We start from the raw sequence: 57671 nt of genomic DNA, 5'->3' as shown, positions 1-57671 counted from the left end.
GCAGAGGAAAAGTAACGGGCAAGACAAAAGGCAAAACAACTATTATTGCTTCCGTTAAAGGTGCAAAGGAAGTAAAGGTGAAAATAACGGTTACAGCACCAATTACAGCAAAATCAATAAAAATAAATAAAAAGTCGGCTACCTTAATTAAAGGGAAGACATTAACCTTATCAGCAACAGTAAGTCCAAGCAATACAACAAATAAAACAGTAACATGGAAGTCTTCCAATACAAAGGTGGCAAAAGTAGATAAAAAAGGAAAAGTAACAGCTATAGGCGCGGGTACAGCGAAGATTACAGCTAAAACTGTTAATGGCAAAACTAGCAGTATGACCATTAATATACCTTATACGAAAAGTTTAAGCGCAGGTACATGGAAGGCAGGAAAACATCTTCCAGCAGGTCGCTATAAAATTACAACAAATTCAGGAAACGGCAATTTGTTTATTGCTTCAGGAACTGATCATTTTGTAAATGAAATTCTTTCAAGTGAAGATGATGGCTTTGGTGTAACGGTTGTTACAACAGATATTAAGTCAGGGGACAGCATTGAAATTTTAGGATTAAATAGTGTACAATTTACTCGTGTTTCACATGTTAAATCCAATACATTGCACGCTGGATATTGGACGGTCGGAAAAGATATTTCTTCTGGAAGATATAAAATAACAACACCAAAAGGATCAGGAAATCTAATTATTTACAGACGAGATAATTTACTTGTAAATGAAATTCTTTCAAGTACAACAGATGATTATACGGTTAGAAGTGTAACGACAACATTAAAATCTGGAGATCAAATTGAAATTTCGAGTTTAAATAAAGTAATTTTTACAAAAAAATAAGATAGCAATAGATTTTGAGCTGGTTTTTCTTCTTAGGAGATTAACTGGCTTTTTTACTAGTAGATAGTTCAAACTTTTTATGGATATTAATATTTGAGAATAATAAAAATGGGTGGTTTTTGGACTTATAAAGATATAATACAAAGGAAGGCAAAATGACTAATTTGCCTTCCTTTGCAATTTAGGTTATCTTAAGCAAGGTTTATCAGGCATTAATGGGCTTTTGTCCTCCACCTAAGGAGACGAGAAATCTAGGTGAGTAGAAAATTGCTGAGTAAAAGCCTGATTAAAGTTTCACTTTATGGCAAGATATTGCCTGCTGTGCGATAAATGCTATACCATTCCTCTCGTGAAAGAGTAATTTCGCTTGCCTGGCAGCATTCTTTTAATCGATTAATATTCATTGTACCGATAACAGGCTGCATGTTTGCAGGATGGCGCAATAGCCAAGCGATAGCAACAGTTGTATCACTTACATTATATTTGTTAGCGATTTCATTTATCTTTTGATTTAATTCTGGGAACTTGTCGCTGCCAAGGAATACCCCTTCAAAAAATCCGTATTGGAAAGGAGACCAGGGTTGAATCGTGATATCCTTTAACCGGCAATAATCAAGAATGCTTCCATCACGGTTTATCGCTGATTCATTTTCCATATTTACATTAATTCCATTAGATATCATATTGGCATTTGTAATGCTTAATTGTAATTGGTTTGCAACTAATGGCTGCTTTACATATTTTTTAAGCAATTCAATTTGCATTGGATTTTGATTGGATACACCAAAGTATTTTACTTTTCCTGAGCTTGCAAGAATATCAAAAGCCTCTGCTACTTCTTCCGGCTCCACTAATGCATCTGGACGATGAAGAAGCAATGTATCTAAGTAATCCGTTTTTAATCGTTTTAATATGCCATCAACAGATTCTAAAATATATTCTTTTGAAAAATCGAACATCCCTTTGCGAATGCCGCATTTTGATTGCAAAATGATTTTTTCGCGAATATCTGCATTCATGTTAATAGCATCTGCAAAGATTTCCTCACATTCACCACTACCATAAATGTCTGCATGATCAAAAAAGTTTGCACCCTCTTCTAAAGCCGTTTGCACAAAACGTTCTGCTTCTGCTTTTTCTAGTGAGTTAATGCGCATGCAGCCAACCGCAACAACAGGCACTTCTAATGTACTGCTTCCAAGTCTTATTTTTCTCATTATCTATTTCCCTCCGGTTTCTAAGATTGGCTAATAATTATAGGCATGGTCGATAGAAAATTAGTGTAATCACCCTTTTTTCTAAACTTATTATCCAGTTTAGTCTTTCTATTTATGGATTTTATTACCTATAACTTTACAAGTCTATTTTGACACAAAAAGTATAGCCAGTTCAACTTTTAAGTAGAGACTTAATAATATATAAAAGGCTATATAAAAATGAAATTTATGCGATCTTATTAGTAAGGATCCATACATCGAGACTAGTCGGTAAAGGTCAAAAAAGCATTACGCTAACTTTAAAAAAGCAGGTAAGTAAACAAGAAAAAGTGTATCTAACTATTATAAGCAGGGGTGCAGAGGAAAGCTTGAATATATAAGAAGAAGCTAATGGAAATTTTCCATTAGCTTCTTCTAGTACACAGATGTATTTATTGGAGCCTAAAAGATAATCTTTATATTCCAACAAATTTTTTTAATGCATTATCACGATTTAGCCAGCCCTCAAGAAATGTTTTTTGACTAGGATTTTGTTTTACTCGCACATAACGAAAGTCAATTCTTAATTGCATAACTTTACTAGCAAGTTGATTATGATTAGCTAATGGTTGTTTCTTAAAAGCAGCTTCTGTTTTAGGACCCCAGCTCCCATCTGCAGTTATTCCCATTGCTTGCTGAAGAAATTTGATGGCTCCGCCAGCCCCCGAATTATTCCCATTTGGCCCAACATTAACTGCTGTGTCAAACATAATCATGGCTAGTTTTTCATTCATGCTATTTAATTTTAAAGGTGTCCAGAACTTAGAATAATAGATATCTTTAACTTCAGCATCCGTAATGTATTTTACATTTTTATCTGCTAGTTTTTTCCCCTTTAGGTAATTAGTATAAACTCTTTGGGTAATTCCTTTATTTGTACGTCCACCCGGATCTAATTTATTATCAACGTACCCGCCTTCCCACTTTAATGTGAAAGAGAGGATATTTAGAAATGTATTATAACTGGCTAATTTATTAGGATCAGGAGGGGTAACAAGTGTTAAGCCGTTTTTTACTGCCATAATATACCCATAGCCATTTCCAAATTTAATTTTGTACCAATCTCCAGACTTAGCAACGATATTAACGGTGTTATTTTTATAAACACCGCCTAATCTAGTGGAACTAGCATTAGGTTTGCTTCTTACATTGAATCCAGAAGGTTCTGTAATTCTGCCTTGGGCAGTGAAAGGAGTTTCCCCAGGATCTTTTTTGATTAGTACCAATCCACTTTTTACTGCCATAATATACCCATAACCATTTCCAAATTTAATTTTGTACCAATCCCCAGATTTAGCAACAATATTAACGGTGTTATTTTTATAAACACCACCTAATCTAGTAGAACTAGCACTAGGTTTGCTTCTTACATTAAAGCCGGAGGGCTCTGTAATTGTTCCTTGAGAGATAAAAGTCGTTTCAGTAACAGCTGAAGCTGCTTCTGCATTTTCTTGAGGTGAGTAAAAAGGTAAAGCAACGATAATTAAACAGAAAATCATTATTTTTTTTATAGTTTTCATAATTTCCCCCTTGGTAATTTTCCACCTGTATATATTCGTTATATAGAAAGTTTTTCCTTCTCTTATTTGAATGAATTTACTAGAATTTAGAGGTTTTTAAAGTTTGAAAAGTTCTTATTTAAGTACAAATGGCAGCTTAGTAAGCTTAAGTCAACAAATTTCTTCTCTCGTCTAAAAACTTACTTTTTTGGGTATAACACAAATACTATTAATGGATATGCAAACTTAGGGGGAATGGCAATGAAATGGCGAGGCAGACAAAGAAGTTCCAATATAGAGGATCGCAGAGGAAAAAGTATTGGCGGGAAAGGCATCATTGGTGGTGGGATTGGATTAGTTATTGTTATCATCATAACATTAATGGGAGGAAATCCTGGCGAGCTATTAAACGATATGCCTTCGTCTGATTCAGGCAGCAATACTTCCTATGAAGAAACGGAGCAGGAAAAAGAACTTTCTGAATTTGTTTCAGTTGTTCTTGCAGATACGGAGAAAGTATGGACAGAAGAATTCCAGAAGGAAGGACTTCAGTATAAAGAGCCTGTCCTTGTTTTATATACAGGGAGCGTTCAATCAGCTTGCGGGACAGCTGGTTCAGCAGTAGGACCTTTCTATTGTCCAGGGGATCAGAAGCTTTACATTGATCTTAGCTTCTACCAAGAGTTGCAGGATAAATTTCAGGCACCAGGAGACTTCGCAATGGCGTATGTCATTGCTCATGAGGTAGGTCATCATGTACAGACACTTCTTGGTACATCAGATAAAATTATGCCTTTGCGCTCCAAGTTAAGTGAAGAAGAATTTAATAAATATCTTGTCCGTTTTGAGCTGCAGGCAGATTATTATGCTGGGGTTTGGGCAAATCATGCACAAGGAATGGAGTTGCTTGAAGAGGGAGACTTAGAGGAAGCATTAACAGCAGCAACGGCGGTTGGAGATGATACACTTCAGAAGAAAGCAAAAGGATATGTTGTGCCAGAAAGCTTTACACATGGAACCTCAGAACAAAGAAAACGTTGGTTTTATAAAGGATTTCAATCTGGAAAAATAGAAGATGGAGATACGTTTCAATCGAAAAATCTATAAGAATTTCATTATAAGTGGAGAACCCCAAAATATCTTGTGAGTTTTAGGGGTTCTTCTTTATATTATAATTTAAACTGTCGACAAATGCTCGCTTTCTCTGCTGTTCACCTTGTGCGGTTGCTCCCTCTTTACGATAACTCTTCTTCTCCCAAGGTTTTGCATATCAAAAGCCAAACATTTTCGCTTAGTCTGAAAGGTGAACAAACTGAAATTTGTCTACATTATAGAGTATAATTTATATCTATACATAATTTAATAAATGAAAATAGAGAGTGTGGCTGGATGTTTATGGAAAGAAAGTAATTTTAAGGTGGGACAATGCTAGTCGCTAGGAAAGGAATATATTTGTTAATAAAAATACATGAATTATGTAAGATGAAGGAAACTATGAATATTATCTTACTTTTTATAGGAGTTAGTACATGAATAATATCCTGAAACCCTATTATTTACAGGCAGTGGAGCGTACCAAAAAACTTATTTTAGAAGATGTTGATCGTTATTTGGAGAAAAAGGATATAATGCCTTCTTATAATCAATATATTTTGGATAGAGAAGAATATATTAGCCAAATATGGTTGAATACATGGATTAACACAGCGGCAAGCCATACTTCTAGCGATGAAAAAAAGAAGTATTTGGAGCAGAAGGGTATTTCTATAGACGGAATTCCTAAAAAAAAGCTAAATCAATTATTTCGTGCACAAATTAGAGAAGTAAAGCCATATGATTTTCAACAATGGCTGGATGAATTTATTTCGGATGAACCTTGCAGTTGGAAACAAATATATACGAACGCTAGAGAAGGTTATCTTGAGCGTAAGGAACAAGTAGAACAGAGAGAATTGCAGAAAAAATTAGAGAGTAAATTTGAATATTATATGGAAAAGCAAGTAGGAAAACAATATGAAGACATTTATCTTTATATACGTTATTTGGTTGGAAGCCACCTTGCAATTGAAATAGAAAGATACGGAATTGTTTTATCTTCTCAAGAAATAACATTTGAGGAATATTTATATAACGAAATGGAATTGCCATATAATAAATTTCATTTTATCGAGGACCGAAGTGAAGCATACGAAAGCCTAATACTGGGCTATTTAATAGACTTTTTGCCTAATTGGTTAAAAAAAGAATGGCCTTCTCATTTGCTGGATGAATATAAACAGGTTTACAAGCAGCATATGTCCAATTCTTATTTACAAGAAGTCGGGTATGACTTATTCACAGATATAACGTTTGAACTAATAGATGATTTGCTAGAAGAACAGCTGAAAGACCTTTTAAAATTAATTGATATTCCATTTGATATGGAAGTACATCGGGAAATCTATGAAAGAGATATCACTAGAAGAGAGCAGAAGGCTTTTGAGGATAGAGAAGAAAGAAGGCGGCGTAAAGAGGAAGAGGCAAGGATGATTGATGATATTTTCGGAAGAGAATATTATCCTCCAGCAAGCAGAAACATTCATTATATTCTTCATACAGGGGAAACAAATACAGGAAAAACATTTCAAGCGCTAACCAGAATGAAGAAAGCAAATAGTGGTTTATATTTAGCTCCTTTAAGGCTTTTGGCATTAGAAGTTTTTGAAAAATTAAATGAAGAACAGGTCCCATGCTCCTTAAAGACTGGAGAAGAGGAAAAGCCGGTGATGGGTGCCATGCATCAATCGAGTACAGTGGAGATGTTTCATGAGAAAGACTTTTATGAAGTAATTGTCATAGATGAGGCACAGATGATTGCCGATAAGGACCGTGGCTTTTCATGGTATCGAGCTATTACAAAAGCAAATGCGAAAGAAGTTCATATTATTTGCAGCCTTCATGCTAAAGCCATGATCTTGCAGCTTTTAGGAGATTCTCATGTTGAGGTGCATGAGTATAAAAGAGATATTCCATTAGAAGTGGAGGCGCAAGCCTTTCATTTAAACCATACTAGAAAAGGGGATGCGCTTGTTTGTTTTTCCAGAAGAGGGGTGCTTGAAACAGCCGCAGAACTTCAAAAAACAGGCCGTCAGGTGAGCATGATATATGGCAGTATGCCTCCAGAAACTAGGAAGAAGCAAATGGAGCGATTTATTAATGGTGAAACATCGGTTATTGTATCAACAGATGCAATTGGAATGGGACTAAATTTGCCAATTAGACGTATTGTTTTTCTGGAAAATGATAAATTTGATGGCATAAGACGAAGATTGCTTACCTCTCAAGAAGTAAAACAAATAGCAGGGAGAGCGGGCCGTAGAGGAATATACAATATTGGCAAAGTGGCTTTTGCAAGTGACCAAAGAAAAATGAAACAGCTGTTAGAAAAAGAAGATGAAAATATTGAAGGGTTTACTATTGCGCCAACACAGGCAGTTCTAGAAAGGTTTCAAAAATATTCAAATAAACTCAGCTTGTTTTTCTATTTATGGGATCATTTTAAAAGTCCTGAAGGAACAAAAAAAGCTTCTTTATCAGAAGAAAAATTATTGTATGAAAGTATTTTAGGAACAATGATAGAAGCGAGACTCTCTTTATATGACCTGTTTAGCTTTTTACGACTTCCATTTTCGACAAGTGAACCTACATTAAGAAGTCAATGGAAAAGGAATATGGAAGCTATTGTGGAAAATCAAGAGCTGCCAGAACCATATGTTAAAGGAACGAATCTTGAGGAATTGGAATTAGGCTATAAAGCAATTGGGCTTCACCTTTTATTTCTTTACAGATTAGAGAAACGGACTGAAGTCTATTATTGGGAAAGAGTACGAGAAGAAATAAGTGATAAAATTCACGAGTCATTAAAGTCAGGGATAAAAAGCCGAAAAAAAACTTGTAGAATTTGCGGGAAAGATCTTCCGGCAATGTTCAAATATTCTATTTGCAATGAGTGTTATTTTGTAAAGCGAAACTTTAATTAATGGAGATTTTATCCTTCAACTGCTAATTGTTCCTTAGGGAAAGATAGAATATAGGCCATAAAGACGTTGCTACAGAACATGGCAACGTTTTTATTCTTTTATCTTCACCTTTTATGGGCAAGTTTTTTGGGGTTACTGCTCATTAATGCAGGATAGAAAGTGATAAAGCAGCAGAGACCGAGTCCCTGCTGCCTTATTTTATCTCTATTTAACGGGCTTTTGTTCCCCACCTAAGGGATTAAAACGAGAAATCTAGGTGGGGATAAGATTACTGAGTAAAAGCCTGATTAAAGTTTCACTTTATAAAAATGAAGGGAATCGATTTTTCATGTATTAATATCGTTTTATTAAGAAGAAATTAAGAAAGCATTGTTAACATTTATTTATAAAAACTGAAAAAGATGTTTGATTGTTTTTTATCTAGGGTAATAAAAGATGGATTTATGTTCTCCATTCGCTAAAAAATTTATGCATGTTATTTAAAAAAATAACATGCATAAAAAGACATAAAGTATAGGTCCGAAAAAATTTGGCTAGGCTGTTAAAAAAGTAAAGTTTATTATTACTCAAGTACCCATTTCCCTAGCGTTAGAAACTAAAGCATAAAATTTTTATAAAGTCAGCTCAGCAAAACAGCATATGGGAATTCAGAAAGGAGCATTTTTTTTATGAAAAATATTATAATACGAGCAGGCATGTCACCATTTGATAAGTTTGATGCACCGCATATTCTTTTAAATAATTCAATTGGGGGCAATGTAGGAAATCTTGTTTATCAATACAGCGTTTTTCGCACATTAATGACAGAGGATACGACGATTACACCAGATTATTATGACTATGATCCAAAGTATGCGGATGAAATTAATGAAAAATATGATTGCTATATCATTCCGTTAGCAGATGCTTTTCGCAAGGAGTTTGTTCCATCATTGCGTAAGTATACGGCATTAATAAAAAAACTGAAGATTCCTGTAGTAGTTATTGGTGTAGGATTACGTGCACCATTTGAACCAAAATTAGACGAAGGTTTCCCTTTTGATCAAGATGTAAAAGATTTCGTCCGAGCAGTATTAGAGAAATCAGGCACTATTGGTCTGCGCGGAGAAATAACTTCCCAGTATCTAACTAGATTAGGATTTCGCGAAGGAATTGATCATACGGTAATTGGATGCCCTTCTATGTATACATTTGGAAGGGAATTAAAGATACGAGAAACAAATATAACAAAGGAATCAACAATTTGTGTAAACTCATCAAAACTCTCTCCTAAACATGTTTTAGATTTTATCACAAGAGGAATGGAAGAGTTTCCTAATCATTATTTTATTCCGCAATGGTTGAAAGAGCTAAAGCTTACATACTTGGGTGCGCCTCCTATTTCAAAACCGAGCAGTAATTACCCTGTGAAAATGTCTGATCCAACTTATATGAACAATAAAGTTCGATACCCTTTAAATGTCCCTGCATGGCTTGATTTAATGAAACAAGCCGATTTAAGTTTTGGGGCTAGATTACATGGTAATATCGCCGCAACGATTGCTGGAACGCCAAGCATTATCATACCAAAAGACGCCCGTATGCGTGAATTAGCTGATTATCATCAGCTGACATATGTGTGGGCAAATGATATTACAGAAAAAACAACACTATCTGAGCTGATTGAAAAAAGCGACTTTCAAAAACCAGCTAGAAGACAAGGCGAGAATTTTGATAACTTTATTAATTTCCTTAATAAAAATAATTTAAACCATATTTATAAAGATACACTTGTGCCAAGCTTTGTTCCATTGGATAAAAAAATAGCAGAAACTAAGCTGCAGCCAGTTGTTTCTCCAATAAGCGGCTGCAGTTTGGAAGAGATAATAGCACGGTGGGAAAAATATCATCCAGAAGAAGACAGCAAAGAAAAAACAATTAAAAACTTGCAAACTAAATTAGCAGAAAAAGAAAAATTAATTAAAAAACATCAAGGCACCATGAATAGAAAAGCAGTAAAATTAGCTTTAAAAACAGCTAATATGTTTAGTTTTAAATAAGTAAATGTATAAAAAAGAGCAGTTGTTATCTTAAAAGGTAACAGCTGCTTTTTACTTTTTTGAATTAATGTATAAAATAATACGTTCACATATTTCATGTGTGAGAAGCGAGTCGCCAATAGATGGGTTCGGCTGTTTATTATGTTGCACGCAATCGATAAAATGGTTGATTATTTGATAAAATCCTCGTTTATAAAAATGTGGCTCTCAGTCTCCAAATTTTTCGGTGCGGACTTGTTTACCCTTATTTAACGGGCTTTTGACCTCCACCTAAGAGATTATAAGTGAAACTGGACTGTAGTTCCTTTAGATAATAGGAGACAATGGCAGAAATACACTACATAATAGAGCGTTCAATGTTCTTTTTTAATTTCAATTGGTATACTATTAATATAATTATTAAATGATTACGAGAAGGCAGGAAGATAATGAAGAATAATAGGAAAGTAGGAATTCGTTCAAAGATTACCTTTGGCTATGTAGTTATAATTTGCTGCTTGCTTGCATCGGTTATTATTATTAATAGTCAAATTAAATCCCTGCAAGAGGAAAGAAATTATATTATTAACCATGATTCCAAAGTTCATGAGCTGACCAACAATATAGAAAAATATATGCTGGATATGGAAACAGGACAGCGTGGTTTTATTATAGCAGGAGATTCAAGTTATTTAGAACCCTATAACAAAGCCGAGGAAAATTGGAAACTGGATTATAGTAAGCTTATGAAACTATTAAAGGATAATCCAGATCAACAGAATAATTTAAAAGAAATTAGAACAACAATCGAACATTGGATAACAACTGCTGGCGAACCGACGATACAATTAAAAAGAGAAAATGATGAGCAAGGTCTTCAAGGATTTTTCCTAACAGACACTGGTCATAAAGATATGGAAATGATACGTAAGCAGTTTAATGCTTTTCGCTCTGAAGAAAAGGCGGCTACTGAGGCAAAGGCGGCTCAGTTAGACAAAAGAAATACTGTCATCACAATTGGTTTAATAGGAATTATTGTGATTGTGTCTGTCATAGCAATTATTGCCGCCAATGTCATATCTAAATCTATTGTTAACAAAATAATAGAAGTGACAACTGCAATTAAGAGTATTGCAGCATCAAGCGGGGATTTTAAAAGAAGAATTGATATAAAAACAAATGATGAAATAAAAGAACTTGGACAAGCAACGAATGAGTTATTGGATAGCTTTGAAAAACGGGAATGGCTGCAATCTAATCTTGCTGAAGTGGTGACAAAATATCAAGGTATATCCTCTATCCAGGGATTGGCAGATACATTTCTTAAAGAAATGGCAAAAATGACACAAGCATCATTTGGGGCATTTTATGTTCGTGAAAAGGACAATCAAAAGAACCTTTTTGTTAAAAGAGCGAGTTTTGCAGATTCAGATTATACATCAATTGGAAGGGAAAGTTTTGCTGTAGGTCAAGGAGTAATTGGGCAATGTGCAATGGAAAATCGGATGTTTTTATATAAGGAAATTCCCGATGATTACCGTTTTATTGAAACTGGTTTAGGACAAGTTGCGCCAAAAGGCATTTTAATGGCTCCAGTATTGTTTGAAGATGAGGTTATAGCGGTTATTGAACTTGCAACTATAAAAGAGTTTACAAAATTGCAGCAAGAACTAGTAGAAGAAATAATAAAAACCTTTGGATTAACAATCAATAGTATAATGGGTCGTATGGAAATTATTCGATTGTTGAATGAATCAAGGGCAATGACAGAGGAATTGCAGGCGCAGTCAGAGGAAATGCAGACCCAGTCAGAAGAGCTGCAGACTCAGTCAGAAGAATTGCAAGTGCAAAAAGAGGAATTGCTTGCTATTAATGAACAATTGGAAGAAAGAACAAAAGATGCAGAAGCAAAATCGAAAGAGCTGGAACAGGCAAAGGAAGAATTAGAAGAAAAGGCAGAGCAGTTGACATTAAATTCTAATTATAAATCAGAGTTTTTGGCGAATATGTCTCATGAATTGCGAACGCCTCTTAATAGTATTTTAATCTTATCTGAATTGTTGGGAGAAAATGATGGATTATCTACAGAAGAGACAGAATATGCAAAGGTAATACATTCTTCCGGCAAAGATTTGCTTTCATTGATTAATGATATATTAGATCTTTCTAAGGTAGAGGCTGGAAAATTAGATATTCAATTTGACGAAGTGAATATGGATGAGTTGCCGTTAGTGATGGAAAGAAACTTTCTGCCGATAGCAAAGCAAAAAAACCTAGAGTTTAAGGTTATAAAATCGGAAAATGTGGAAAATATTTTTTATAGTGATGAAAAGAGATTTTTACAAATAATTAAAAATTTGCTTTCAAATGCATTTAAATTTACAGAAAATGGTTCTGTATTATTAAATATTAAAAAAATGGGCAAAAGTGGAGTAACCAAAGGAATGCAACATATCAGCTCAAATTGGCTAGAGATTGCGGTGGTAGATACAGGTATTGGCATTCCGAAGGAAAAGCATAAACTGATCTTTGAATCTTTTCAGCAAGCTGATGGAGCAACGGTTCGCAAATATGGAGGAACTGGCCTAGGATTATCCATTTGCAGAGAGTTTGCTAAACTTCTAGGAGGCTGGATTTCTTTAGAGAGTCAGGAAGATAAAGGAAGCACTTTTACTCTTATAATCCCAAGCCTGCCAAATGGTCTTCCAAAGGAAAAAGAAATAGATGCTGCTTATCTAGAAGTAGGTGCATCTGAAGTAACAGTAGAAAATTTTAAAGCAGAGATTCATCCGCAAAAAGAGGAAACATGGCAATTATCTACAAATGAGTATGATGAGTTTGCAGGGAAAAAGGTTTTAATTGTGGATGATGATTATCGGAATATCTTCGCATTAAAAACGACTCTTGAAAAAAGAGGAATGAATATTCTAGTAGCCCGGAATGGAAATGAATCTCTAGATATTATTAAAGAGACAAAAGATATTGATGTAATTCTTATGGATATTATGATGCCAAATATGAATGGATATGAGGCAATGTCTAAAATAAGAACATCAATGGGATTGACCGATCTTCCAATTATTGCTTTAACTGCAAAAGCAATGAAAAATGACCGGGAAAAATGTATTGAGGCAGGAGCTTCTGATTATATTAGCAAGCCATTAGATTTAGACCAATTATTTTCTGTTCTAAGAGTATGGTTAGCAAATTAAGGAGAAATTGGATGGATAATGAAGAATACTTGAAGCGAGATCAGGATAACGAAAATACGAACATAGAGGTAGACTTGTTGCTTGAGGGAATTTACCGCTTATCAGGATTTGATTTTCGAGAGTATAACCGATCATCCATATCTCGTCGAATCTATTATCGAATGAAATTGGATAATATCCCAACCATTTCTCGATTATTAGAAAGGATTATTCATGAAAGAAGCTTTTTGGAACAAATTCTTAATGATTTTTCGATTAATGTAACGGAAATGTTTCGTAATCCTAGCTTTTTTAAAGTATTTCGAACAGAAGTAATTCCAAAATTGCGGGATCATAAAGAAATACGAATATGGCATGCTGGCTGCGCAACAGGTGAAGAGGTATATTCTATGGCAATTCTTCTTGAAGAAGAAGGATTGATGGAAAAAGCAGTTATTTATGCAACGGATATGAATGAGCATGTTTTGCAAAAAGCAAGTTTAGGGGCATTCCCTTTAAATAAAATGCAGGCATATACAAAAAACTATATTCTTGCAGGGGGAACAAATGCCTTTTCTGAGTATTATAAAACCGATCAACAATATGCATATTTTCATGAATCGTTATTAAAGAATATTATCTTTGCACAGCATAATTTGGTAACAGATCAGTCTTTTAATGAATTTCATGTGATAATCTGCCGTAATGTACTTATTTATTTTACACAGTCTTTGCAAAATAAAGTTCAAAAGCTTTTTTACGAAAGTCTAAGCACAGGTGGTTTTTTGGGTTTAGGAGATAAGGAAACATTACGGTTTGCAGATGTAATACATCATTATAGAGATATAGCAGAAAATGAACGCCTTTATCAAAAGCTATAGCAAAAAGGTCTGTCCCTTATAAGTGGAAGTTTTTCACTTATGGGGCAGACCTTTTTTTTTATTAAGTAAGTTGGTTTGCTTTTGCCTGTACGAGTAACACACACATGTCGTCAGATTGATCCTTCTGCTGTTCAGTAGTGAGTAAATTATCGATTACACAGGTTGTATGATTTAATTTTTTAGATGCAATGGAATGGATTCGTTTCTCTGATTCTATTTCGCAAGGCCCCATTGCCTCCAAAACGCCATCTGTATACAATACAATTTGGACATCCTTTGTAAAAGGAATAATGGATTTTTGAACAGGAATTTCATCGAAAAAGCCGACTGCGCAGCCTCCTTGATCTAGGGCAACAACTTCCTTTTCATCAATAAGAACAAATCCAGGAGGGTGACCTGCATTTACATATTCAATCGTTTTTTCTTCCGTATCGACCAATAAATAAATGGCGGTAAAATAATAGGATAGGTCTTGTTTTTCATTTTTTAATAAAGTCATATAGCGATTTAATTCAGTAATAACAAGCTCTGGATCAGCTAGCTGTTTAATGGATTCTCTTAAAACAGAAGAAATGAACATACAAACAAGGGATGCAGAAATCCCATGTCCCATCATATCAAGGAGTATAACAGCATAACGATGATCGTTTATTTTATGCCAATAGTACATGTCTCCTGCTAAATTAAAGGAAGGAAGATAGGATACATCGATTTGAATATTTTTTTCTTGTAAAGGTGTGCTCAGCAAACTTCTTTGAACATGTGTGGCTAAATCTAATTCATATTGAATTTTTTTCTCATGTTGAGTGTGCCAATCTAATTCAGCCTTTAAACGTAGGGCAACACGTATTCGTGCAAGAAGTTCCACTTTGTTAAGCGGTTTCGTTATGTAATCTACGCCACCAATATCTAGTGCCTCTGCTAGTTTATTTTTATCCTCAAGAGCTGTTACGAAAATGACTTGGGTATCTTTTAATCTGTCGTGCTCTTTAATGCGTTTGCATGCTTGGATTCCATCTACTTCAGGCATCATAATATCTAATAAAATTAAATCTACTGGAACATAGGAAGGTGTTTGCGCGTCAAGCTGCAAATAATCAAAAAGTTCGAATGCAGAATTAAGGGAAACACAATCAGTGTAGCCTGCGCTTTTTAGTATTTTTTCCATTACAAATAGATTGACAGGATTGTCATCTACAAGAAGAATAGTCATAATTATAATAACTCCTTATTCTTTCCTTAGTATTGACGAGTTTTAGCGAATGTTATAATTTTATGTATTGATACATAGAATGGTTTAAAAAATCTATTTATACTCTATTATACAAAAAATAGATGTATACTTGTAATTTAATGATTAGGATTGGAAGTAACTTTTGCTGAATGGCTATAAAAAAGGTCTGCAATAAAAATAGGGAAGTATTTTTTATGGAGATAAGCTCTACATTTTAAAGAGATGATGGGTAACGTATCTTTTATTTGCAAAAAAAGAAGAGCAGTAAAAAGGTCTGCTCTTCTTTGTGTTATTTTTCTGAAATTAATATACTTTATCTCCATTAAAGATAGAGTTTTTAACTACAACATAGTCCACATTACGGATAGACTCTAACTTGTTGCCTCCAGCATAAGAGATAGAAGATTGAAGATCTTGTTCCATCTCTGTTAATGTATCTTGAAGAGTCCCTTTATGCTCTACAAACATTTTTTTGCCTTCTACGTTTTTCTTTTCACCTTTTTGGAATTCAGACGCAGATCCGAAATACTCTTTGAAAAGTTTTCCATCTTTTTCAAAGGTTTCTCCTGGAGATTCTTCATGTCCAGCAAATAAAGACCCAATCATAACCATAGAAGCACCGAATCTTACAGATTTAGCTATATCTCCATTAGTACGAATACCGCCATCTGCAATAATTGGCTTGCTTGCTGCTTTTGCACACCAGCGAAGAGCTGCTAATTGCCAACCACCAGTACCAAAACCAGTTTTAATTTTTGTAATGCAGACTTTTCCTGGTCCAATTCCTACCTTTGTAGCATCCGCTCCAGCATTTTCTAGTTCTCTTACTGCTTCTGGAGTGCCCACATTACCTGCAATAACAAAACTTTCAGGCAAGTGTTTTTTTATATACTTAATCATATCGATAACTGCATTAGAATGTCCATGAGCAATATCAATTGTAATATAGTCTGGAACAAGTCCTTCCTCAGCTAATTGTTCAATAAATCCGTATTCTTCTTCTTTTACACCAACACTAATGGAAGAGTAAAGTTCACGCGCCTGCATATCTTTGATAAATGAGATTCTTTTTTCAGGCTGAAAACGATGCATAATATAAAAGTATCCATTTTCAGCTAAATAAACAGCAACCTTTTCATCAATAATTGTCTGCATATTTGCAGGTACTACTGGTAATTTAAATGTATGTTTTCCTAAAGTTACGCTTGTATCACATTCTGAACGGCTATTAACAATACATTTTGCCGGAATTAATTGAATATCTTCATAATCGAATACATTATCCATGATTTACACCTCTAAATACGAATGTTTTTTATTTGGTTTATTTTAAATGTTCGTCCCTATGGTAATTTACATCATTTTTAATAGGATGTCAAAGTTTTTACACTATTATGTAAGATAAAAAATCGTGCCTTCATTATATTGGCACGATTTATAGATATAGGGGTAATTTTTTCTCGTTTTGGATGTGTAAAAGCTGCCATTAGTGTATAACGTTTGGAAGCTGCTCCAATAAAGTGAAACTTCAATCAGTGTTTTTTTTACTTCGCCCACCTAGATTCTCGTTTCCTTTTATAATCTCTTAGATGGGGTTAAAAGCCAGTTAATACGTAATAAAATTAAAAGGATAACTTTGACTTCGATGTCATAACAATACAATTATTTTCATCCATAATTTTTCCTTATGTATGCAATAGAGAGGATTAAATCTTTTAAATATTCCGAATTATTATTATATACACAAAAAATTAATAGTGCTACAATTATGACGAAAAGTAGCACGAATAGTTAAGTAAGTGGAGAAATAGTTAATTTTCCAAAATAAACCCCTTTTAAAGAAGTGAGTTTATCGCTAAGTCCTCTTAATTCGCTGGTTCTTCCTTTTACAACAATAACCTCTAAGCAATTATGATGGTTAATATGCAGATGGGTTGTAGCTAATATATTATGGTGATAATCATGTTGGATATTCATCATCTCCGTTACTAGCTTATTCTGGTGATGATTATAAAATAATAAAATAGCACCGGCAACCAACTCTTTGTCGTCTGTCCATTGATGCTGAAGAATGGCATCTCTGACTAAATCTCGAACAGCTTCAGAGCGGTTTTGATATCCTTTCTCTGCGACGATTTGATCAAAATCCATAAGCAATCCTTCATCCATGGAAACACCAAATCTCGTTAATTTTTTATGATCCAAAAAAATCTACTCCTTCTAATCAAGGTTAACTATCAAAATTTGCAAAGCTAATCTAGAGATAATTATATACGATAAATGAAAATGAGAAAGCGGCTGAAAGGAAATGAATATATGTTCGACAAAACAAAACAGGTCATTGAAATGAAAAAAGGTGATGATAAAGATAAGGAGCGAAATATAGTCGCTATGATTTTCTTTTTAATCATAATAAGTGTGGGATCTCTTATTTTTTCTGTGGGCATTGGTCCTGTTTCCGTGCATCCATTAACGGTAGCAAAAATTTTGCTCAGTAAATTGCCAATTATAGAAGATTATATTCAGATAGACTGGACTCCATTAGAAGAAAATATTGTGTGGATTTTAAGGCTTCCAAGAGTCATTTTAGGAATGATTGTAGGAGCAAGTCTTGCAGCTGCTGGTGTTGCTATGCAGGCGTTAGTGCGAAATACATTAGCAGATCCCTTTATTTTAGGAGTTTCTGCAGGAGCTTCGGCCACTGCTACATTAAGCATGTTATTTGGTGTGTTTTCATTTTTAGGAAGTTATTCTCTTTCTATTAGCGCATTTATTGGTGCTGTAATGTCAACTACTTTAGTTTACTGTATAGCAAAGGTAAAGGGGAAAATTAATATAGCTCAATTGCTGTTAACTGGTGTAGCAGTATCTATGATTATGGATGCTGTTACTAAAATTATTACGTTAAGTGCGCCAAATGCTTTAGGTTTACATAATGCAGCCTTTTGGATGTCTGGCAGTTTGGCAGGATCAAAATGGGCTTATTTAAAACTTCCGTTGATCGTTATGGTTATCTGCATGATAATTTTAATAATTTATTATCGTGCATTAAATGCCTTGCTATTAGGAGAGGAAGCAGCTGGCACATTAGGAATCCATGTAGAAAGAACCCAAAAAATGCTCATAGTCGTCTGTTCGTTATTAGTGGGAGTAACTATCTCTGTCAGTGGATCAATAGGTTTTGTTGGTTTAATGGTTCCACATGTAACGAGATTATTAGTAGGATCTGATCATAAAAGGGTGCTTCCAATCAGCGCTTTATTAGGAGGGATTTTAGTTGTCTGGACGGATGTAGCAGCAAGAATGGTTATTGCTCCAGAAGAGTTGCCGATAGGGATTTTAACAGCACTGATTGGTGGTCCCTTTTTTATATGGCTATTAAGACAAAATGCTAAATCATGAAGGGGATCAAAAATGAAATTAATAGTAGAGCATCTCACATTTTCACATGGTACAAAAAAAATTGTCGATGATATTTCTCTTCATATAAAAAAGGGAGAATTTGTGGGTCTTATCGGACCAAATGGAAGTGGCAAATCCACTATTTTAAAAAATATATATCGAACACTTACGCCTGTTTCTGGACAATCTCTTTTGGATGGGGAAAATTTATATCAGATGAGCAGAAGAAAAACAGCTAAAAAAATAGGTGTATTAGGGCAGGAAAATCATATATCCTTTGATTTTAAGGTAGAGGAAATGGTGGCAATGGGAAGAAGTCCACATAAGGGATTGTTTACTATAGATACAAAGGAAGATCGGAACATTGTTTATAATGCTCTAAAAAAAACTGGAATAGAAAACATGGCAAAAATAAATTATATGAATCTTTCTGGCGGAGAAAAGCAGCGAGTGCTAATTGCTAGAGTACTAGCTCAGGAAACAGATTTTCTAATATTAGATGAGCCAACTAATCATTTGGATATTAACTATCAATTGCAGATGTTTGATTCTATTAGAGAATTAGGAGTCACTGTATTGGCCGCTATCCACGATTTAAATCTTGCAGCATTATACTGTGATCGGATTTATGTGATCCATAAAGGCCAAGTATATAAAGCAGGGAAACCAAAGGATATATTAACAGAAGAAACACTGTTGGAAGTTTTTGGAATTCATACAGATGTAGCTATTCATCCTATCACAAATAAAGTAGCTATTACTTATTTGCCTAGAAATTTAAATAGATAAAAGGAGAAGTAAAAATGACGAAACAGCGAATGTTCCCCGTAATTCTTTTGTTGATGTTAGTTATTTTGTTAGCTGGATGCAGTTCATCCTCACAAAAAACATCTGCTTTAAAGGAAAATGCAAAAACAGAAAAAGAGTATAAAGAAGTGACAATCGATAATTATGGAGAAAAACTGGTAATCAGCCAAAAACCACAAAAGGTGTTAACCCTGGGTCCTAATGCAACAGAGCTATTTATTGCTTTGGGCTTATCTGATTATGTAATTGGCAATAGCTTAAATAATCATAGTAGAGGAGCGCTGCCTGCATATAAAGAGCAATATGAAAAAATTCCAGAACTAACGCATGGCTCAGCAACAAGGGAAGCAGTTCTGACAAGTGGTGCTGATTTTATATATGGGATTGATTGGGAATTTGGAGAAGCAGGATTAGATAAAAAGGAATTGGCTAGCAGTGGGATTATTACGTATCAAAATAGTGCGTTAACCTTAGAGCAAATATATAAGGAAATAAATGATCTTGGAAAGATTTTTCAAATAGAAGATAAGGCGAAGGCCTTTATAGCAGATCAGCAGAGCAGAATAGCAAAAGTAAAAGAAAAACTTGAAAATAAAAAGACTGTTAATGTATTGGTTTATGATAGCGGTGGAGAAGGGGTATTTACTGCTGGAGGAACGAACTTTGAGTCATTGCTTATTGAACAAGCTGGCGGAAAAAATATTTTTTCTGATATAAAAGATAAACAATGGACAACGGTAAGCTTTGAAAAGGTGCTAGAAAAAAAGCCGGATTATATTGTCATTCATGATTATGATGCACCATCGGCGGAAAAGAAAATAGAAGAAATAAAAAATAATCCGGCTCTTTCTCAGTTAGATTGTGTAAAACAAGAGAAATTTGTTGTTATTACATTAGAAAGTGTATTGCCTGGTGATCGTATGGCATATACGGTGGAAGAATTGGCAAAAGGATTCCATCCAGATTTATTTAGATGATAAAGGAATCTTTCGGATTTGGAAAAATAGAATGCGCTACCCACTAGGGAGCGCTTTTTTATATTCATTGAGTATAATAATAAAATTTTGCCTCTACTTTTGCTTCTAACTGCAATTGTCCTGCTTCTATAGAAGTAGAAGTCCCAGCTATTACATTCGAATTTGCTAATGCTTTATAGGGTATAGGGGGAGAATGGTCTGTCAGTTGTTCCAAAATTTTAGCAGGCACTGAATCTAGATGGACCTTTAGATCACTAGCGATGGTTTTGGCTTTTTCTATTGCGTTGTTTAATGCCATTTTTAAAGCGGTATTATAGTGAATATCCTTATTTTTTATAGAAAAGTGAATATTTGATACACTGTTAGCGCCATTTTTTACTGCTGTATCTATTACACTTCCTGTTTTACTGATATCTTCTATTGTGATAGATAGCAAGTGTGTAACTTGATATCCTCGAAATTGCTGGATATTGTCAACATAATCATATTGAGGATAGATGGAATAATCAGCAGTTTGAATATGTTCTTTTGAAATGCCTTGATCTATTAAAGCTTGCGTAATTTGCTGAATTAAGCTAGCATTTTTTTGCTGTGCTTTAGTAAGCTCAGTATCTTCATTTATAACTCCTAATTGTATGTTCACTATGTTTGGCTCTAGCGTAACACGTGAACTTCCATAAACGATCATACTCCGCTTTTTTGCTTGGTTGGCATCTCTAATAAATGGATAATACATATCTTCTTCTCCTTTCGTATACAATTAGTCTATTATAAGGATGAAGAAGAAGTGTTTATCCTATTTTTTTCTTTGAGGCTGTTGAAAAGGCGCCCGCTTTCTTTGTTGCTCGCCTTGCTCGGATGCAAAAAAATGTTTTTCATCAGCCCAAACACACTTTGTCTATACTCTAAAAACCCCTAATTTAGATTGACATTTTTATTGTTATTTACGATCCCAGAAACGGCTTTCTGCAATGCCTTTAATAAAGTCTGTTATATCTTTGGTGGAAAGATTAAAGACGCCAGGATCATTTAAATCGATGCGGATATTATCTAAAGACTTTTTATTCTGAACAAAAAAAGCAAGGGGCTTAAAATGTTTAAAGGACATTTCAATAAATTCTAAAGGCTTTTTATCTAATTTGTTATCACTGCTAATAAGCAAAGCTGCATCAAACAGGCTGCTGTCTGCTGTGTCATAAGTATCTGTAACTTTTACATTTTCATTTAGGGAATGAACTTTTTTATCTACAATACTAAAGTTTATTTTAGAAGATGCGAGTACTTTAACCCATTCGGTAATCTTATTTGAATCTGGTGCGCCATTTAAAAGTATGGCAACATTTTTTGTATCTGGTTTTTTAATAGTATTTGCCATGCTGAGGGCTGGTGATTTTTTATCAGACTTTACTTCATTATTTTCTTGTGGAAGCAAAGCGCCGATATTTTCAGAAACTTCTTCTGCTACTTGTCTATCAATATGATTTAACACAGCAATGGCATTGTCCTTCACTTGCTGAGACTTACATTTTCCTAGTTCAAAGCTAAGCGCATCTTTAAGATGTTGTTGTTCATAAGATGCAAGGCTATTATAGAATAATTTTGCTTGCGAATAAAAATCTAAAAAACTTTCACTTCGTTCACGTACCTTACGTCCATCCACCTTTTCTTGATAATGTTCATAACCACCTTGGCTTTCAGGTACTGGTTCTGGCTGATTATTATTTAAACTATTGCGATGGTAGCTTGTTTGTCCATGATGAATAGCCATTTGGTGCATACCATCACGCTGATTATTATGGAACGGGCAAACCGGTCTATTAATTGGGATTTGATGAAAGTTTGGACCACCTAAACGAGAAAGCTGTGTATCAGTATAGGAAAATAATCTTCCTTGTAATAAAGGGTCATTCGAAAAGTCAATACCTGGAACTACATGGCCTGGATGAAAGGCAATTTGTTCTGTTTCTGCAAAAAAATTATCAACATTCCGATTTAACGTCATTTTGCCAACAAGTTTTACGGGCACTTCTTCCTCAGGCCAAAGCTTTGTTGGATCTAATATATCAAAATCGAACTTGAACTCATCCTCTTCCGGAATTAGTTGAAGTCCTAGCTCCCATTCTGGAAAGTCTCCTTTACTGATTGCTTCATATAAATCTATCCGATGGAAATCTGGGTTTTTTCCGGCAGCTTTTTGTGCTTCATCCCAAACTTGTGAGTGAACGCCGAGTGCAGGCTTCCAATGAAATTTAACAAAATGTGCTTTCCCCTCTTTATTAACCAAGCGGAATGTATGGACACCAAAACCTTCCATCATCCGTAAGCTGCGAGGAATAGCACGGTCACTCATTGCCCACATAATCATATGCGCAGATTCTGGATTTTGCCCGAAAAAATCCCAAAATGTATCATGAGCGCTAGCTCCTTGGGGCACTTCTGTATCTGGTTCCGGCTTAACAGCATGAACAAAATCAGGGAATTTAATGGCATCCTGAATAAAGAAAACAGGCATATTATTGCCTACTAAATCATAGTTGCCTTCATCTGTATAGAACTTTGTTGCAAAGCCGCGTACATCTCTGACTGTATCACTTGATCCTCTTGAACCCTGGACAGTGGAAAAGCGCACAAAAACAGGCGTAATTTTAGAAGAATCATTAAGGAAGTTAGCTTTTGTGTATTTTTCTAAAGATTCATATACTTGAAAAACCCCATGTGCTCCTACTCCCCGAGCATGTACAATTCGTTCAGGAATGCGCTCGTGGTCAAAGTGGGTCATTTTTTCTCTAAAATGGAAATCTTCTAAAAGTGTTGGGCCTCTTAATCCAGCTTTTAAAGAAAATTCATCCTCTGCCATTTTGAGGCCTTGGTTCGTTGTTAATCCAGCTTTTTGCTCATTATCAATTTTAAAATTTTTTAACTGCTTTGTCTTTTTGTTTTCCACAAGAAGGCCTCCTCTAATTAGTTATGTAGTACAGTGCAAGTCTTTTCTTTCAATTCCCCTATTTTTTCTATGTAAAACATAAAGATATTTTACATTTCATTTATTTGAAAAGTAGGTAATTGGTAACGAAATGTATAAATGTGTTAAATTCAGGAATCTATCTGTCGATGTAAAGGTGATAATTATTTTTTTCTGTAAAAATAAAAAAGTTATTCTTTATAAAGTGAAACTTCAATCAGTAGGGGTTTGCTCTATCCCTACTGATTGTTGGTTGAACCAATTAGACTTTTACGGGCAGTTATACTCACCTAGATTTCGCGTTTCCTCTTATAACTTGAGGTGGGGAGATTACTGCCTGTTAATGCGTGATAAAGCGTTAACATTCAATACATTACTGCATTTTTTAAGAATTATTCTGTTTGAAGAGTAATGGCAGGGGAAAGAAAAGGAGAATTAGATTATGGGGTTGCAGGAATTTTTTAAGTGGAACAAAGGAACAGAACAAATAAGTTTAATAGAACAAGCAAAATCTTTAAATGGGAATATTTCTATTTCTAGTAAGAATGAGTTGCACTGGCAACTTCAGATTATTAATTTAACAGAAAAAGATTTAAGAATGGTTAAAGTAATCAAACCAATTGTGGAGAAAAATATTGATTGGGTGACAGAGGAGTTTTATGGGAATATTACAAAGCAACCTAATTTGTTAGCCATAATCGAAAAGCATAGTAGTGTAGATAGATTAAAAAAAACATTAAAAGTGCACATTATTGAATTGTTTAATGGTGACATCAATGAAGAATTTCTGGAAAAGAGAAAAAGAATTGCTCAAGTGCATGTAAGAATAGGCTTGGAAACAAAGTGGTATATGTCAGCATTCCAAGATTTATTTAATTCTTTAATAAAACTGGTGGAGAACATATTCGCTGACCGAAATGATGTAGTAATGGCGATTATGGTTATAGGAAAGTTAATTAACTTTGAGGAGCAAATAGTCTTAGAAGCCTATGAGGAAGAGAATAAAAAGATTCATGCAGTCTATGAAAGACAAAAAGATGATTTTATAAAAGAAGTAAGTATAACAGCAGAGGGTCTAGCAGCAATAGCTAATGCTACAAGTTTATCAATCAACCAATTAAATGTTCAATCAGATAATATGGTGTCCTTAGCTCAAGTGAGTTTAGATCTGGCTAATCAATCTGAACAGTATTCCGAAGAAGGAAAGCTGCAGCTAGATGCACAAAGCAGAAATATGGAGGATATCGATGAAAGCATGTCTGCTATTAAAAGAGACTCTCAAAACCTTCAGCAAATATCGGAGCAGATTATTGAAGTGATACAGATTGTAAGTAATATTGCTAGCCAAACTAATCTTTTGTCTCTTAATGCATCTATTGAAGCTGCCAGAGCAGGAGAGCATGGCAAGGGTTTTGCTGTGGTAGCAAATGAAATTCGAAAATTATCAGATCAAACGAAACAGTCTACGGAGAATGTGGCAAAGTTAATTGGAGAAACAAATCAGCAAGTTATGAATGTGGCTGTTTCCCTTGATAAGGTAAATACTTTGGTTGCACAAGGAATGAAGGGGATGTGTGATACAGATAAGTACTTTGCTGAGATCCTGAGAGCAATGGTTGAAACAAAAGATCAAAATAAAAGAATGGAAAAAGAAATACAAAATATAGCTATAGGGATAAAAGATATAGATGATATGTCAACAAAAGTAGCATTGTCTACAGAGGAGTTAAATCAAGTATCGGAGCGTTTTCAACAACGATTAAATTAAGAAACAATATAAGCATGTTGTTTAACGTCAGAATTTGCTTGTTTAAATGATTTTCAACTAAATATTCTTTCTTTACTAGATTTAGATTATAAATAGAGGAATGCTTATATATTCTAGGTCATTCCTCTGTTTATAATCTTGTAATTTAATGAAAAAGATAGAATTTAATCTTAGGAAATGGTCTGTGTATTAGACGGAGAGGCTGCATCTTCAGCCGTCTTTTTTGGCGGCCATTCTCCTATAAACTCTTCTACATCATAAGTAAGGAATTCCTGTAAACTTTCATTTTTATGTTCAAGGAAAAGCTCATCTGCAACAGCAGATACAATTCTTGGAATGCCATAGCGCATTCCTGAAAGAGCAGATGCTGATAAACCACAACTAATCAAGGCAGAATAATTGAAGGCAAAAAGACCATACAATAGTTTTTCTCCTTCTTTACCACGGCTTAAAAATGCAAAGCCAGGGCTTAAATATGGATGTGCATCAAGCAGTGGGCTAGCAACATCTTCTGATGCTTGGTAACGATCGCTCCAACGCGCAATATGCTTTTCAACACGTTTTAATTCAGGACGCAAGCCAGGGTCTGTCAATAAACCTGTACTAATGATAAGAAAATCAAAAGTGAACTTTCCTTGTGGTGTAGTTACTACCGCACCATCTACTGTTGCTTCTACATCTAGCCATGGAGCACCTAAATGAAGATTAAATCCAGGCCAAGATGTTGCACGGCTAAACGTATCATTTGTTGGCGGCTGGTTATGTTTGAAAAAATGGGAAATTGCCGTATATTTTTCGCTGTCGGATAGCGCAGGAAATCTTTCAATTAAACCAGATATTTCCATTTGACGAATTGGGTTGATACGAGGCATTTCTTTTCGGCGAACAAATACATGCACTTCTCCTACCCCTTCAGATAATGCAAAATTTGCGTTATCGTATGCTGATGCACCACCGCCTAAAATAGCAATCTTTTTCCCTTTTAGTTTTTCAAAATCGATATCTTTTGAAGTATGTGCATAAAGAGTTTTTGGAAGTTTATCTGATATAAATGATGGGACATGCCATTCTCCGCCGCCTTGAATACCGGTCGCGAGAATCACTTTACGGGCAAGAAGTTTGTCGCTGGGTGCTCCTGCTCCTCCAATATGAAGTTTGTGGACGCCTGTTTCATCGGGCTCAATATCATTTAGTGTTACTTCATTGATGACAGGCAATTGAAGTACTTTACGATACCACCGCAAATAATTCATCCAGTCTCCTTTAGGAATTTTATCTACTTTTTCCCATCCTTCTATACCAGTCTGTGCTTCCCAAAAAGATCGGAATGTTAAGGAAGGAACACCAAGATCGATGGATGTCAAATGTTTAGGTGTGCGCAGCGTAACCATACGGGCATAAGTTTCCCAAGGGCCTTCTAACCCTTCTTTATTTTCATCAATTATAAGAATATTAGAGATTCGCTCACGTAAAAGACCAAAAGCTATGCCTAATCCACTTTGTCCGCCTCCAACGATAACTACATCATAAACATGACCTTCAGGATGTTGGATAGGACGAACCCAATCTGGACCTCCAAAGTTAAGATAGGCTAAATCTGTCTTTACTCTTTTATTTAATGCGTCTAAGCTCATATGCTAATCATCCTTTCTTTTTTTACCGCGAAATAAATTTCCATCTCAAAAGTTCTATAATGTGGTTAATGATAACGATATTATTTAATTATATGTTCTTTTTGATAACGCCGTAATGTTAGTTTTGATAACAAACTTATACCTTGTTCATATCTTATCATTTCTATAATTTAATTGTATGTTTAATATATCTAAATTTTCTATAAATTTTTAGTTATTTAAACTAGTCTTGTTTTATAAGAATTAAATTTATTTTGAAAAATGTTTATTTTTAGATATTTTTATTTCGCATTGACCGTTTTTTAAATACCTTGATAAAATAACACATAGAAGTATCAATAAGAATTCGCAAACTCGTTTTGTAAAGCGAGTGGTGAAATTTTGTAGAGTCTGACTCTGTTTCGTTCACCCATTATCCTACCTAATTAGGATGATGGGTTTTTTTGCGTAAAAAGGAGCGAGGGAGAATAAATTAACTGAATGGAGGAATCTTTTTTATTATGAAGAAGTTAAAGTACTCGTTCTTCGTACTCGCTGGAGCGATTAGTTATGGTTTGCTTTCAACAGCTATTAAACTTGGAATGGAAAGTGGTTTTACTGTCAATGAATTAGTAGGAGGGCAATATCTATTTGGCTGGTTAGGGCTATTTTTAGTAGTGTTGGTTTCTTCGAAGTTCCGTTTATCGAAAAAATTAATTTTTTCCTTATTGCTGGCAGGTATTCCAATGAGTTTAACAGGCATTACTTACGGTTTTGCTGTAAAGGAATTATCGGCCTCCGTTGCAATTGTTTTTTTATTTCAATTCACATGGATTGGCGTCATTATTGAAGCTATTGCCAATAAAAAATTCCCAGGAAAAGATAAATGGCTGTCTATTTCTATACTATTTATCGGGACTCTTTTTGCAGGAGGAATTTTTAACGGCAGCTCCCTATATTATTCGGGAAGTGGTATAATCTTTGGTTTATTGGCAGCTTGTTTTTTTGCTTTAAATATCTTTTTTAATAGTCGTATTGCGACAAGAGTTCCGGCTTACACAAAAAGTTTTTATATGACAACAGGGGCGACTATTATAATCTGTAGTGTATTTCCTCCGACATTTCTCTCGAGCGGTGCTCTATTAGAGGGCTTATGGAAGTATGGATTTTTTCTTGGTTTATTCGGTGTTGTTCTTCCAGTAATCTGTTTTTCAATAGGAGCTCCTAAAGTGGGTGCCGGACTTGGGACTATTTTAAGCAGTGTAGAGCTGCCAGTAGTGGCCATTGCTTCTATTACATTCTTGCATGAAACAGTATCAGGGCTCCAATGGATTGGCATTTTTCTTATTTTGGTTGGAATTATTGTTCCAAATGTGTACTTTATAAAGAAAAAAAGACAACAGCAAGCAACCCATGTAGCATAAGGGTATTTCCATGTATCAAAACACATTATGTGAAAAATGGCTTTTACTTGACGGGTAAATTTCTTTATACTAAAATAAAGTTAACAATAAAATACTCCAAAGGGGAGTAGCTAACAGTTATGTCGTCAATACGTGATTTTTTTTAATCACCGGCCTAGCTGGCAACGATACGTTGTTTGCGAGACCTTTGCCTATACGGTAAAGGGATAAATATGTCTAATATAAACCTTTACCAATTATATGGTGAAGGTTTTTTGTTTTTTAGGAAAAACAGCAGATCGTTTCTTTTGTAGGGGGGGAGAAAAATCTAATTTTTAAGGGAAAGATAAAAAATAGGCAATAGATAATACTAAATTAATGGAGGAATTTCGATATGAAAAAATTATTTGCAGCATTGCTTACCTTTACTATTATGTTTTCACCACTAGGAAGTGTGATAGTTCAAGACCAAATAAAAACTGTTGAGGCAAAGTCCTATAAATCAGGAAAAAGGAGCTTTAATCAATCTAATAGCAATACAAATAATTCGAATACAAATTCTTTTTTTCAAAAGAAAAAGTCGAATGATACTACAACTGCAACTAAATCAAACAAAGGTTTCTTTTCTGGCGGCTTAATGAAAGGTTTAATGGTTGGTGGACTAGCAGGGTTATTATTTGGAAGTTTATTTGCGAATATGGGGGTATTAGGATCTATTCTAGGATTTATGATTAATGTATTCGCAATTGTTTTGTTAATTGGCATCCTTCGTAAAATATTTATGTACTTTAAAAATAAAAAGAAAGAAGAAGCAAATTCATGGAGAAACTAATTATATCTGAACAAGATATTATTAATGCTTTATGTGTATATACTTCTCGCAAAAAGCAAGTAAAACCAGAAGAGGTAGAAGTAGAATTAATGTATGATGACGATTATGGATTTTCCGCAGAAACATATGTCGGTGGGCGCAAGCAGATATTGATTACACAGAATATAATAGAAGCATTGCGTTTATGGATGGATGAGTATATGCATATTGACCCTTATATCGGAATAAAGCTAGAGCTCGATGATGAGATGGGAATTATTGCTGTGACTCAATAAAAAAATAACCAAAGTGCACCATGCACTTTGGCTGTTTTTTTTATTTGCTTTCTAAAAAGAATTTTTCAAATGTTTTTAATTGATCATCGAGTGTATAAGGATCTGTGAAAGAAGAAGACTCTCCATCTATTTCAAGCACGCGATTATTTTTTACTGCAGGAATATTTTTATACGTTTCAGATTCTTGGAAGGAGTTATCTGCACTAGAATATTTGCTGAATATAATATAGTCGCCTGCATACTCTGGAATTACTTCAGCAGATATTGTATAGTAGCCAGCTTTTAATGCATCTTTTTTAACTTTTTCAGGCATTTTCAATTGCATTCCCTGATACAATATCTCAGTTCCACGTGCCCAATTATTTCCGAATATATAAAGGTCTTTATCATAACCTTCCATTACTGTAACAGTAGCATCTTCGCCGATTTTCGCTTTTACTTTTTCTCCAGCTTCCTGTGCACGCTGTTTAAAATCATCTACCCAAGCAGTTGCCTCTTTTTCTTTATTTAAAAGTTTCCCTAATTCAATATGTTGACTTAAATAGTCTAATTTGCCCCAAGTATAGGTAACAGTTGGTGCGATTTCTTTTAATTTATCAATATTTTTAATATTAGATAAACCAATAATTAAATCTGGATCTAATTCGATAATTTTTTCTAAGTTTTCATCGGACACTTCTTCTGCATCTTTTAATTCGTTTTCGAAGCGAGGATTGGATTTAGACCAAACGTCTACGCCGGCAATATTTACACCTAATTTTAAAACATTTCCTGTAAAACCAGATAAAAGAATAACACGTTTTGGATCTGTTGGGACCTCAACAGGACCTGTTTCTGATTCATATGTAAAAAATTCTTCTTTTTCTTCTTTTTTATTAGTGCTTTCCTTTTTTTCTGAACTGCTACTTCCGCATGCGCTTAAAGCTAGAATTAACAGCAGAATAATTGAAAATAAAACCTTTTTCATGATGGTTCCCCCATAGTATATATATTTTTAGTAGTTTGACTATCGATAATAACAATGGTAAATCATTAGTAAAAATGATAATGATTATCAATATTATTTACGTTTTAAATATAAAGTCAGTTCAATAGATTGTCAATATATTTTCTGATTTTTTTGCTTTTAAACTAGCATGAAAGAATATAATATATTAGAATAAAGCTAATTGTTGATGTGAGCTTTTCTACCATATGTGTATTTTGTGAAAAGTGGAAAACGAAGCATTTTTTCATTAGAAAATAAAAAGAGGTCCTATTAATAGAACCTCCCAGATAAAGAAATAAAATAAACTATTCTCTAGTTAATGCTGGTTTTTCATTTTCTAAGTTTACAGATGGCCCAAAAAATTCATAGTGAATAGAAGCATCATTCACACCGATTTCTTTTAAACTTGCTATCACATTGTGCAAAAATGGAACAGGTCCACATACATAATAATCAGCATTTTTATCAGCAATATTGTTTTTTAGCCATTCAGTATCAATAACTCCCGTTTTGCGGAAATGGATATCTTTTTGATCTTCCTCTGAAGGATTGTCGTATAGATAAGATAAATGGAAATTGGCTATTTTATTTTTTAATTCTTGCAATTCCGTTTTAAATGCTTGAACCTTCCCGTTTCTAGCAGCATGAATAAAGTCTATTTCAAGATTTAATTGTTTGTCAGCTATGTCATTTACCATACTCATAAATGGAGTAATTCCAACGCCTCCGCTTAGGAAAACAAGCTTTTTGTTTTCGGAAAGGTTGTTTAAAGTAAACTCCCCTGCAGGTGCTGTAGCTTCTATTATATCTCCAATATCTATCTGATCATGAAGATAGTTGGATATCTTTCCTGCAGGTTTAGAGATTTCTGCTTCTCTTTTTACAGAAATACGATAGTGCTTTTTATTTGGGGAAGTGGATAAGCTATATTGACGATTAAATAAGAATTGCTCCCCAGGAATAGAAATACGGATAGAAATATATTGCCCTGGTATAAATGCTGGAAGAAAACTGCCATCTTCTGCTGCTAAATAAAAGGATGTAATGCATTCGCTTTCTACCACTTTATCAATTACTTTAAAGTTTTTATAATCAGACCAACCATCTTCTTGATTTTTTGCTTCTGCATACATTTCTTTTTCTATATTGATAAAGACATCTGCAATGACACCATAAGCTTCTGCCCATGCATTAATAATTTCATCTGTCGCAGCGTCTCCAAGAACCTCTTTAATAGATTGAAGAAGAAATTGTCCTACAATTGGATAATGTTCTGCCTTTACTGCTAGACTGCGGTGTTTATGAGCAATTTGCTTTACAACTGGGATAATAGTTTCGAGTTTATCGATATTTTTTGCTGCAGCTAGAACGGTATTTGCAAGAGCAGTCTGTTGTCTGCCTTGCTTTTGATTAGTATGGTTAAAAATATTTAGTAATTCCGGGTGAGCTTCAAACATATTTTTATAGAATACAGTAGTAATTTCTGTGCCGTGTACTTCTAAAACGGGAACGGTAGATTTAATGATTTCAATTGATTTTTGTGATAGCATACAAATAACTCCTTTAAAGTAGTATTTAAAATACATCTTTTATGTTTTTATACTAAGACTAAAAAAACTTAAAAGCAATATTTAAAATAAATCTTTTAAATCTTTATTTAGATAAGTTAACAAAATGTTCACATTTACACTATTTAAAACGTAAAAATATAATCAAGATAGGAGTAATAATCGTGAGGCTAACTAGTTATACCGATTACTCATTAAGAGTACTTATTTATTTAGGAACAAATACAGAGGAAAAGCTGGTTAATATAAAAGAAATAGCAGACACCTATAGTATTTCTAAAAATCATTTAATGAAAGTTACCTATAATTTGGGGAAAATGGGTTATATTGAAACGGTTAGAGGGAGAAATGGAGGCATGCGCTTAGCAATGGATCCAGTAGATATTAATATGGGAGAAGTTGTCCGTAAAACAGAAGAAGATTTTTATTTGGTCGAATGCTTTGAAAGTGGAAGCAAGTGCGTTATTACCCCTGTTTGTTCATTAAAACATATATTAAACGAAGCATTAAACCAATTTCTGAAGGTGCTGGATCAATATACTTTAGAAGATGTCATCGAAAATAATGTTTTGCTGAAACAGTATTTATCTGTTAAGTAGAATTCCGTATCTTTATTAAATAAGCAGTAAGACACCTACTAATTAATATTTACTTTATCAAAATGATATTTGGTGAGGCAATAAATAATGGAACTTAATAAAATCGATGTGGAAGAAAACCAAATTGTTCCACATGAAACAATTTGGTTCATAAAAGATCCATAGGGAGAATACCTTATTATTATAGATGATAAAATTATTGCTTATAAATTATCTAGTACTATATAAAGTACTAGATAATAAAAAAACCGAACAAAATTTTGTTCGGTTTTTTGCATCAATCAAAATGCAGTTTATAGTCTTCAGATTTAATCATCTTTAATTTTCTAGAGAATATATAAATAAGAACTGAATTTAAAACAATTGGAAGAACAAAGAAAATACTAATCATGATCGTTATATTTTGGGGAGTCCAGCCGCCATCTGCTAAGTGCATATAATTAAGTGGTCCTACTAGGCCAGACAATCCAAATCCAGCACTATAAGGAGTACCTTGAATATTTAATATTCCTGCCAAGGCACCTAAAACAGCTGCTGTAATCAGCATGGGAATAATAATTTTAGGTTTCATAAAAAAGTTGCGCATTTGTATTTTGGGAGATCCTAATACATGTGCTAATGCTGTTCCTAGTGCATTAGCTTTGTAGCTGGCAATTGCTAGACCAATGCCTGCAGCAACAATCCCTAAATTTGCAGCACCTGATCCAATTCCAGATAGTGAGATAACGGTAGCTACTCCAACTGTTGAAATAGGCGATAAAATGATAATACAGAAAACAACAGAAATAATGATACTCATTATAACTGGCTGCAATGATGTAGTTTTAGCAATAGCAACACCGATTAAACCAGTAGTTGATTTCATGTAAGGCAAAATCAAGTACCCTATCATACCAGGGATAAGAATGCTTAAGGTTGGAAGCAATAGAATAGAATATTCCTTTAGTCGATTTCCAACAAATTTCACAAATAAAACAGTTAATGCAGCAGTAATTCCTGTGTTGACAACAATGCCAATTCCATTTAGTGCAAATAAACCATCGGCGGTTTTTTGAATGGCGCCGCTGCCGACCATTGCAGCTATTCCAACACTTGCAGTTTGGATAGCTGTTAATTTAAACGATATCCCAATCATTACCCCAATCATAACTGGAAGAAGACTCATTATAATGGTTGTAATATCTAATATATGCTGTAAAAAAGGAAAGTTAGGAATCAGTAATTTTAAGATTTCCCCTAATAAGGCATTAGGGATTAAAGATACAACAATACCAATACTCATTCCTGTTAATAATTTATTGAAAAACTCTTTCATGCCAAATTACTCCAATCAGATTCATTATTTTGGAGTTAATTATAAAAAATATTCAGAAAAGCGTCAACAATTATTTTTTAACACTTCAACGCGAAAAAGGAATATTGTGTATAAAAGATATATCAGTATATTTTTAGCGTAAATATGTATTTTGCAAAAAATATACTAATTACTTTCTCTGTTTGTTACAATAAAGTGAAACTTCAAGCAGAGAAATTTTAATATTGCATTAACGAAAAAGAAGCCTAAATTGATTGAGGTTTCACTTTATTTATCATTAACCTATTAAGCTTTGACTGGTAAGTTTCTAATCATCTAGAAATGCCTATTTAAGCTTTTAGACAGGGATTTACTATTTATAAAATATGAATAGTTGTCGGAAATTTATCAGTAGAATAAAGGTGTTTATACAATGGAAAAATATAAGAACATTAATATAAAGCATTACTATAATTTCATACTAGCAATTATTGTACTTCTGATATTAGGAATTATATCAAGCTATGAGCATTTTACGGTGGAATACATGCTTTTATTAGCAATAGTCATGGTGATATCTATTTTATTGCTGATTTATCCTAAATATGAAACATTTTTAATGAGAGTAGGCATTATATTATCTGGTACTATATACTTTTATTCTTTGTTTTATATTTATCCGGAAACATGGTCAACTTTTATTTTTATTTGTTTTATACCTGCTTTATCCATTCTTTTTTTTGATGTAAAATTATTTTATTTCTCTAGCGTTTTAAACAGTCTATTATATGCTCTTATCTACAGCTATATTATTTTATTTGAAGGCAATCCAGCATTTAACTATATGAGGATAGATATCATTGGCAATATTACAAACTTTCTTGGGAGTCAAACAATCATATTTTTTATTTTTCAGCTTACTCATAATCGAATTAAGCAGCAGCAGCTATATTATGAACACTTGCAGCAATCAGAAAAACTAAAGACAACATGGCAGCTTGCTGCGGCAGTTGCCCATGAGATAAGAAATCCCCTGACTGTAGTAAAAGGTTTTTTACAATTGTATGAATCAGATGCTTCAACTCCTTCAGATAGAAAAAGTACCTATCGTTTAATGATGGATGAATTAAATATGGCTGAAAAAGTAATCTCGCAATTTTTGATGGTAGCAAAACCAGATACAGGAGAGAAAAATACAGAAATTATAGATGTGGGCCAAGAACTTCAGAATATAGTAGATTTAATGAAATCTTATAGTTTCTTAAATGATAGCGAATTTTTCTTAGAGTTAGAAAGTGACTGTCAAATTAATATGGACGCTATGGAATTTAAGCAGTTGTTTATTAATATAATTAAAAATGCAATTGAGGCATCTAGTCATGGCCAGACTATTAAAATCGTTAATGAGAAGGAAAATAATTATATCTATATAAATGTGATAGATAGTGGTCATGGAATGACAAAAGAAGAGCTGCAATCCTTAGGAACTCCTTTTTATTCTTTAAAGAGCAAAGGCACTGGTCTAGGGATGATGATTTGTTATAATATCGTTCTTAAATATCAAGGAACGATGGATATTAAGAGTGAAAAGGAGAAGGGTACTGCTGTAACAGTTAAATTTCCTGCATGTAGTATATAAGATTATGGATATGAAAATAAGGGGCAAAGCGACTTCGACAGTCTCTTTGCCCCTTATTTTTTCAATCCATGAGCCATTCCATAGAAAGCTAATTGGATATCAGAAAAGAAGAATCAGAAAAAATATTAAATAATTATTTTTTTAATAGCAAATAGATAAAATAGGGAGCTCCAATAAAAGCCACTACGATACCTGCTGGAATTCCATCTGGACCCACTATATTTCGACCAATGGTGTCTGCTAATAAAAGAAGCCAGCCTCCAATAAGTATAGCAACAGGAAGAAATAGTTGATTTCTAGGGCCTACTAGCGCCTTTGCAATATGTGGTGCCATTAAGCCGATAAAGAAGATGCTGCCTGCGACAGAAACAGCGGCAGAAGCCAAGGCGATTGCTGCAATAAGCAAGGTTACTCTTTCTTTATTGATGGATACACCAAGTCCAACTACAACAGGCTCGTTTAAACTTAAGAGATCTAATCGTTTTGCTTTATAAAAAACAAATGGAATAAGTATAATCAGCCATGGAAGGATAGAGTAAATAAAAATCCAATCAGATCCCCAAATATTACCAGAAAGCCATTTGGCAATAAAATCTACCTTTTCACGTTCTGCTGAAGAAATAAGAACAATCATTATTCCCGAAAGTGCCATGGAAAAGCCTACACCTACTAATACAAGTCTAATTGGCTGAAAACCAGTAGCCCGCTTATAAGAGAAAAAGTAAATAAGCACAGAAGTAAAAAAAGCACCAGCAAATGCAAATATAGGGATCAAATAGGTAAAGCTGCCCGCTTCTATAGGGAAAAATAAGAAAAATACTGCTACAGCGACACCAGCTCCAGAGTTAATACCGATGATACCAGGCTCAGCTAAGTCATTTCGGGTAATGCTCTGCAAAATAGCACCAGAAAGAGCAAGAGCCATACCAGCTAAAAAAGTAATAATAATTCTAGGCAAACGAATGGAAAAGAGCACAAATTCTTCTTTAAAAGTGCCATTTCCCAAAAAGGTAGGTAGCAAACGGTTATAAGATAAGGAAGAAGCACCAATGCCTAAACTAATAAAAATGGTAAAAATAGTTAATGCGGATAATATGATTAAGATTAATTGCTGTTTTTTTATAACACTTGGATGTATCATCAGTATCCTTTTCCCCCTTTGTTGACAATAAGCAGGAAGAAGGGCAATCCTAGCATGGCTACAATTGCGGCAATTGGTGTTTCATAAGGGGCATTAATTATTCTTCCTAATGTATCGGCAGCTAGCATAAATGTTCCTCCAAAAATAGCTGACATTGGAATAATATAGCGATAATCTGTTCCTACAATAGCACGTACAATATGTGGAATCATAAGTCCAATGAAAGCCATATTTCCAACAAGTGCTACGGAGGCGCCGGCTAGAATTGTAATAACTATAAACAGAATTATTTTGACATATTTTGTTTTTTGCCCTAAACCAACGGCTACTTCTTCGCTTAAACTTAAAATAGTCAGTTGGCGTGAAAGGAAACAGGATATAAATATCCCAATTAGAATAAATGGAATAATTAATTGCAGCTGTCCCCAAGTAGTTCCTATTAAACCGCCAGACGTCCACATAGAAATATTTTTGGACAATTTAAAAATAAGGCCAATTCCTTCAGCAACTGCTGTTAAAAAAGCAGAAATAGCAGATCCTGCAAGAATGAGTTTAAATGGAGATAAGCCCTGCTTTTTAACAGCTCCAATTCCAAAAACTAGCAAGGTGCCAAGAGCTGCTCCGATAAAACAAGCAATCATTATACTGAAATAATTGGCAGATGGAATAAATGCTAAAGTTAAAGCAAGGGCAAAGTTTCCTCCTGCGGTTAAGCCTAATAAGCCTGGGTCAGCTAAAGGGTTTCGTGTAATTCCCTGCATAATGGCTCCAGATACGGCAAGAGCTGCCCCTACGGTAATAGCGCCAACTTCTCTTGGCAGACGAATTTCACGAAGAAGAGTTATATTATCGCTTTTTATTTTAGTAGTAAGAGCCAGCCAAACATCTTTAATAGACGCATCTGCGGCTCCAAAAACCATCGCTACAAAAAATACGGCGATAAATAAAAGGATTGCTATTATAAATTTCCATGCAATGAACTGGGTAAAGGTCGTGTTTTTTGTCATTTATCATCTTTCTTTCTGTAGTTTAGAAGTATAATGAAGAAGTTTAAATTCTAAAAAGAAAGTAGCAATTCTTTTGTAGAAACTGCTACTTTTTGGTATGGTTTTGTTATTTTAATAGAATAATTATTTTCCTAAAAAGTGTTCTTTAAAGAAATCTAGTTGAAAATCAAGTGTCAGTGGATCATTAAAGTAGAACTCGCTTGCGTTTGCTTCAAAAACATGGTTATTCTTTACTGCTGGCATATCTTTATATGTTTGGGTATCTTGGAAGGAATTATCTTGATCATTATATTTGCTGATTACTAGATAATCTCCTACGTATTCAGGCAGAACTTCTGATGAAATAGCATAATAGCCATCTTTAAGTGCCATTTCTTCTACTTTTTTCGGCATTTTCAGTCCCATTTCTTGATAAAGAATCTCTGTTCCACGGCCCCAGTTATTTCCGAATACATACATTTGCTTATTAAAATTTTCAACGACAGTAACCGTTGCATCTTCGCCAATTTTTGCTTTGATCTCTTTTCCGGTACTCGCTGCACGTTCTTTAAAGTCATCAATCCAATCTTGTGCTTCTTTCTCTTTGTTTAATACTTTCCCAATTTCTAATTGTTGTGTAAGATAATCAACTTTTCCATAGGTAAAGGTTACAGTAGGTGCAATTTTCTTTAATTTATCCATATTTTTAACATTGTCTAAACCAATAATTAAATCTGGATTTAATTCAATTATTTTTTCTATATTCTCATCGGATATTTCTTGTGCACCTTTTAAACCTTCTGCGAAACGAGGATTTGCTTTTGACCAGGAATCCACTCCCACTATATTAACGCCTAATGACATAACACTCCCAGCAAATGATGATAATACTACAACACGCTGCGGGTTTTTTGGTACTTCAATTGGACCATCTTCCGACTGATAGGTAATGGTTCCAGATTTTTCTTTTTCATTTTCTTTGCCGTTTTTTTCATTTGTGTTGCCGCATGCACTAATAACTAACGCTAAGATTAGAATAAACGGGACTAAAAGCTTCTTCATAGTTGTTTTCTCCTTTAATTAAGTGATAAGTAAGGCACATAGGTTTTTTTGTTCTTGGATCCCGTCCTATTACAGCATCAATTTGGAAAACTTTTTCTAACACCTCATGTGTAATTACTTCTTCACAATTGCCTGCTTTTACGACTTCCCCTTCTTTTAAGGCGATAATATAGTCAGCAAAGCGTGCAGCTTGATTTAAATCATGCAGAACCATAATAATGGTGCGATCTTGCTCACGATTTAATTTTTGCAGGCATTCTAGTACTTCCAGTTGGTGAGCCATATCTAGATACGTTGTTGGTTCATCAAGGAAAATGATATCCGTTTCTTGGGCTAAGGCCATGGCTATCCATACGCGCTGTCTTTGTCCTCCAGAAAGTGCATCAACAGGTCGATATTTAAATTCAGAAGTACCAGTTGCATCTAATGCCCAATCAATAGCTTCGATATCCTTTTTGGTTAATTTGCCGAAACCTTTTTGATGCGGGAATCTGCCGTACGATACTAATTCTCCAACCGTTAATCCTGATACACTTTCTGGCGTTTGTGGAAGAATGGCCATTTTTTTTGCTAAAGTCTTTGTGTTTATTTTGGAAATTTCTTCTCCATCTAATAGAGCAGAGCCGGATTGGTGGGGGATAATCCTAGTAATTGCTTTTAAAAGAGTGGATTTTCCACATCCATTCGAGCCAATAATAGTAGTAATTTTTTTGTCCGGTATTTCTACACATAGGTTTTTTACAATTAAACGCTCACCATAGCCAATGCTGATATCTTCTGTATATAGACGAACCATAATAGCCTCCTTAACGAACCGTATTTACCATCTCAATGAGAATGATAATCAATAATGAATAGTTAAATAATATTATCGTTTAATATTTCTGTCAATACACCATTGTCAAAAAACAAAAAAGAAGGTAAAATTCTATTTAATGAGAATGATAATCAATATACTTGATTATGAGGAGTGGACATATTAATGAAAAATGCAGATATATTCGATGTGACGATCATAGGTGGAGGACCAGCAGGATTATATTCTGCTTTTTATAGTGGACTTAGAGAAATGAAAACGAAAATCATTGAATTTTTGCCAGAATTAGGCGGAAAGCTGCATTTATATCCAGAAAAAATGATATGGGATGTTGGTGGTGTAACTCCTTTGCCTGGAGCACGCTTAAGAGAGCAGCTTGTCGAGCAAGGGTTAACCTTTAAGCCAGAAGTTGTCCTAGATAAAAAAATTGTTTCTATCGCCAAAAATGAAGAAGGCTTTTTTGTATTAACAACAGAATCTGGGGCATTACATTATTCAAAAACAGTTATTGTTGCAGTTGGAAGTGGAATATTGACACCACAGAAGCTGAAAATTGAAGGTGCCGAAAGATTTGAGTTGACCAATCTAAATTATACTGTTAAATCTTTAATGCACTTTAAAGATAAAGTTGTCGTTATTTCAGGTGGGGGAAATTCAGCGATAGATTGGGCAATGGAATTAGAGCCGGTTGCTAAAAAAGTGTATATTATATGCAGGAAAGATGCTTTTGCAGGACATGAAGCCCATGCTAAACAGCTGATGGAAGGTTCTGTTGAATGCATTTTTCAAACCGCAATTACCAAGTTGATTGCGAAAGATAATCATGAGTTAATTGAATCTGTAGAGTTGACAAACAATCACACTGGTGAAGTAACCATATTAGATATAGATGAGATTGTCATCAATCATGGATATGAAATGGATTCTTCTTTGTTGAAAAATAGTGATTTGAGTATAGATATGATTGAAGATTTTTATATCGCAGGCAGTGCGGCGAGTGAAACTTCTGTAGCAGGTTTGTTTGCTGCTGGTGATATATTAAAACATGATGGAAAAGTAAATTTGATCTCAGGTGCATTTCAAGATGCGGCAAATGCTGTAAATAAAGCAAAACAATTTATTCAGCCAGATGCAAACTCTAGTGCAATGGTATCTTCGCATAATGATGTATTTAAAGAGAGAAATAGAGAAATAGTACAAAACATGATCCAATGCGATGATTGTACAAAGATGAAAGTTAAAATGTAGATATTTTCCAAAAAAACTGTCTGAACGAGTGTTCGGACAGTTTTTTTTGCTAAAAATTAACAGTTTTAGAAAGGTTAAAATTAACGAAATCTTAATACCTAGTAATTTTATAAGAATAATAGAAAAAAATTATTGACGTTCCTTTTTTCTGCTGTTATTATTACTCTCAAGAAGAAACCAAAAATATAAATACATAGAAGAATCGACTAGATAACTAGAGATTCAATGAAATGCAAAGCTTACCTCAGCATGCATTTCATTGAATCTCTTTTTGTTTATTTAGGATTTACAGCAAATTAGGAGTGATGGGAAGGATATCAGTTAATTAGATTTGCTTTAATGCCGATTAAACTTATAGGAAAAATATATATTGAGGAGTGGAAACAATGGGATTACCAACACTTTACCCAACAGGCGCAACAGTTTATTCACCAGATAAAGCATGGAGCGGATACACTATCTTTCAAGCACCAGATCTTGGAGCATTATTAATAGATATGAATGGAAAGGAAGTTCATTTATGGAAAGGATTACGCGGTTTTCCAAATAAGATTTTCCCAGGTGGATATGTGTTGGGACATACATTTAACAGAGATCCAGAGCATGGATTTCAAGATGAAGGGGATGTTGTCCAAGTAGATTTTAACGGAAACGTTGTATGGAAATTTGATAAACATGAGTTTATTACAGATCCAGGCTATGAGGGCAGATGGATTGCAAGGGCACACCATGATTATCAACGAGAGGGAAATCCTGTTGGATACTATGCACCAGGACAAGAGCCTAATGTTGATGGCGGCAATACATTAGTACTTGCCCATCGAAATGTAACAAATTCCAAGATTTCTAAATACGAACTTTTAGATGATGTAATCCTAGAAGTAGATTGGAACGGCAATATTGTTTGGGAATGGTCATTCAGCGATCACTTTGATGAATTGCAATTTGATGAGCAAGCTAAAAAAACAATATATGAGCAGCCAAACCGACGCTTCTTTGGAAATGAGTCTGGGGACTGGCTTCATATAAATTCTATTTCTACAATTGGACCAAATCGTCATTATGATAATGGAGATGAGAGATTTCATCCAGATAATATTATATGGGATGCAAGAGAAGCGAACATTATTGGCATAACAGACAAACGCTCAGGAAAAATTGTATGGCAAATTGGACCTGACTATTCTAGCGCTGAGCTAAAGCATATAGGCTGGATTATTGGACAGCACCATGCTCACATCATTCCACAAGGATTGCCTGGAGAAGGAAATCTATTAGTATTTGATAACGGAGGTTGGGGAGGATATGGAGCGCCAAATCCATCTTCTTCAGATGGAACTAAAAACGCACTGCGCGATTATTCACGAGTCTTGGAAATAGACCCAGCTACATTGGAGGTTGTTTGGCAATATACAGGGCAGGAAGCGAACTTCCAAGCACCAACTGATTCTTATCGTTTTTATAGTCCTTATATCAGCTCTGCGCAACGATTGGAAAATGGCAATACATTAATAACAGAGGGTGCAAATGGCCGCATTTTTGAAGTAACTGCAGCACATGAGATTGTGTGGGAATATATTTCTCCATTCAAAAATAAGCGTAATTCTAATATGGTATATCGTGCCTACAGAGTTCCATATGATTGGGTGCCTCAGCTTGATAAGCCAGAAGAAATAGCGATAGAGCTTTTGGAAATCGAATCATTCCGTGTGCCAAATGCTGCTCCAAGCGGAATCCATTCAACAGTGGAAGTAAGTGGAGCTCAAACGATCGGAGAAGGAGCATTATGCGTAGCTCGTTTTGATGAACAAGAGACAAACTGATAATAGGCAACTTTACGGGGGGATTCTTTATGAAACATAAATCTAAACTTGTTACTTTTGGACTTGTAGCATCCATTCTTTTAGCAGGATGCTCTAGCCAGTCTACAAGCACTAATAGCGAAAGCGGCAAGGAGTTAAAAGAAGTAAAGATAGGAATCGACACAGCTGCAGGGGGGTCCCTTCAAATTAGAGCAGCAAATTCAGAAGGATACTTTAATAAACAGAATATTAATCCAAAAATTTCAAATTTTGCATATGGAATTGATACGATCAATGCATTATTAACAGAACAAACAGATACTGGATTGGCAGCTGATTATGCACTATTAAATTCATTAAACCGGGGAGATTTAGTTGTACTTTCGTCTCTAACACATAGTACAGACGAAACAATCAAAAAATCAGAATTTTTAGCTGTTGATGGGATTACAAAGCCCTCTCAATTAAAGGGGAAACGAATTGGCGTAGCTAAAGGAACGGTTTTTGAGTACGATTGGGCGAAATATTTAGAGCATCTTGGAATAGATGAGAAAGATATCAAGTATGTTCCATATAGTACACCAGACGAAGCGCTTGTTGGTGTCAAAAAAGGAGATATTGATGCTATTTTAGCCAGCGGGGCTTTGCTTGAGAAATTTAAAGCAATAAAAGGCGTGCATAAAATTGATGATCTGTCTTCTGCCGGTGTCTCTGTGAGCAGCTATTTAGTAGCAAATAAAACATTTGTTGAAAAAAATCCTGAAACAGTTGTTAATCTTTTGAAGGCTATTAAAGAAGGCATAGCATATGTAAAAGAAAATCCTGATGGAACAGCAGAAATTGCCTATAAAGATCTAAAAATCAAAAAAGAAGATACTTTGCGTGATTTAAAAACTTCCAATTATACACTTGAATTCACTCAAGAGGATATCGATCATCTGATAGAGATGAAAAAGTGGCTTCTTGATCGAGGTTTATTGAAAAAAGATTATAACCTAGAAGATAAACTAGCATTAGATGCTTTGCAAAAGGCTTTTCCAGAAGCCGAAACATATGAAAAATAATTTTATTCATATAGAGTTGATTCGGATGAAATATGTATTTCATTCGAATCAACCATCTTTTTTTGATGAAATAAGCAACTATTATAAAAGAGAGGGGAGTTGTTAAAATGACAGTTATTCAAAAAAATGCTCCTTCTATTGTTTTAAAAGGATTATCAAAAACATTTTCAGAAGATATACGACAAGCCAACTATATTCTGGAAAATGTTGATCTAACGATAAAACAAGGTGAATTTTATATTTTATTAGGACCAAGTGGATGCGGGAAATCTACATTGCTTAATATTTTAGCAGGATTCATTGAAAAGTCAGATGGTGAGTTGACTATAAATGGTGAGAGTGAAGAAAGCAAGGCTAATCGAGGGTTTGTCTTTCAATCAGCTGATTCTGCATTATTCCCATGGTTGACGGTAGAGGAAAATGTCGAGTTTGGTCTGAAAATGAAGAAAGTGCCATTAGCAGAAAGAAAGGAAGTTGCTAATCATTTTATTGAGCTTGCAGGACTTTCAGGACATAATCATAAATTTCCAAGTGAAATATCAGGTGGTATGAAACAACGGGTACAGTTGGCGCGTGTATTGGCAAATGATCCGCAAATTTTATTGATGGATGAGCCATTTGGAGCATTGGACGCAATGACAAGGCGTACGATGCAAAAGGAGCTTATAAGAATATGGAAAGAAACAAATAAAACGATTATATTTGTAACCCATGATATTCAAGAGGCGCTAATGCTTGGTCAGCATATTGGTATTATGTCAATTGGGCCTTCTTCAAAAATTACTCATTCTTATGAAATTAACTTGCCATATCCTCGTGAAATTACGAGCCCTGATTTTAATCAGTATTATAAAGTCGTACAGTCGCATTTTGATTGAGGAGGGTGTAAATAAATGAAAACGATCGTACAGCAGGAAGTGGAAATAAAGCCGATAGCAAAAAAAATATCTGTAAAGGTTTATTGGAAAAAAATATTAAAAACTGGCATTTTAACATGGTTAGGTTTATTACTTATTTGGAGCATTGCAGCTCGTTTTTCAGATCCCCAATTTTTGCCCAGCCCTCTTGCAACTTTACAAGGAGCGATAGAGCTTAGTAAGGATGGTTCCTTATTCATTTATATGGCTTATAGTTTTGCTAGAGTGTTGGCTGGCTGGTTTTTAGGAAATTTAATTGCTATTCCATTAGGATTATTTATCGGCAGCAATAGAACAATCCGTGCACTTGTTGAGCCATTAATTAACTTTGTGCGTTTTATTCCGCCATTGGCTTTTATTACGTTATTTATGCTTTGGTTTGGAATAGGAGAGCAGTCTAAAATATTTTTAATTATGTATGCAACATTCTTCGTCGTCACTATTAATACGTTAACTGGTGTGCTGTCTATATCAGAGGATAAAATTCGTTCAGCCAAAAGTATGGGAGCAACTGATTTACAAGTACTGCGCTATGTGATTATTCCAGCAGCAATTCCGTTTATTTTTACAGGGGCGAAGCTTGCGATGGGTTCTTCCTTTATGGCGATTGTAGGGGCAGAAATGGTAGCAGCAAATGAAGGAATCGGCTTTATGATTTGGAATGCCAGATTATATTTCCAAACGGATTGGATTTTTGTAGGATTAGTTGTGCTGGGATTGATGGGATTTTTGATGGATAGATTATTTGCATGGGCAGGAAAGAAGTTTTTAAAGCGATATAATATCGTATCTTAAAGTCTAAAAAAGGGGAAGAGTGTCAAGTTGCTATTAACTAAATGAAAAAAACAAGTATTCTATTGCAGGTTATTAATAGAACACTTGTTTTTTTGCTTTTCAGAATTATGTAAGATCAAAATTGATAATTATAACTAATTTAATGTTGCCTTTTGTTATAAAAGTGAAGAAAAAATGGAAAAATGAAATGGGAGGGAGGATTAAAAATTGAAAGTAACCGTTGCTATTCCTGTTTATAATGCGGCAAATTATATAAAGGCAACATTGGATTCATTAATGAAACAAACAATGAATTTGCGAGAATTTGAAGTAATCTGTATAAATGACTGTTCAACTGATAAGAGTAAGGAAGTAATTGAATTGTTTAAAACAAGGATGGCAAACTTAGTGTTAATAGATCGGGAAACTAATTCAGGAGGTCCGATGGTTCCTAGGAATGATGCCATTCGTGCAGCTAGAGGAGAATATTTACTATTCCTTGATAACGATGATTTTTTAGGAGAAGAAGCATTAGAGAGATTATATAATGCAGCTCAAGAAAATCGGTCTGACGTGATATATGGAAAATACATTGGAGTAAATGGCAGAAATGTACCCCAGTCAATGTTTAAAAGGGGAAATATCGCAAATGCTGATGTTATAAGAGATAATCTAGTTTACTCATTGGCTCCTCATAAAATGTTTAATGTCTCTTTTTTGCGTAAACATCAATTTCTATTTAATCCGCAGGCTGTGGTGGGAGAAGATCAATTATTTGTGATGCAATGCTATGTAGAGGCAAAGGTGATTACTATTTTAGCTGACTATGATTATTATTTTGTTGTATCACGAGGAAATGAAAATTTGAGTTTGAAATACTTTCCAGCAAAGAAGTTTTTTTATTCTTTCCATCAATTAATAAAATATATCGATGAAAGTAATTTAAATCATTTATATAAGCGTGACTTGAAGATTGCTTATCTTAATCGCTTTTTTCATGCAAGCCGTTTAAGAAGGCAGCTGCTTTCCAAAAAAAGAACAAGGGAACAAAAAAGGGCATGGCTTGCGGAAACGAAAAAATTTATTGATTTGCATATTAATGATGAAATAATGCAAGGCATACAACCGAGATTTCATCCTATTATACGTATAGCGAAAAAACAAGATTTGAAGAAATTGCTTAAATTGGCTCGATAAATAAAGGAGACTATTCTTTGAAACAAATGAAAACAAAAAGAAAAAATACAAATACATATGAAAGACCTTCATTAAACGCCAATAAGGTGCACCTAGTTGAAAAGGCTGGAACAGAATTAGTTGTATACCGCTCTGCTGCAGGCTGGTATGAGCATCGTTATATTGGCTTAGATGGGTTTAAATATGCTGAGTTTATACAAAAAAAGGATTTGCGCTATCAACTAAGATATATATATTTTGCAGCAAAAATAAGAATGAAAGACCCGCATATCAAAATGAAAGTGATGAACCGCTTGAAGTTGAAGAAATATAAATATTAAGAGAATTCATTTTTTTATAAAAATTTAGCGGCATAATAATAACTGCCTCATCTGGTTGCTATTGTTTGCAATAAACGGTATTTTTTTTGCTTAATGAAAATAATTTAATAGAAAATATATTTATTAACATAATTTGTGTTAATAAATATAACAATATTGATTTAGCCCAAGTGAAGTTTGGTTTTTTAAAAAAACATACATAAATATATAAATACTTTTTAATGAGATAATAAGTAAATAATTTAATTGAAGAGTATAATTCTAAAAACTATAAAAACCTACAAATGTTGTTTTGGAATTCTTGATCTTTTGATAAATATGGAAGATGTTATGACAAGTATATTAGGGGAATGGTGCTTATTTTATAGCGGTCACTAATTTCGTGTAAGGAAATATAACGTTAATTTGGTACGTATAAGGTATTGATTATTTTTGTAGAAAAGAGGTATGATAATATTCACATAAAATTCATAATTGCAAAAAAATAAATAGACTTCCTTTATATTCTTTTATAACGATAGTGTTAAAAAAAGGAAAAAATTTTTTTAGTCTAGCAATTTAAAGGTTTATTAAATATGAAATTCTTTAATCTGCATTATTTTTTTATTTCTGTATAATTTTCAGATTAGTTAGATTAGTAAAAAATTGGACTAGACAAACCTGAAAACTTTGTACTAAAATAGCAATTGTGTTTAAAAATATTATACACTTTGTGTTCTGAAGGTTTTGTTTTTTTGGAATACTTAAAAATATAGAAAAAAGGGGAACTTAACATGAATAAAAAGTTAAAAGTGCTATTAATGTCTACTACATTGGCAGCAGGTATCCTTTCAGGATGTAGTGCGGGAGGATCTAAGTCCTCTGACGCGGATACAATCAAATTAGGTGTGAACTTAGAATTGTCTGGAGCAGTTGCATCATATGGACAATCTCTTGAATCCGGGATTGATTTAGCTGTAGATGAAATCAATAAAGATGGCGGAATCGACGGCAAAAAAATTGAAGCAGTAAAAGTTGACAATAAATCAGATTTAACAGAATCAACCAATGCAGCTCTTAAATTAATTACACAAGATAAAGTAACAGCAATTATCGGTGCTGCAACAAGCGGTGACACCGTTGCACAAGTTCAAATTGCAAATGATAAAAAGACTGTTTTATTAACACCATCAGGTACTGCGCCAAATGTTACGGTAAATGATGATGGATCTGTTAATGAGTATGCATTCCGCACATCTTTCATTGATCCATTCCAAGGAACAGTTGCAGCAAACTTTGCTACAAATGATTTGAAAATTAAAAAAGCAGCAATTTTTGCGGACAGCGCAAGCGATTATGCAAAAGGATTAGCAGCATCTTTCAAAGAAACTTTTAAAGCAAATGGCGGTTCTGTTGTTTCTGAAGAAGCATATGTAGCAAAAGATACTGATTTCAGTTCTACATTAACTCGCATTAAAGCAAAAAATCCTGATTTTATCTTTATCCCAGGATATTATGAAGAAGTTGGTTTAATTATTAAACAAGCTCGTGAAATGGGCATTACTGTTCCATTTATGGGAGCAGATGGCTGGGATTCTCCTAAATTAGTAGATCTTGCTGGCAAAGATGCATTAAACAACACGTATATTACAAACCATTATTCATCTCAAGATCCAGATGAAAGGATTCAAAAGTTTGTAACAGCGTATAAAAAAGAAAACAAAGATAAAAATCCAGATGCATTTAACGCTTTAGGATATGACTCTGTTTACTTATTAAAAGATGCTATTGAAAGAGCCGACAGCACAGATTCAGAAAAGATCAAAGATGCGTTAGCTGAAACAAAAGATTTATCGTTAATCACAGGGGTTGTTTCAATTGATAAAAACCATAACCCAATTAAATCAGCAACAGTTCTAGAATACAAAGATGGACAACAAGTATTTAAAACAAAAGTCAATCCTTAAATAGAAGAGTAAGAAAAATGGGGGGGATTATCCTCCCTATTTTCCATTTGAACAGGTAAATGGAATGATTTACTGTTTTATGTAATGAAAGGAAGTATCATTTTATACGTCTTTCAACTAGCCATCAGCCATAAAAAGCTGATGGAAGTTTTGTATTAAAGAAGTATTATTTTCTTCCTACACAAAAAACTTGAGTTTTAGCTAAAAAGGAGTGAATAAAATGGAGTGGCTACAGCAGCTTGTAAATGGTATATCATTAGGAAGCATTTATGCACTTATTGCATTAGGATATACAATGGTTTACGGAATTATAAAATTAATTAACTTTGCTCATGGCGATGTATTTATGGTTGGTGCATTTATTGGTTTCTATGCTATTACTGGATGGGGATTAGGCTTTTTTCCAGCACTTATTATATCAATGGCAGTTTGTGCTATATTTGGCGTATTAATTGAACGGATTGCCTATAAAAGATTGCGTAATGCAACAAGAATTGCAGCACTTATTACAGCAATAGGGGTTTCTCTTCTTATTGAATATGGGGTTATTTATGTTCGCGGGGCTCAGCTTGAAACATATCCAAGTGTATTGCCGACAAAAACTTTTGATGTATTCGGAGCGCAAATTAGCAGCAAATCATTGTTGATTTTAGGCGTTTCTGTAGGATTAATGTTGATATTACAATTTATCGTACACAAAACAAAAACAGGAAAAGCAATGAGAGCTGTTTCCCACGATATAGATGCGGCAAGATTAATGGGTATTAATGTGGATCGTACTATTTCCGCTACATTTGCAATTGGATCAGCATTAGCAGGTGCAGCAGGTGTTATTTTTGGTGCATATTATACAAAAATTGAGCCATTAATGGGGGTTATTCCAGGTTTAAAAGCATTTGTTGCTGCTGTATTAGGGGGAATTGGAATTATTCCTGGTGCAATGGTTGGCGGGTTATTGCTTGGGGTTGTGGAAACAATCGTAAGTGCAATGGGCTATTCTTTATGGCGTGATGCTGCGGCATTTATTATTTTAATTTTAATTCTTATCTTTAGACCTGCTGGTATATTTGGTAAGAATACAAAAGAGAAAGTGTAGGTGAAGAGATCATGAAAAAGTCTAAAAGTTTTTGGGTATTTTTAGCTCTCTCAGCCCTTGCTTTTGGTGTAATTCAATTTTTAATGAATACAGGAATTATTGATGATTTATACAGCAATATGATTATTTTAATGACTATTAACATTATGCTTGCTGTTAGTCTTCATTTAGTTATTGGGATAACAGGGCAGTTTTCTATTGGACATGCAGGCTTTTTGGCAGTAGGAGCTTATGTATCTGCGATTGTAACGATGAAGCTAGGATTGCCGTTTTTTGTCGCTATTTTAGCTGCAGGAATTGTTGCAGCATTAGCAGGGCTTTTAGTCGGAATTCCCACATTGCGTTTACGCGGAGACTATCTGGCTATTGCAACACTAGGATTTGCTGAAATTATTCGTATTATCTTTTTAAATATCGACTACGTTGGCGGCGCAGCAGGAATGCAGGTTTCTCGCTTAACTACTTGGACTTGGGCTTTCGTATGCTTATTCATTACGATTCTTGTTATTGTCAACTTTACTAATTCGCGGCATGGACGAGCTGCCATTTCCATAAGAGAAAACGAAATAGCAGCAGATGCGATGGGGATTAACACTACTTATTATAAAGTAGCAGCATTTGCATTAGGTTCTTTTTTTGCAGGGGTTGCGGGTGCATTGCAGGCACATAACTTCTATATTATCCAGCCGACAAACTTTGGATTTTTAAAATCATTTGATATTTTGATCTATGTGGTGTTAGGTGGATTAGGCAGCATATCCGGATCTGTTATTGCAGCAATATTTTTAACTATTATATCTACTTATTTGCAAGAGTATCCAGAAACACGAATGATTATTTACAGCTTAGTGCTAGTAATCGTAATGTTATATCGTCCAAAAGGATTAATGGGAACAAAGGAAATAACAGATTTATTTAAACGGAAAGGAGGCAATAATCATGACAAATAATCCGCTTTTACAAGTAAATAAAGCTGGTATTTCATTTGGAGGATTAAAAGCTGTTTCCGAAATAAATATGGAGCTGCATCAAGGAGAATTAATTGGATTAATTGGCCCTAACGGTGCTGGAAAAACGACTACTTTTAACTTATTAACGGGTGTTTATACACCGACAGAAGGGGATATTAAGTTTGCTGGCAAGCGTTTGAATGGTTTAAAGCCTTATCAAGTAACAAGAAGTGGAATAAGCCGAACGTTCCAAAATATTCGCTTATTTAACGAACTATCTGTATTGGATAATGTAAAGGTTGCCTACCATTCATTAGCTAAACATTCCATTTTAAGCAGTATTTTTCGTCTACCTTCTCATTTTACTGGAGAAAAGGAAATGGAAGAAAAATCTCTAGAGTTTTTAAAAATATTTGAGTTAGACAAATATAAAGATGAAAAGGCGAAAAATTTGCCATATGGGCAGCAGCGTCGCTTGGAAATTGCAAGAGCGCTTGCAGCTGGTCCAAAGTTGCTTTTATTAGACGAACCAGCAGCCGGGATGAATCCTCAGGAAACACATGAATTAATGGAGTTAATCGCATTTATTCGCAATAAATTTAATTTAACGATTCTATTAATTGAACATGATATGCCTTTAGTTATGGGGATTTGTGAAAGAATTTATGTGTTGGACCATGGGCAGCTGATAGCTGAAGGAACTCCTGATGTCATTCGCAACCATCCAAAAGTAATTGAAGCATATTTAGGAGAGGAGGTAGCAGAATAATGCTCAAAGTGGAAGGTATTAATGTTTACTACGGTAATATCCAGGCGTTAAAGGGTGTGACGTTAGAAGTAAATGAAGGGGAAATAGTTACACTAATTGGAGCAAATGGTGCTGGCAAAAGTACGCTTTTAAAAACACTATCTGGATTGTTAAAGCCTAAGACAGGCTCTATTACGTATTTAGGCAAGTCTATTTCAGGAAAAGCAGCACAAACGATTGTAAAAGCAGGCATTTCCCATGTTCCGGAAGGCAGAAGGGTATTTGCTAATATGACCGTAGAAGAAAATTTAGAACTTGGCGCTTACTTGCGGAAGGACGCTGCAGGAATTCGGGCAGATTTAGATCGAGTGTATGAAATATTCCCAAGATTATTAGAACGGAAAAAACAAGCATCTGGAACTCTTTCTGGCGGAGAACAACAAATGTTGGCAATGGGACGTGCTATTATGGCCAGACCAAAGCTGCTGCTGTTGGACGAACCATCTATGGGGCTTGCACCATTATTTGTAAAAACCATTTTTCAAGTAATTCAAGAGATTAATAACAATGGGACGACTATTTTGCTTGTAGAACAAAATGCAAATATGGCGCTATCTATTGCGGATAGAGCTTATGTCATTGAAACAGGTCGAGTAGTTCTGTCTGGAACGGCAAAAGAACTTCAGGCGAGCGAAGAATTAAAGCTTGCGTATTTGGGCGGACATTAAACAAAAGGGTTGTCACGATTAGTGGCAGCCTTTCTTATATTTTTGTTTTATCTGAAAAAATTCTATAATTTCTTATCACTAATGGATGTTTGATTTATCTTATTTATATCAATAGGAAAGATTGGAACCGATAAAGGTGGAAATAAATAATTATATTGCTAGAAGTCCTCTAATAAAATAGGAAATGGATCAATATTAACAGAATAGACTAATAATAAAAGAATAACCTATGATAAAATAATTTTTTCTTATCATAAGATTTTGTAATAGGAGCGAAATTTCAGCATTTTAAACAGACTAGATGAATATCTGGTCTGTTCTTGTATTAACAAGGGGCTAAAGTAAATAAAAAAGTTAGTTATATCTTGTTTAATTAAGTAAAAAGGAATAAAATTTAGAGGTTGTTGGTAAGTATTGTTAAAATAGAGTGTAAATAGAAAGAGATTTTTGAGAATATTTGAATATAAATTGAAATTCCTATATTTTATTAACTAGTGGGGGAAAATACATTTGGAAAAAAGAAGAGTAGGTTTTTTGCAAAGGCTAAGAAATAGATTATTCCATTTAAACTCATTAAAAGGGAAGGTAAATATAATGAAAATAAGTGTTATTGTACCTACATACAATACAGATCCTGAAGCATTAAAAAGATTAATTGGATCGATCGATGCGCAAACAATGAGCAAAGAAGAATATGAGTTAATTTTTATAGATGACGGCTCCACAACAAATATTTTTGAGGAATTAACGAATTTAGCCAATAAACGTTCTAATATGATCGTTAAACAAATCCCAAATTCCGGCTGGGGGAGCAGACCAAGAAATATTGCTACTAAAATGGCAAATGGCCACTATGTTTTATATTTAGATCATGATGATTATGTATACCCTGAAGCATTTGAGCGAGTTTATAATTATGGGATTTCACATGGAGCAGATGTAGTGAATGCCAAAGAGGTTAGAACGAATGGGTGGTCATGGGGGTGGGACCAATTTAAGGAAAATAACCCTGCAGCCGAGAAGCTTGGTATTCAATCATTGTTGCCGATGACTCCGCATAAATTTTATCGCAGGGAGTTTTTATTAGAAAATGAGATTGAATTCAATGAAGGGGCAAGAGTACTTTGGGAAGATGTCTATTTTAACACAAAAGTGTTTACTAGCGGGGCCAAAGTAGCTATATTAGCAGATTATCCAACTTATTACTGGATTGCAACAGGAGCCAATAATTCTAGTAGTTTTGGCAGGGACCCCCATGAAAAGTGGGCTCAAATCCGTAAACTTATCCAGTTTTTTGTTGATACGATATCCAATAAAGAGGACCTGGATTTTATGCTAAAGCATTGGTATCAATCACGTGTTTTAGGTATTTTGGGTGCATGGCTGTTAGATAAATCAGAAGAAAGAATAAAGATTGAGTTTGATTATGCAAAAAAGGTTGCAGAGAATTTGATTCCTGCCTATATAGATGAAAATTTAACAGGAATTAATAAGGTTCGTTCTTATTTGCTAAGAAATGGAAAGATTAATGAGTTAAAAAAACTTGCTAAATATGATCATAATGTTACGGCAAGAAGCTATGCAACAGATATAGAATGGAATGATGGCAAGCTTAAAATTGCAGCAAATGCAGAAATGACTTTTAATGAAAAATCACCATATATTATGGAAGAAAGAGATAGTAAAATTTATCGCTATATTCCGGAAGAGTTAAAAAGTATCATACCTGAGCAGTTATTGAATTTGACAGAGGATATGCAAAATAACAGGTTTGAAGCAAGTATAAAGGGAAGAAACTCGCGTGTTACATGGGAAACTCCGGCTGACTCATCAGAAATAAGGATTAAAACACTAGATAATTATAATATTACATTAGAAGGTAATATTGAATTTTTAATAGATATGGAAAATGCGGCAATGGGCGCACCGATGAATAAGCAGCCATGGGATATTGCTGCAAGATTCTCTGCAGTTGGTTTAACTTTCCATCGCGGCATTGTTGGGCCAGAAGGTTATATGCAGTCAGCGCTGGTTGAAGGAAAGACTGCTGTTGTATATCGAAATAAATCTGCTTTGCTTTCATTGGATCTAGGAAGTAAGGTGCATAGTGTGGTTTCTGCAAGTAAGCCAAAGCAATCTGACTTACTTATTACCAATGAAAATGACAAATTAAAAGTAGTAATTAAATTACCAAATACTTATGTGTATGGTAAAACTAAAATCAAGGGCTCTATTGAATTTAAGCCACTTGATGATATGAAAGTGTTAAATGATAATGCAGAAAAGCAAAAGGCTGTAAATTCAGATGCATACCTTATCGGCGATGAGAATGGGGCTAGGGTTACAACAGAAGTAGAATTACCTATTGGAAGATATTCTATCTCAACAAAATTTGAGGGACGAAAGGCAATTCCAGAATTGTATATAATTGATAGAATCCCAGAAGTTATTGAAAAAAAAATCTAAACATTATAATAATAAAAAAATGGAGGCTAACCAATGAAAGGCATCATACTTGCAGGCGGAAGCGGCACCCGTCTTTATCCTTTGACAAGAGCTATTTCTAAACAAATGCTGCCAATTTATGATAAACCGATGATTTATTATCCCTTATCTATTCTAATGCTTAGTGGTATTAAGGAAATATTGATTATTTCTACTCCTGAAGATACGCATCGTTTTGAACAGCTATTAGGGGATGGAAGCGATCTTGGCATCGTGCTTTCTTATGCGGTTCAAGTAAAACCAGAAGGGCTTGCACAAGCGTTTATTATTGGTGAAGAATTTATTGGCAATGACTCTGTTGCGCTTATTTTGGGCGACAATATTTATTATGGACAAGGCTTATCCAACATGCTGCAGCGCGCTGCTTCTAAAACAAAAGGAGCAACTGTTTTTGGCTATCATGTACACGACCCTGAGCGCTTTGGTGTGGTTGAATTTGATGAAAATATGAAAGCTATATCTATTGAGGAAAAACCGGAAAAACCAAAAAGCAACTATGCTGTAACTGGATTGTATTTTTATGATAATCGTGTAGTTGAGTTTGCGAAAAGTATAAAGCCATCTCCGCGTGGTGAGTTGGAAATTTCCGATTTAAATAGCCTTTATTTAGCAAGTGGAGATTTAGAAGTAGAAATAATGGGTCGTGGATATGCATGGTTGGATACAGGAACACATGAAACATTATTAGAAGCATCTACCTTTATTGAAACAGTAGAAAAAAGACAAAGACTAAAGATTGCATGTTTAGAAGAAGTTGCATATCGTATGGGGTATATTAGTGCAGATCAAGTGAAAAAGCTGGCAGAACCATTAAAGAAAAATGAATATGGGCAATATTTGCTTCGTTTAATTGCACAAGATGAGGAAGAGAAAGGAGAATAAGAATGAATGTAATAGAAAGTAAATTAAAAGGCGTTAAGCTAATTGAACCAAAAGCCTTTGGTGATCATCGAGGATTTTTTATGGAAAGCTACAATGAAAAAGTTTTTAAAGAAAACGGCATCTTAGAGAACTTTATTCAGGATAATCATTCTCTATCGAAAGAAGCGGGTGTGCTTCGCGGCATGCATTATCAGTTAGCGCCGAAAGCACAAACAAAATTAATTCGTGTGGCAACAGGAGCTATTTATGATGTAGTTGTAGATATGCGCCAAGGCTCTCCAACCTATGGTCAATGGGAAGGCTATATTTTAAGTGAGCATAATAAGCGACAATTATTGGTTCCAAAAGGTTTTGCGCATGGTTTTTGTACAATTACGGAAAATGTAAATGTTTTGTATAAAGTAGATGAACTTTATTCGCCAGAACATGATCGAGGAATTGCTTGGGATGATGAGGATTTAGCAATCACTTGGCCTGTTTCTAATCCAATTTTATCTGAAAAAGATGGAAAACATCCTCAGCTTAAAAATGCAGACAATAATTTTGAATGGGAGGAAAAATAAACAATGAATATTATTGTAACTGGGGGCGCAGGTTTTATTGGAAGCAATTTTGTGCGCCATATATTAAATACATACGCAGACTATAAAGTAGTAAATTTAGATCTATTAACATACGCAGGTAATATCCATAACTTAGATGATCTAAAAAACAACCCTAATCATGTTTTTGTGCAAGGAAATATCACCAATAGAGAATTAGTTGCCCATCTCATTAAAGAGCATGATATCAATGCGATCGTCAACTTTGCTGCAGAATCTCATGTAGATAGAAGCATTTTAGATCCAGGCATTTTTATTGAAACAAATGTACAAGGAACGCTAGCTCTTTTAGATGTTGCAAAAGAATATAAGATTGATAAATTCGTACATGTATCTACAGATGAAGTCTACGGAAGCTTAGGAGAAACAGGCTACTTTACAGAGGAAAGCCAAATAGCCCCAAATAGCCCATACTCTGCAAGCAAGGCATCTAGTGATATGCTAGTGCGCGCTTATCACGAAACATATGGAATGAACGTTAATATTACACGTTGTTCCAACAACTATGGGCCATATCATTTCCCGGAAAAGCTTATTCCATTAATGATTACTAATGGAATGGATGGAGAAGACTTGCCGATTTATGGAGATGGAAAAAATATTCGCGATTGGCTTCATGTAACAGATCATTGTGCAGCAATCGATTTAGTTCTGCATAAAGGAAAATCTGGAGAAGTGTATAACGTAGGCGGGCATAATGAACGGACAAATAATGAAATTGTCGAAATTATTATAGAAAAACTTAACTTGCCGAAAGAACGAATCAAATATGTGGAAGATAGATTAGGACATGACCGTCGTTATGCAATTGATCCAACAAAGCTTGAGAATGAACTTGGATGGAAACCAAAGTATACTTTTGATACAGGTATTGTTGAAACAATTGAATGGTATCTCAATAATGAAGCATGGTGGCGCCCATTAAAAGAAAGAGCAAAGTTAGGTAAATAATAATGAAAATTTTCATTACAGGTGCTAACGGTCAATTAGGTCAGGATGTTGTTGCACTAGCTAAAAAAAATAAAACGTATCAGGTACATTCATTTACTAAGAATGAATTAGATATTACAGATGAGCAGGCGGTACACTCAAAAGTAAAGGAAATTCAGCCAGATTGGATCCTGCATTGTGCAGCATATACAAATGTAGAAGCAGCAGAAGATGATGGCAAAGAATTGAACTGGAAAATTAACAAAGATGGTTCAGCTATCATTAGTAAGGCGGCAGCTTCTGTTCAAGCAAAACTTATATATATTAGCACAGATTATGTATTTGATGGGACAAAAAAAGAGTGGTATAAAACAACGGATACGACAAACCCATTAAATGAATATGGAAAAGCAAAGTTAGCCGGAGAACAAGAGATTCAGAAATATTTGCCTGACGCTCATATTATCAGAACATCATGGGTCTTTGGAGAACATGGTCATAATTTTGTTTATACGATGTTAAATCTTGCGAAAAAAATGGATACCTTAAAAGTTGTAAACGATCAATTTGGCCGTCCAACATACGCAAAAGATCTTGCGGCATTTATGCTGTATACAGTAGAAAAGAATATCGAAGGTGGTTTATATCATTTTTCAAATGATGAAACGGCTACATGGTTTGATTTTGCAAAAGAAATAGTAAAAGCAGAAGCTGTAGAAGTTGTACCAGTCGATTCATCCGCTTTTCCGCAAAAAGCAAAGAGGCCCCAATATTCTGTTATGTCGTTAGAAAAAGTAAAAGCAACTGGTTTTTCTATTCCAACATGGAAAAATGCACTTGAAAGATTTATGAAAAATAAATAAAAAAAAGAGGTCTCCTTTATGAT

47 protein-coding genes (1 of these 47 running past the window's edge) are annotated in these 57671 nt (G+C 34.4%); 32 read left to right on the top strand and 15 right to left on the bottom strand.

The window, feature by feature from the left end; all coding sequences use genetic code 11:
- A protein-coding gene (locus CWS01_RS07530; RefSeq protein ID WP_101176579.1) for an Ig-like domain-containing protein crosses the window boundary here: on the top strand, positions 1-845 show its end. The gene continues 1249 nt to the left of window position 1, outside the view; 845 of the gene's 2094 nt are visible here — the last part of the coding sequence; its start codon lies beyond the left edge, outside the window; it ends in the stop codon at positions 843-845.
- 299 nt (positions 846-1144) lie between these two features.
- On the opposite strand, the gene CWS01_RS07525 is transcribed toward CWS01_RS07530, so the two are convergent.
- Positions 1145-2062, bottom strand: coding sequence for an aldo/keto reductase (locus CWS01_RS07525; RefSeq protein WP_101176578.1), 918 nt, complete (start codon positions 2060-2062; stop codon positions 1145-1147).
- A gap of 455 nt (positions 2063-2517) precedes the next feature.
- Positions 2518-3621, bottom strand: coding sequence for an SH3 domain-containing protein (locus CWS01_RS07520; RefSeq protein ID WP_101176577.1), 1104 nt, complete (start codon positions 3619-3621; stop codon positions 2518-2520).
- Between the two features lie 240 nt (positions 3622-3861).
- Here CWS01_RS07520 and ypfJ point away from each other — a divergent pair, with 240 nt between their 5' ends.
- From ypfJ to CWS01_RS07490, 5 genes are all read left to right on the top strand, one after another.
- Entirely contained in the window at positions 3862-4707 is an 846-nt protein-coding gene (gene ypfJ / locus CWS01_RS07515; RefSeq protein ID WP_101176576.1) for a KPN_02809 family neutral zinc metallopeptidase, read from the top strand.
- 422 nt (positions 4708-5129) lie between these two features.
- Entirely contained in the window at positions 5130-7619 is a 2490-nt protein-coding gene (locus CWS01_RS07510) for a DEAD/DEAH box helicase (protein WP_101176575.1), read from the top strand.
- 668 nt (positions 7620-8287) lie between these two features.
- Entirely contained in the window at positions 8288-9658 is a 1371-nt protein-coding gene (locus CWS01_RS07505; protein WP_101176574.1) for a polysaccharide pyruvyl transferase family protein, read from the top strand.
- Positions 9659-10086: 428 nt separating this feature from the next.
- Entirely contained in the window at positions 10087-12849 is a 2763-nt protein-coding gene (locus tag CWS01_RS07495) for a CHASE3 domain-containing protein (RefSeq protein ID WP_101176573.1), read from the top strand.
- Positions 12850-12860: 11 nt separating this feature from the next.
- Positions 12861-13709 (top strand): CheR family methyltransferase, encoded by an 849-nt coding sequence (locus CWS01_RS07490; protein WP_101176572.1) that lies wholly within the window; start codon positions 12861-12863, stop codon positions 13707-13709.
- Between the two features lie 61 nt (positions 13710-13770).
- Here CWS01_RS07490 and CWS01_RS07485 read toward each other — a convergent pair whose 3' ends face one another.
- From CWS01_RS07485 to nikR, 3 genes are all read right to left on the bottom strand, one after another.
- On the bottom strand, positions 13771-14922 hold the full coding sequence (locus CWS01_RS07485; RefSeq protein WP_101176571.1) for a SpoIIE family protein phosphatase: 1152 nt from the start codon (positions 14920-14922) through the stop codon (positions 13771-13773).
- A gap of 324 nt (positions 14923-15246) precedes the next feature.
- Complete coding sequence (gene guaC, locus CWS01_RS07480) at positions 15247-16230, bottom strand: GMP reductase (protein WP_101176570.1); 984 nt, start codon at positions 16228-16230, stop codon at positions 15247-15249.
- A gap of 504 nt (positions 16231-16734) precedes the next feature.
- Complete coding sequence (gene nikR, locus CWS01_RS07475; RefSeq protein WP_101176569.1) at positions 16735-17148, bottom strand: nickel-responsive transcriptional regulator NikR; 414 nt, start codon at positions 17146-17148, stop codon at positions 16735-16737.
- A gap of 111 nt (positions 17149-17259) precedes the next feature.
- Here nikR and CWS01_RS07470 point away from each other — a divergent pair, with 111 nt between their 5' ends.
- Genes CWS01_RS07470 through CWS01_RS07460 form a run of 3 tightly spaced genes read left to right on the top strand, consistent with a single transcriptional unit; the run spans position 17260 to position 20129 of the window.
- Positions 17260-18345, top strand: coding sequence for a FecCD family ABC transporter permease (locus CWS01_RS07470; protein ID WP_235852001.1), 1086 nt, complete (start codon positions 17260-17262; stop codon positions 18343-18345).
- Positions 18346-18357: 12 nt separating this feature from the next.
- Entirely contained in the window at positions 18358-19134 is a 777-nt protein-coding gene (locus CWS01_RS07465; protein ID WP_101176568.1) for an ABC transporter ATP-binding protein, read from the top strand.
- A gap of 14 nt (positions 19135-19148) precedes the next feature.
- On the top strand, positions 19149-20129 hold the full coding sequence (locus tag CWS01_RS07460) for an ABC transporter substrate-binding protein (protein WP_235852000.1): 981 nt from the start codon (positions 19149-19151) through the stop codon (positions 20127-20129).
- Positions 20130-20193: 64 nt separating this feature from the next.
- Here CWS01_RS07460 and CWS01_RS07455 read toward each other — a convergent pair whose 3' ends face one another.
- Both CWS01_RS07455 and CWS01_RS07450 read right to left on the bottom strand, forming a co-directional pair.
- Positions 20194-20865: an SIMPL domain-containing protein gene (locus CWS01_RS07455; RefSeq protein ID WP_101176567.1), complete on the bottom strand. Its 672-nt coding sequence runs from the start codon at positions 20863-20865 to the stop codon at positions 20194-20196.
- Between the two features lie 204 nt (positions 20866-21069).
- The gene (locus CWS01_RS07450; RefSeq protein ID WP_407938545.1) at positions 21070-22986 is read right to left on the bottom strand and encodes a catalase; all 1917 of its coding nucleotides are present in this window, start codon (positions 22984-22986) and stop codon (positions 21070-21072) included.
- Between the two features lie 547 nt (positions 22987-23533).
- On the opposite strand from CWS01_RS07450, the gene CWS01_RS07445 reads away from it, so the two are divergent.
- On the top strand, positions 23534-24859 hold the full coding sequence (locus CWS01_RS07445; protein WP_101176565.1) for a globin-coupled sensor protein: 1326 nt from the start codon (positions 23534-23536) through the stop codon (positions 24857-24859).
- A gap of 170 nt (positions 24860-25029) precedes the next feature.
- Here CWS01_RS07445 and CWS01_RS07440 read toward each other — a convergent pair whose 3' ends face one another.
- Complete coding sequence (locus tag CWS01_RS07440; RefSeq protein WP_101176564.1) at positions 25030-26493, bottom strand: NAD(P)-binding domain-containing protein; 1464 nt, start codon at positions 26491-26493, stop codon at positions 25030-25032.
- 500 nt (positions 26494-26993) lie between these two features.
- Between CWS01_RS07440 and CWS01_RS07435 the strand changes: the two genes are divergently transcribed.
- From CWS01_RS07435 to CWS01_RS07425, 3 genes are all read left to right on the top strand, one after another.
- The gene (locus CWS01_RS07435) at positions 26994-27896 is read left to right on the top strand and encodes an EamA family transporter (protein WP_101176563.1); all 903 of its coding nucleotides are present in this window, start codon (positions 26994-26996) and stop codon (positions 27894-27896) included.
- 373 nt (positions 27897-28269) lie between these two features.
- On the top strand, positions 28270-28707 hold the full coding sequence (locus CWS01_RS07430) for a hypothetical protein (RefSeq protein ID WP_101176562.1): 438 nt from the start codon (positions 28270-28272) through the stop codon (positions 28705-28707).
- On the top strand, positions 28695-28982 hold the full coding sequence (locus tag CWS01_RS07425) for a YxcD family protein (RefSeq protein WP_101176561.1): 288 nt from the start codon (positions 28695-28697) through the stop codon (positions 28980-28982). Before CWS01_RS07430 ends, CWS01_RS07425 begins: the two co-directional genes overlap by 13 nt.
- Positions 28983-29022: 40 nt before the next feature.
- On the opposite strand, the gene CWS01_RS07420 is transcribed toward CWS01_RS07425, so the two are convergent.
- Together CWS01_RS07420 and hmpA are read right to left on the bottom strand one after the other, a co-directional pair.
- Entirely contained in the window at positions 29023-29949 is a 927-nt protein-coding gene (locus CWS01_RS07420; protein WP_101176560.1) for an iron-hydroxamate ABC transporter substrate-binding protein, read from the bottom strand.
- Positions 29950-30275: 326 nt separating this feature from the next.
- Entirely contained in the window at positions 30276-31520 is a 1245-nt protein-coding gene (gene hmpA, locus CWS01_RS07415) for an NO-inducible flavohemoprotein (protein ID WP_101176559.1), read from the bottom strand.
- 182 nt (positions 31521-31702) lie between these two features.
- On the opposite strand from hmpA, the gene CWS01_RS07410 reads away from it, so the two are divergent.
- A complete protein-coding gene (locus CWS01_RS07410; protein WP_101176558.1) occupies positions 31703-32137 on the top strand; it encodes an RrF2 family transcriptional regulator in 435 nt (144 codons plus the stop codon).
- Positions 32138-32414: 277 nt separating this feature from the next.
- Here the strand turns inward: CWS01_RS07410 and CWS01_RS07405 are convergent, their stop codons facing one another.
- The gene (locus tag CWS01_RS07405; RefSeq protein WP_101176557.1) at positions 32415-33452 is read right to left on the bottom strand and encodes a PTS transporter subunit IIC; all 1038 of its coding nucleotides are present in this window, start codon (positions 33450-33452) and stop codon (positions 32415-32417) included.
- Between the two features lie 412 nt (positions 33453-33864).
- Between CWS01_RS07405 and CWS01_RS07400 the strand changes: the two genes are divergently transcribed.
- On the top strand, positions 33865-35070 hold the full coding sequence (locus tag CWS01_RS07400) for a sensor histidine kinase (RefSeq protein ID WP_101176556.1): 1206 nt from the start codon (positions 33865-33867) through the stop codon (positions 35068-35070).
- 133 nt (positions 35071-35203) lie between these two features.
- On the opposite strand, the gene CWS01_RS07395 is transcribed toward CWS01_RS07400, so the two are convergent.
- The 4 genes from CWS01_RS07395 to CWS01_RS07380 all read right to left on the bottom strand — a co-directional run bounded on the left by CWS01_RS07395 (position 35204) and on the right by CWS01_RS07380 (position 39055).
- Entirely contained in the window at positions 35204-36211 is a 1008-nt protein-coding gene (locus CWS01_RS07395; RefSeq protein WP_101176555.1) for a FecCD family ABC transporter permease, read from the bottom strand.
- Complete coding sequence (locus CWS01_RS07390; protein WP_101176554.1) at positions 36211-37218, bottom strand: FecCD family ABC transporter permease; 1008 nt, start codon at positions 37216-37218, stop codon at positions 36211-36213. Before CWS01_RS07390 ends, CWS01_RS07395 begins: the two co-directional genes overlap by 1 nt.
- A 123-nt stretch (positions 37219-37341) precedes the next feature.
- Positions 37342-38259, bottom strand: coding sequence for an iron-hydroxamate ABC transporter substrate-binding protein (locus CWS01_RS07385; RefSeq protein ID WP_101176553.1), 918 nt, complete (start codon positions 38257-38259; stop codon positions 37342-37344).
- Complete coding sequence (locus CWS01_RS07380; protein ID WP_101176552.1) at positions 38210-39055, bottom strand: ABC transporter ATP-binding protein; 846 nt, start codon at positions 39053-39055, stop codon at positions 38210-38212. Before CWS01_RS07380 ends, CWS01_RS07385 begins: the two co-directional genes overlap by 50 nt.
- A gap of 186 nt (positions 39056-39241) precedes the next feature.
- Between CWS01_RS07380 and CWS01_RS07375 the strand changes: the two genes are divergently transcribed.
- The 17 genes from CWS01_RS07375 (at position 39242) to rfbD (ending at position 57648) form a co-directional block, all read left to right on the top strand.
- On the top strand, positions 39242-40324 hold the full coding sequence (locus CWS01_RS07375; protein WP_101176551.1) for an NAD(P)/FAD-dependent oxidoreductase: 1083 nt from the start codon (positions 39242-39244) through the stop codon (positions 40322-40324).
- Positions 40325-40710: 386 nt separating this feature from the next.
- A complete protein-coding gene (locus CWS01_RS07370) occupies positions 40711-42147 on the top strand; it encodes an aryl-sulfate sulfotransferase (protein WP_101176550.1) in 1437 nt (478 codons plus the stop codon).
- A 29-nt stretch (positions 42148-42176) separates the two neighbouring features.
- A complete protein-coding gene (locus CWS01_RS07365; RefSeq protein WP_101176549.1) occupies positions 42177-43190 on the top strand; it encodes an ABC transporter substrate-binding protein in 1014 nt (337 codons plus the stop codon).
- A gap of 107 nt (positions 43191-43297) precedes the next feature.
- A complete protein-coding gene (locus CWS01_RS07360) occupies positions 43298-44068 on the top strand; it encodes an ABC transporter ATP-binding protein (RefSeq protein WP_101176548.1) in 771 nt (256 codons plus the stop codon).
- A 15-nt stretch (positions 44069-44083) separates the two neighbouring features.
- Positions 44084-44902, top strand: coding sequence for an ABC transporter permease (locus CWS01_RS07355; protein ID WP_101176547.1), 819 nt, complete (start codon positions 44084-44086; stop codon positions 44900-44902).
- A gap of 207 nt (positions 44903-45109) precedes the next feature.
- Positions 45110-46078, top strand: coding sequence for a glycosyltransferase family 2 protein (locus tag CWS01_RS07350; RefSeq protein ID WP_101176546.1), 969 nt, complete (start codon positions 45110-45112; stop codon positions 46076-46078).
- Between the two features lie 17 nt (positions 46079-46095).
- The gene (locus tag CWS01_RS07345) at positions 46096-46398 is read left to right on the top strand and encodes a hypothetical protein (protein WP_101176545.1); all 303 of its coding nucleotides are present in this window, start codon (positions 46096-46098) and stop codon (positions 46396-46398) included.
- A gap of 773 nt (positions 46399-47171) precedes the next feature.
- Positions 47172-48344 (top strand): ABC transporter substrate-binding protein, encoded by a 1173-nt coding sequence (locus CWS01_RS07340; RefSeq protein WP_101176544.1) that lies wholly within the window; start codon positions 47172-47174, stop codon positions 48342-48344.
- A gap of 220 nt (positions 48345-48564) precedes the next feature.
- Positions 48565-49440 carry a branched-chain amino acid ABC transporter permease gene (locus CWS01_RS07335; protein WP_101176543.1) on the top strand — a complete coding sequence of 292 codons (876 nt, stop codon included), beginning with the start codon at positions 48565-48567 and terminating at the stop codon, positions 49438-49440.
- A gap of 11 nt (positions 49441-49451) precedes the next feature.
- Positions 49452-50390 carry a branched-chain amino acid ABC transporter permease gene (locus CWS01_RS07330; protein WP_101176542.1) on the top strand — a complete coding sequence of 313 codons (939 nt, stop codon included), beginning with the start codon at positions 49452-49454 and terminating at the stop codon, positions 50388-50390.
- Complete coding sequence (locus CWS01_RS07325; RefSeq protein WP_101176541.1) at positions 50380-51159, top strand: ABC transporter ATP-binding protein; 780 nt, start codon at positions 50380-50382, stop codon at positions 51157-51159. Before CWS01_RS07330 ends, CWS01_RS07325 begins: the two co-directional genes overlap by 11 nt.
- On the top strand, positions 51159-51866 hold the full coding sequence (locus CWS01_RS07320; protein WP_101176540.1) for an ABC transporter ATP-binding protein: 708 nt from the start codon (positions 51159-51161) through the stop codon (positions 51864-51866). The genes CWS01_RS07325 and CWS01_RS07320 overlap by 1 nt, the downstream gene beginning before the upstream one ends.
- A gap of 594 nt (positions 51867-52460) precedes the next feature.
- Positions 52461-54332: a glycosyltransferase family 2 protein gene (locus CWS01_RS07315; RefSeq protein ID WP_157827595.1), complete on the top strand. Its 1872-nt coding sequence runs from the start codon at positions 52461-52463 to the stop codon at positions 54330-54332.
- 33 nt (positions 54333-54365) lie between these two features.
- The gene (rfbA, locus tag CWS01_RS07310) at positions 54366-55253 is read left to right on the top strand and encodes a glucose-1-phosphate thymidylyltransferase RfbA (RefSeq protein ID WP_101176538.1); all 888 of its coding nucleotides are present in this window, start codon (positions 54366-54368) and stop codon (positions 55251-55253) included.
- 2 nt (positions 55254-55255) lie between these two features.
- Positions 55256-55816 carry a dTDP-4-dehydrorhamnose 3,5-epimerase gene (gene rfbC, locus CWS01_RS07305; protein WP_101176537.1) on the top strand — a complete coding sequence of 187 codons (561 nt, stop codon included), beginning with the start codon at positions 55256-55258 and terminating at the stop codon, positions 55814-55816.
- 3 nt (positions 55817-55819) lie between these two features.
- Positions 55820-56806: a dTDP-glucose 4,6-dehydratase gene (gene rfbB / locus CWS01_RS07300; protein ID WP_101176536.1), complete on the top strand. Its 987-nt coding sequence runs from the start codon at positions 55820-55822 to the stop codon at positions 56804-56806.
- 2 nt (positions 56807-56808) lie between these two features.
- Complete coding sequence (gene rfbD / locus CWS01_RS07295) at positions 56809-57648, top strand: dTDP-4-dehydrorhamnose reductase (protein WP_101176535.1); 840 nt, start codon at positions 56809-56811, stop codon at positions 57646-57648.
- The last annotated feature ends 23 nt before the right edge of the window (positions 57649-57671 follow it).

Source organism: Niallia nealsonii (genome assembly GCF_002835805.1).
Taxonomy (GTDB): Bacteria; Bacillota; Bacilli; order Bacillales; family Cytobacillaceae; genus Niallia; species Niallia nealsonii.
The sequence above is the reverse complement of the archived record's forward strand: the minus strand, read 5'-3'. Positions and strand labels throughout refer to the sequence as shown.

Coding starts and splice junctions, on each gene's coding strand:
- CWS01_RS07335 (WP_101176543.1), top strand. CDS start 48,565: ATGGAGTGGCTACAGCAGCTTGTAAATGGTATATCATTAGGAAGCATT.
- rfbB (WP_101176536.1), top strand. CDS start 55,820: ATGAATATTATTGTAACTGGGGGCGCAGGTTTTATTGGAAGCAATTTT.
- CWS01_RS07390 (WP_101176554.1), bottom strand. CDS start 37,218: ATGACAAAAAACACGACCTTTACCCAGTTCATTGCATGGAAATTTATA.
- CWS01_RS07400 (WP_101176556.1), top strand. CDS start 33,865: ATGGAAAAATATAAGAACATTAATATAAAGCATTACTATAATTTCATA.
- CWS01_RS07405 (WP_101176557.1), bottom strand. CDS start 33,452: ATGAAAGAGTTTTTCAATAAATTATTAACAGGAATGAGTATTGGTATT.
- CWS01_RS07435 (WP_101176563.1), top strand. CDS start 26,994: ATGAAGAAGTTAAAGTACTCGTTCTTCGTACTCGCTGGAGCGATTAGT.
- CWS01_RS07495 (WP_101176573.1), top strand. CDS start 10,087: ATGAAGAATAATAGGAAAGTAGGAATTCGTTCAAAGATTACCTTTGGC.
- CWS01_RS07330 (WP_101176542.1), top strand. CDS start 49,452: ATGAAAAAGTCTAAAAGTTTTTGGGTATTTTTAGCTCTCTCAGCCCTT.
- CWS01_RS07430 (WP_101176562.1), top strand. CDS start 28,270: ATGAAAAAATTATTTGCAGCATTGCTTACCTTTACTATTATGTTTTCA.
- CWS01_RS07450 (WP_407938545.1), bottom strand. CDS start 22,986: ATGGCAGAGGATGAATTTTCTTTAAAAGCTGGATTAAGAGGCCCAACA.
- CWS01_RS07365 (WP_101176549.1), top strand. CDS start 42,177: ATGAAACATAAATCTAAACTTGTTACTTTTGGACTTGTAGCATCCATT.
- CWS01_RS07510 (WP_101176575.1), top strand. CDS start 5,130: ATGAATAATATCCTGAAACCCTATTATTTACAGGCAGTGGAGCGTACC.
- CWS01_RS07355 (WP_101176547.1), top strand. CDS start 44,084: ATGAAAACGATCGTACAGCAGGAAGTGGAAATAAAGCCGATAGCAAAA.
- CWS01_RS07375 (WP_101176551.1), top strand. CDS start 39,242: ATGAAAAATGCAGATATATTCGATGTGACGATCATAGGTGGAGGACCA.
- CWS01_RS07520 (WP_101176577.1), bottom strand. CDS start 3,621: ATGAAAACTATAAAAAAAATAATGATTTTCTGTTTAATTATCGTTGCT.
- CWS01_RS07360 (WP_101176548.1), top strand. CDS start 43,298: ATGACAGTTATTCAAAAAAATGCTCCTTCTATTGTTTTAAAAGGATTA.
- CWS01_RS07445 (WP_101176565.1), top strand. CDS start 23,534: ATGGGGTTGCAGGAATTTTTTAAGTGGAACAAAGGAACAGAACAAATA.
- CWS01_RS07340 (WP_101176544.1), top strand. CDS start 47,172: ATGAATAAAAAGTTAAAAGTGCTATTAATGTCTACTACATTGGCAGCA.
- CWS01_RS07315 (WP_157827595.1), top strand. CDS start 52,461: ATGAAAATAAGTGTTATTGTACCTACATACAATACAGATCCTGAAGCA.
- CWS01_RS07455 (WP_101176567.1), bottom strand. CDS start 20,865: ATGTATTATCCATTTATTAGAGATGCCAACCAAGCAAAAAAGCGGAGT.
- CWS01_RS07395 (WP_101176555.1), bottom strand. CDS start 36,211: ATGATACATCCAAGTGTTATAAAAAAACAGCAATTAATCTTAATCATA.
- CWS01_RS07325 (WP_101176541.1), top strand. CDS start 50,380: ATGACAAATAATCCGCTTTTACAAGTAAATAAAGCTGGTATTTCATTT.
- CWS01_RS07380 (WP_101176552.1), bottom strand. CDS start 39,055: ATGGTTCGTCTATATACAGAAGATATCAGCATTGGCTATGGTGAGCGT.
- CWS01_RS07505 (WP_101176574.1), top strand. CDS start 8,288: ATGAAAAATATTATAATACGAGCAGGCATGTCACCATTTGATAAGTTT.
- CWS01_RS07425 (WP_101176561.1), top strand. CDS start 28,695: ATGGAGAAACTAATTATATCTGAACAAGATATTATTAATGCTTTATGT.
- CWS01_RS07385 (WP_101176553.1), bottom strand. CDS start 38,259: ATGAAGAAGCTTTTAGTCCCGTTTATTCTAATCTTAGCGTTAGTTATT.
- rfbC (WP_101176537.1), top strand. CDS start 55,256: ATGAATGTAATAGAAAGTAAATTAAAAGGCGTTAAGCTAATTGAACCA.
- rfbD (WP_101176535.1), top strand. CDS start 56,809: ATGAAAATTTTCATTACAGGTGCTAACGGTCAATTAGGTCAGGATGTT.
- CWS01_RS07490 (WP_101176572.1), top strand. CDS start 12,861: ATGGATAATGAAGAATACTTGAAGCGAGATCAGGATAACGAAAATACG.
- CWS01_RS07470 (WP_235852001.1), top strand. CDS start 17,260: ATGTTCGACAAAACAAAACAGGTCATTGAAATGAAAAAAGGTGATGAT.
- CWS01_RS07420 (WP_101176560.1), bottom strand. CDS start 29,949: ATGAAAAAGGTTTTATTTTCAATTATTCTGCTGTTAATTCTAGCTTTA.
- rfbA (WP_101176538.1), top strand. CDS start 54,366: ATGAAAGGCATCATACTTGCAGGCGGAAGCGGCACCCGTCTTTATCCT.
- CWS01_RS07440 (WP_101176564.1), bottom strand. CDS start 26,493: ATGAGCTTAGACGCATTAAATAAAAGAGTAAAGACAGATTTAGCCTAT.
- CWS01_RS07525 (WP_101176578.1), bottom strand. CDS start 2,062: ATGAGAAAAATAAGACTTGGAAGCAGTACATTAGAAGTGCCTGTTGTT.
- CWS01_RS07485 (WP_101176571.1), bottom strand. CDS start 14,922: ATGACTATTCTTCTTGTAGATGACAATCCTGTCAATCTATTTGTAATG.
- guaC (WP_101176570.1), bottom strand. CDS start 16,230: ATGGATAATGTATTCGATTATGAAGATATTCAATTAATTCCGGCAAAA.
- CWS01_RS07465 (WP_101176568.1), top strand. CDS start 18,358: ATGAAATTAATAGTAGAGCATCTCACATTTTCACATGGTACAAAAAAA.
- CWS01_RS07460 (WP_235852000.1), top strand. CDS start 19,149: ATGACGAAACAGCGAATGTTCCCCGTAATTCTTTTGTTGATGTTAGTT.
- ypfJ (WP_101176576.1), top strand. CDS start 3,862: ATGAAATGGCGAGGCAGACAAAGAAGTTCCAATATAGAGGATCGCAGA.
- CWS01_RS07320 (WP_101176540.1), top strand. CDS start 51,159: ATGCTCAAAGTGGAAGGTATTAATGTTTACTACGGTAATATCCAGGCG.
- CWS01_RS07370 (WP_101176550.1), top strand. CDS start 40,711: ATGGGATTACCAACACTTTACCCAACAGGCGCAACAGTTTATTCACCA.
- hmpA (WP_101176559.1), bottom strand. CDS start 31,520: ATGCTATCACAAAAATCAATTGAAATCATTAAATCTACCGTTCCCGTT.